The organism is Bacillus cereus group sp. BfR-BA-01330 (assembly GCF_022663885.1).
Taxonomy (GTDB): Bacteria; Bacillota; Bacilli; order Bacillales; family Bacillaceae_G; genus Bacillus_A; species Bacillus_A cereus.
In genome coordinates this window covers 1-57,671 of sequence record NZ_JAKUGK010000014.1, presented here as the reverse complement: position 1 = coordinate 57,671, position 57,671 = coordinate 1, and the positions used below count along the sequence as shown (strand labels likewise).

Here is a 57,671-nt window from a genome sequence, read left to right as displayed (position 1 = left end):
TTTTATACATCCCTATTATAGTGCGCCTTTAATCAATAGTAAGAGGATATATATCTATGCGCTCTTATTACTAATTGGCATTAGAATTGCTGCTCCCACAAGCAGAATATCTGAAAGACACTCATATAAGAGTGTCTCTTCTTTATGCAAAAAATTATTTTTAAACAAAAACTCTTTATAAAAGAACGTAAGTTCGTATATAATAAGAACAAACGTTCTTTTTAGTTAGGGAGGAATAACAGTGTATGACTATTCTATCTTACCGAATAGAATCATCTTATGTGTTGATTTACGTAGCTTTTACGCTTCAGTAAGTTGCATCAAAATGGGGTTAGATCCTATGTATACAAAATTGGCAGTAGTCGGTGATGTAAATAGAAACGGTTCAATCGTTCTAGCTGCCACTTCACCATTAAAAGCATTAGGTGTAAAAAAGATGGCCAGATTATACGAGATTCCTCGCAGAAAAGACATTCTTGTTGTAAATCCAATTATGGGTACTTACATAAATTGCTCCAATTACATAACAAAGCTAGCTTTGCAGTACGTTCCTATTGAGGATTTTCACCAATATTCCATCGACGAGTTCTTCATGGATATTACAGATAGTATTCATTTATTTGCTAATGATCCCTATGAGTTTGCGTTGAAATTTAAACGTGAAATATATGCGAAAACACGGATCGAATGCACAATAGGAATTGGCCCTAACCCTTTAATGAGCAAAGTGGCTTTAGATATTGAAGCAAAGAAGAATCAAACCGGCATTGCTTATTGGAAATATGAAGATGTCCCAACAAAATTATGGAGCATACGACCGCTTAATACATTTTGGGGCATTTCGTACAAAACGGAAGAAAAGTTGAATCGAAAAGGAATACATTCTATAGGAGATTTAGCCAATTACCCTCTTAAATATTTAAAACAGAGCTTCGGTAAGATTGGAGAAGAATTACACTTACATAGCTACGGAATTGACTTTAGTCGCATTTCAGAAAAATATGTTCCTGCCACAACTTCTGTTGGGAAAAGCCAAATACTCATGCGCGATTACACAATAGAGGAATTTCCGATTATTCTACTGGAACATATTGAAGAAGTTTGTTATCGGCTTAGAAGACAAAATAAACTTGCTCAAACCGTTCAATTTTCTGTTGGTTATAGCAAGAGTTATAACGGTGGTATTAGAAAAACACATACTTTAAGTCGTCCAACTAACCTAACTATGGATATTTATAAGATTTGTACATACTTTTTACATCAACAATATACTGGAGAGCCCATTCGCAGCATAAACATATCCTTAACAAACCTCCTTCAAGAAGGAGAAGAACAAATTTCTCTTTTTGATAACATAACGCAGCGAGAACAAGAAGTAAAATTAACAAAAGTAATGGATGAAATACGCACAAGGTTTGGGAAGAACAGTATATTGCGGGGAATTTCCTACACACATAGCGCTACAGCTAGATATAGAAATACACTAATAGGGGGACACAAATCATGAATAACGCTAATATGCCAAAAGGAAGAAAAATGGTCAAGTGGACTCCGTTCGCTGCATTAACATCTCAATTTGATGGGATACGTGAAATGATTAAGGAGCAAAACAAAGTAACCCGTCCGATTTTAACAACTGAGGAAAAAGAACGAATTGAAAACATGCTATTATGTTCCTTAATATCTGAAGAGGAAATAATGATTACATATTATGAGGATGGTTATTTACTCACTAGTTATATGACCGTTGTTGATATTGATCCTTCAAATAGCGCTGTTATATGTACCGATGCTTTTTATAATAAGATGAAACTGCACTTTTCTAATATAATAGATGTTAAATGAAGTGAATTGATGTAATCACGTTTGGATTATTAAAAAGGAGTGTAAAAATGCAAAGGAATCAGATAAGAAAGAACGCCGCAGGAGCAATTATTCATAATAGTATTAATAGCTCTCCCTTTCTAAATATACCTATGATTATTAATAAGAAAGACGTAATTATTTATGAGGTGTTAAGCGCTGGTTTTCAAGCTAATGATGCAGTAGCAATGATAACAACGGATGGTTTTGCTACACCCAGGGGAAATGCACCAATCGTAACAGCAAAAAACAATTAAACTAGATAAAACAGCTACTGTGCTAAACATCAGTTTAGACAAAACAATAATATGGCCGCCTAATCATAAAATGGTTCCGATTACAGCTACAATTCATGCTTCTGATGGTACATCAGGAATCAATTCAGTAGTGTTAACATCCATTACCAGCAATGAAATACTTCAATCTGATGATATTCGGAATGCAAATTATAATAAACCTATTAGTGGGTCCACTGACTCCTTTAGTCTTCGTGCAGATAGACTGGGAAGTGGACGTATATACACTGTGACATACACTGCTATGGACAATACAGGGAATGTTACAGCTAAAACAGCTACTGTAACGGTTCCTCATGATCGATCAAAATAAATTAAGTAGAAGGGTTCCTATCCTATACCTCTCATACAACCTTAGATACCGTTCTTATTGAGGTCCCGCCCCATCGCTATCAAGCTAAGATGTTGCTGTACCCCAATAAAGGTGCAGATTCAATCATATTTAGTGCATCTGCACCTTTAATTTTTTAGTTATCTTTTTTATGAATTTATTTTTGTACATATGCGTTTTATATAGAAATTTCTAATAATAAGGAAGTAAATAAATTGAATACAAAAAAACTTACTAATACAACAATTGAGCTTTGAATAACGGACATTTCCCTACTTATGGTTTGTCCTAATTGATGCAAAGTTAGAAATGCAAAACTGCTGTGAATCATAGCTACTACAATGGGTAAGAAAAATAATATCATCATTTGTGTTGTTATAATTTTCTTTAACTCTTTTTGACTTAAACCTAATTTTGAAATCATTTGATACTGCTCTTAATCACGTTTTAAATAAAATTTCAATTTGCAAACGCAAAGAATATCAGTCATTCTCAATCGCATTAATCGTTTGTCTTGAAACATGACATAATTTAGCTAAATCTCCTTGGGAAAGCTTTTGCTCTTTACGTAAAATACGAATTATGTTCTCCATTTTTATGAACATCACCTCTAATTTTGTCAAAAACTTTTTACATTTGTAAAAATAAAAAAACGATAATTCTTCTACACTTTAGATAGAAAGAATATCGTTTTTTTATTTTGGGCGATTTTTATTTGTTAGCTTGATAGCGATGTGGCGGTACCCCTAATAGTTAATCTTTTTATTAGCTTTTACTCTTATTGTTTCTACTTCTGGATATGATTTTTCTACAACTCCTATATCTGGAATATTACCCATTAAAGTGTTTTTAATATTAAAACGCAATATACTAAAAGTATTTTCTTTTAATAACAGCTCTTTATAAATAGAATCATCAACAATTATTAATTTAGATTGTATTTTTTGTCCCTGTCCAACGCCGATTCCTAAATCATCTCCTCCTTTTGTCACAGGAATAATTTGAGTTCCAATCTGTATCTCTTCACTAGAAATATCTTTTCCATATACCACACCTTTTTCTTTTGTAATGGATGGCAAAGATTGGATAGGCTCTGTAACACGTGGACGTAGTGTTTTTTGTAACATCTGTTCTTTTAATAGTTTCTCAGCGGTAGTTTTATTCAAAACTCGTACTGATCCAGTATTTTCACAGGATGTTTCATCTTTATGTTTAAATTCAGAACCACACATCTGTTTTTCTTTATACTGCGTAGATGAGCTTAATTTAGAATTATATTCTTCTGTTACTTTTTCTACTTGTTGTTGATCCCCAGATACAAGCAGTACATTTGGCAACGCTTGATAGAAACAATACCCTGCTCCTATTATTAATAAAATACTACAAAAAAATAAAAACTTTTTCATCAATCAAAATTCCTCCGTCTTATTAGTGTTTTGCGACTTCACATGTTTGAGGAAAATATGTGAAGTCGCAAAAAAATAAAAATTATATCGTATATATAATTTTTATTTTTTCTTTAAAGGGTATTTTGAATTATAAATAGCATTTCTTAATAAATACTGATCATCTATCTTAATTTTTTCTTAAGAAAGCTGAAAGTTATTATAGGGTCCTCTCCACATGTCTATCAAACTAACAGAAAAGGTTGCCCCAAAACGATAAAAATGAACTTCGGTGCTGTAAAAAACACAAAATTATCGTTTAGGGGGTACTTTAAAATCTTAACTTGATAGCGATGTGGTGCTACCCCATCGCTATCAAGCTAATATTTTAGATTACCCCCAAACCAAAATTCTTTAAATTGATTGATAGTAAACAAGAAAGGTTGGGAAATTCTCAATCTTTTTATTTGTTGATTTTAAATTGTTCATTATAATTTATATTTTTACTTAAAAATAACTTTGACATATAATATACTTTATTTTATAGTAAGTACTACACTAACTACTAAAGGAGTTATTATGGAAGAACTTTATAAAGAACTTCAGAAATGGGGATTTTCGCAATATGAATGTAAAGCGTATATAGGCCTTTTAAAAAATTACCCTATAACAGGATATGAAATAAGTAAAAGGTCAGGTGTACCTCGTTCAACGATTTACGAAGTGGTGGCAAAATTAATTGATAAAGGTGCGGTTTATACGGTACCTTCTGATCCTGTAACCTATGCCCCATTGCCAGCTAAAGAGTTAATTCGTCGATTACGAAACAACTTCGAAAATTCTATGGATTATCTTGAAAAGAATTTATCTGCTTTAGAAAGTGAACAAGAAGTAGATGTGATTCATCGTATCAGTAGTGATGATAATGTTGTTGCTGAAATGATTGATATCATAAATAAAGCAGATAAAGAAATATGGTTGTCGATTTGGGAACCACAAGCCTCGTCTTTAAAAAGTGCTTTAGATAGACGAATAAATGAAGAAATCCATGTTTTCTCTATTCTTTTTGGAGCACCTGATATGCAGCTTGGTGTAACTACTCATCATAATTATATGGCTCCCGAAGTAGCTGAGGAACGTATGAATGGTAGATTAACGATTGTTGCACGTGACAATGAAGAAGTATTAATTGCAAATTTTTCTCCAAATACACCTGCATGGGCAATAAAAACAGAAGACCCAGCCCTGGTATTAATCGCAATGGAGTACATTAGACATGACATTATGTTCTCAGAATTAGTTAAAGAAGTTGGTTCAGAGAAAACGGAATCTCTTTGGAAAAACGATTCTAATCTATTTCATGTTGTCACTGGAAAACGGTTCAAATAAATTGAACCGTATTTTCTTTCATTTTTTCGTAGTAGTTAGTGTGTTAGCTTCTAATTTCCAAAAAATAAGGAGGGAATGAAATGAGTCTGTCGAACGTCCAAGTGAATTCATCTCAGAGAGATGAAGATAGCTTTATCAAAGGAGTAAAAGATTGTATCCCTACATTACTAGGTTATTTAAGTATTGGAATAGCGGCAGGTGTTATTCAAAAGACTGCGGGACTTAGCATAGCTGAAATAGCTCTAATGTCTTTAATCCTTTATGCTGGCTCTGCTCAATTTATTGCTGCTGGGATGATGGCAACAAGCAGTTCTCTTACTGCCATTATTATTACCATTTTCTTTGTTAATCTTCGGCATATTTTACTTAGTGCAGCACTAGCACCTTATTTTCGGCATCTTTCTCCTTTTAGGAATATGTTAGTAGGCTCCCTACTTACCGATGAGACATTTGGGGTTGCTATTAGCGAAGCTGCAAAGAAAAAACAAATCAGTGAAAGATGGATGCATGGCCTTAACATAACAGCGTATATAAACTGGCTTGTAGCTAATTTAGCAGGAGCATTTTTGGCACAGTGGATTTCCAATCCTGAAGAATTCGGCCTAGGATTTGCCTTGCCAGCGATGTTTATAGGGATTCTTATTTTAACAATGTTAGGAAGAAGTGCAATCAAACTAGATATCATTGTCGCAATTATAGCAGTTGCAATTGCTGTAGGAAGTTCTTTCATATTGTCCAGTAGTATGGGGGTTATTGTGGCTACAATTATTGCTTCAACAATAGGAATGGTGGTGGAAAAATGGAAGTAAGATGGGGCGTTTTTTTAATTATTCTAGGTTCAGCTATTGTAACGTTTATTCCAAGGGTCGTTCCTCTTATGGTACTAAGTCGTTTCGAATTACCGGGATGGGTAATGCGATGGTTAAATTATGTCCCTATTTCTGTTATAGCTGCTTTGATTGGTCAAGAGATATTTATACATGATGGAAAGATTGCATCACTTACAAGTAACATCGAATTTTTTGCAGCCATACCAACTTTCTTTATTGCTATAAAAACACGTAGTTTATTGGTCACCGTACTGGGAGGTATTATTTCAATTATAGTCTTACGTTTTTTGTTTTAAAACTAAATACTGTATTCGATCAATTGTCACGTTTACATGCCAAGCTATTGTACAAAAGATAACTATAGAGACGAAGGATAGAAGATAAGGATTGAAATATATGTTGAATTAATATTTCGGATTTTAAAAATCTTGTAAAGCCCCAAAATAAAAAAATATATATTTTGGCTTTGAAAAGCAACTTTTACATTTTGGGGTATTTATTTTTTAAACTTGAGGAACATGTGATTTTATCAGATTAAAAAGATATCTTGTTTGGTTTTGAGTTTGAAAGTAATTTAGTCACTCATGATTCAATAGTATTTCCAGATGAACATTTAAAACAAAAGTAGCAAATATATTAATTCTTGTTACAGAGCGATAATGAAATATCCCTTCTAAAAAGACGGATAAAATAATAAATTTAGATACCAATATTGAATAGCGTTTATGGAATCGATTTCTATAATTTTTCACAGAAATATATATTAGATTTTTTTGAATAATTTCACAATATATATTGTGAATTAGCCAATATCTATATACACGTATGCATGACATAAGTATGAGAAGAACACACCTTATTTTTCAAAGGGGATACAGAAGATATGAGTAAGTTGTTTAAAAAGAAATCTGTTACACAATTATTAGAACTTAGTAAAAGTAAAACCTTAATGAAAACATTGGGTTCATTTGATTTAGTTATGTTAGGATTAGGTTCAATAATTGGAACAGGAGTTCTTGTATTAGCAGGATTAGTAGCAGCAAGAGACGCCGGACCAGCAGTTGTTTTTTCATTTGTATTGGCAGCAATTGTATGTGGATTTATAGCTTTATGTTACGCAGAGATTGCTTCTATACTTCCGGTTTCAGGAAGTGTATATACATATGCCTATGCAACAATTGGTGAATTAGTTGCACATTTAGTAGGTTGGATGCTACTTTCAATATATATTTTAGCAACAGCAGCAGTTGCTAGTGGATGGACAGGTTATTTTCACAACTTAATAAGTGGATTGGGTTTAGATATGCCAAAATCACTGTTAATGATTCCATCTCAAGGTGGTCTGATGAATCTACCAGCGATGGTCATTACATTGATAATTACATGGATGTTATCGCGTGGTACAAAGGAAAGTAAACATATCAATAATATAATGGTGTTAATTAAAATTGGAATGGTTATATTATTTATTGTAGTTGGTGTATTTTATATAAAGCCAGAGAACTGGGTACCGTTTACACCATATGGTGTAAGTGGCGTTTTAGCCGGTGGGGCAGCAGCATTCTTTACTTTTATGGGATTTGATATATTAGCAACTTCGGCAGAAGAAGTAAAAAATCCACAACGCAATCTTCCCATTGGTATTATTGTATCGTTAATCATATGTACACTTATATACGTTATAGTGTGCCTTGTTATGACAGGTATGGTTTCCTATAAAGAATTAAATGTACCTGAAGCAATGGCTTATGTAATGGAAGTAGTAGGACAAGGTAAAGTCGCTGGTGTAATTGCTGTAGGAGCAGTCATTGGTCTAATGGCTGTTATTTTCTCTTCGATGTATGCAGCAACACGAGTATTCTTTGCAATGAGTCGTGATGGACTATTACCCAAATCACTCGCGAAAATTAATAAGAAGACTGAAGCACCGACTTTCACAATAGGGTTGGTAGGAATAGGAAGCTCTTTTATTGCTGGGTTGATCGATTTGAAAGAATTAGCGAATTTAGTTAATATTAGTGGTTTGGTAACGTATTCAATGGTGGGTATATCAGTTATTATCCTTCGTAAAACTCATCCTAATTTAAAGCGAGGCTTTATGGTACCATTTGTACCTATATTACCAATCATTTCAATTGTAAGTTGTATATTTTTGATGCTAAATTTACCATTAAGAACATGGCTGTACTTCTGCATTTGGATAACTATCGGGGTAATAATATATTTCCTTTATTCTATGAAGCATAGTAATTTAAATGAGAAAGTAAATTCAAAAGAAATTAAATAACTATATTTCTTTTGAATTTAGGGCATTGTTTGTGATTAGATTGAAGTAGGATAGAAGAACTTTTATTTTATCAATTTGTTTAATAACGTTTTTTATAAATTAGATTTTCGTAACTGATGAAGACTCTTTTTGCTACTGAAAACAAAATTTATGTAAATTGTATAGCCTACCTTACAGACATTTTTTGTTTTTTAACGTGAAGCTGACAAAAATATTGGCAGTAGCATATCACTATTGACTTACTAAATTAAATTTTCTTGAAATGAAAAAATACGTTATTCTTTCTGTAGAATCATAGGAAAGGATGGCGTTTTTTGTATGTCTATTTCTGTATCTAATGAATTACAACTATTTGCTCAAGAGATTCAAAGTGCCCTATCTCCAAATGCCTTACGGGATCTTGCTAGAGATGTTGGCTTTGTACAACGAACCAGTAAGTACCAAGCAAAAGATTTAGTCGCTTTATGTGTATGGGTGAGCCAAAATGTAGCTATGACTTCTTTAACTCAGTTATCTAGCTGTTTAGAAGCATCAACAGAAGTACTCATCAGCCCTGAGGGCTTGAATCAACGATTTAATAAAGCGGCTGTTCAATTTTTACAACACCTATTAGCTGAACTACTAAACCAAAAACTGACCTCATCTATGCCAATTTCTTATCCATATACTTCTGTTTTCAAGCGTATTCGTATTTTAGATTCAACTGCATTTCAACTTCCGGATATATTTTCATCAATTTATCCTGGTGCGGGAGGATGCAGCCATACAGCGGGAGTAAAGATACAGCTTGAGTATGATTTATTAAGTGGACAATTCCTTCATATTCATACAGGTCCAGGTAAACAACATGATCGAACCTACGGTTCCTTGTGTGCACCAACTGTAACAGCGAATGATTTATGTATCCGAGATTTAGGTTATTTTCATTTGAAAGATCTTCAACATATACAAGATAAAAAGGCTTATTATATCTCACGTATCAAATTGAATACACGTATTTATCAAAAAAATCCAAACCCTGATTATTTTCAAGATGGCAGAATTAAGAAGGGTACAGAGTATATCCAAATAGATATGGAGGTTTTAATGAACTCTCTTCAGCCAGGACAAACGTATGAAATATCCGACGCTTATGTAGGAATGATTGATAAAGTACCAACTCGTGTGATTGTTCATCGACTAACAAAAGAACAACAACAAAAACGATTACACGATCAAACGGTAAGAGAAAAAAAGAAAGGAATGAAGTATTCTGCTCGTAGTAAACGACTTAGCGGTATCAATGTATATATGACAAATACCCCTATAGATATTGTCCCGATGGGACAAGTACATGATTGGTATTCTTTACGTTGGCAAATCGAGATTTTATTTAAAACATGGAAATCATTCTTTCATATTCATCATTGTAAAAAGATAAAACGAGAACGATTGGAATGCCATTTGTATGGGCAACTGATTGCCATTCTACTTTGTTCTTCTACCATGTTTCAAATGCGGCAATTACTTCTTATGAAAAAGAAACGAGAACTGAGTGAATATAAGGCCATATATATGATTAAAGATTACTTTTTTCTTCTTTTCCAATCAATACAAAAAGACACCCAAGAGCTATCAAAGGTGTTACTTCGCCTGTTCAACCTCTTACAGCAAAACGGGAGAAAATCTCATCGATATGAGAAGAAAACAGTCTTTGATATATTAGGTGTCATTTACAATTGTAGCATGTTTGATAATCAAGCGGCTTAAATCAAAAAATTGAAACCCATTAGGGTCTATTTCGTATGCAAATCTTTAAATTCCCTACACGTAGCTTTTAAAAAAAGAAACAACCTCTACTATAATTAACGTTATATTTTCTTAGCTTGATAGCGATGTGGTGCTACCCCATGCCCATCAACTTAAGAATTCAGAATTACCCCATAACGAAAATTATTTGCATGACGTTATATTTAGAGTAATTATCTTGATTATTTTTAACATCTCCTTAATTCTTAAACTGATGTATTGGGAGACCACTCCATATACATCAGTTTTTAAAAATTAAATACTTTATTTACCAAGTTAATATAAATTGCCTCCGCATAAGAGACAGTAGAATTTCTAAATCTTTATTTTAATATTAATTAATTCAAGCGTATTCCTTCGAATGCATTTATTACCAAGTCATGCACATAGGAATCATCCAACTTTTCACCGGTTACTAGCAACCGATAAAAAATTGGTCCGTAAATGAGATCGATACTTAAGTCAACATCGAGATTTTCTTTTAATTCGCCTCTTTTAATTCCCTTCTCCAGGAGTTGCTTTGCTTGCAGGCGACGTGGCTGGAAATATCGAGTACGATATTCCTCTGCCAGCTTTGAGTCAAATTGTCCTTCCCCAACTAACTCAGTAATAATAGTCCCTTCCCGACTTATCAAAAATTTGGTTAAACTTGTAGCATGAATTAAAATATCATTCAATGCTGAGCCTGTGTCAGGTATAGGCAATCTAGCTGCGGCAGCAAAAAGAAAACCATCCATTACTACAGCAGCCTTATTAGGCCACCATTTATAAATCGTAGCTTTACTAACTTTAGCATGGTCTGCAATTTTATCGACTGTGACTGCTTTAAAGCCACTTTCCAGTAATAACTCATAAGATGCAGAAAGAATAGCTTTTTGGGTTTCGATATTACGCGGTCTACCTCTTTTACCTTGCACATTAATCATTCCTTTCAAGAACATAAACTATACGTTTAGTATACTTAATATGAACAAATAATAAAATAGCCCATTTACAAAACTGAACGTTTAGTATATATTTTAGCTAATTAATAAACTGAACGTTTAGTTTATTAATTATTAAGTAATCTTGTAATGTCCATGGCTTTATCTAAGTTCCAAAATACACCAAGGTAATTCTGAAATAAAAGTATGGGGGGAAATTGTTATGTCTAATGTTAAAAATAAAGCAAGTGATAAGGAAATTTCATCGGGTTTAATCATTCTTCTGGCAACCGCATGTGGTATCATCGTGGCTAATCTTTATTATGCGCAGCCTTTAATTGGGTTAATTAGTAATGTAATTGGTCTTTCTAATAGTAGTGCCGGATTAATTGTAACGCTAACCCAGATTGGATATGTTGCTGGCTTACTATTTCTTGTACCATTGGGGGATATTGTTGAGAATAAAAAATTGATAATTATATTGTTATTACTAAGTGCAGTTGCTCTAACTGCCACAGTTTTTGTAAAGAGCGCAATCATGTTATTAGTAGCTTCATTCTTTATCGGACTGGGTTCGGTCGCAGCGCAAGTGCTCGTACCTTTTGTATCATACCTTTCATCGGAAGATGCACGCGGTCGTGTAGTTGGTAATGTTATGAGTGGCCTGTTATTAGGTATTATGCTTGCGCGTCCGATATCTAGTCTAGTAGCTGATATCTGGGGATGGAATGCAATATTTGCTTTATCTGCTACTGTAATCATTGTCTTGGCTTTTGTATTATCGAAGGTACTCCCTACTAGGAAACCAACGGCAAAAACAAATTATACCGCCTTACTTAGTTCAATGTGGCAACTACTACGAACTACTCCAATTTTACGCCGTCGTGCAATTTATCATGCTTGTGTATTTGGGGCTTTCAGCTTATTCTGGACCACTGTTCCATTATTATTGTCTAGTCCTGCTTTTCATTTTTCCCAGACTGTCATAGCATTATATGCACTTGTCGGAATTACAGGTGCAATAGCCGCTCCAATAGGTGGTCGTCTAGCTGATCTTGGCTGGACACGACCCGCCACTGGGATAGCACTCACTGTTGTTATTATTTCTTTATTACTACCACTTATTATTCAAAGTAGTTCCCCCATAGGAATAGCTGTTTTAGTAATTGCTGCAATTCTGTTGGATATGGGAGTATCTGCAAACCTTGTGCTTAGCCAACGTTTAATTTTCTCGTTGAGTCCAGAAATTCGTAGTCGATTAAATGGGCTATTTATGGCTATTTTCTTTTTAGGAGGTGCTGTTGGATCCTTTATTGGAGGATGGGCATATGCCTTAGGAGGATGGAATCTAACATTATGGATAGGAATCGCTTTTCCGACCATAGCCTTGCTTTATTTTGCCACAGAAAAATAGTTCTATAATCAAATTTTAGCAGTCAGTATCCTGACTGCTAAAATTTAAGAGTTCTCTTTTGCTTAAATATAATAAAAAAGTATCCTTATCATTAAGATTCTGCAACATCCCAAATCTATTGTTTAAGTATTTTATTTTTTATTAAATATTACGGTACGTGAAATTTTAAATGTGTCTTTTATTTTTTTACTTTGCAACCTAAAATTTATATAGTATTCTATATAGATTCTATGTTAAAATGTTGATAGAAAATTTGTTTCCATTGTTTATACTCTATTGTACGTAGCGTGAAGGACAAACCTTACGCCCAGTTAACTCGGGCGAGGTTTGTCCTTTTTTTACTTTAAGGAGGAATTTACTATGAATAAAGTCTACAAAATTGGAGCAATTGTTACTACATTATGCGTTGCTTGTATCGCTATCTTTACTTTAACTAAAAATGAATCTGTTAACCCAGAGACTGTAACACCAAACAAAACAATTGTGTCAGCTGCAGAAACAAAAGGATCACCCGAAAATATTAAAGATATTTCAAAAGAAGAATTAAAGCAAAAAATACAATCCCATGAAGAGTTTATTGCGTATTACTATCAACCAACTTGTCATTATTGTAAAAAGGTAGCACCAGATATCAATAGTATGTCAAAAAAGCATGATAGAACCATCTATCGTATTGATATCTCTACGCCGGAAAATCAAAGTGCCTTTCAAGAGTTCGACATTCCTGGTACTCCAGTTGTTGTAGCTTATAACAGAGGGGAAGAAATTGAACGCCTAGAAGGTGCAGTGTCAGCTGCTACATATGACGGATTCTTTGCGAGACGTAATTCGAGCGCTAGTTAAAATAGTGCTTGTTTTTCTTTGTAAAAAGGAGGAATTTACATGCAACAAAACGCCCGTATTTATTCTTTAGACATAATAAGGGGTATAGCCATACTATGTATCCTATTTGCTAATCTACCTACTATGACGGGGCTAGATTCCTTTAATCAAGCAGGTTACTCCGGTACAGATAAAGTGATTCGTTTTTTTATAGATTTGTTTATACAAGCAAAATTCTATACTATTTTTGCGTTCTTATTTGGAGTAGGATTTTATATCTTTATAAAAAACGCGGAAGCAAAAGGCTATTCTATATATAAGCTGTTTAGCCGTAGATTGTGCATTTTACTACTCTTTGGTTTACTCCACTTTATCTTTCTATGGTATGGAGATATTCTACACGCATATGCCTTAGCTGGTTTTATCCTATTGTTCTTTTATAAGCGATCTACAAAGCTTATTTTTATAGTTGGCTGCATCTCTCTACTTGTTAGCTATACATTACATGCTATTTTATTTATACAAGCAAGTTCTTCTATTTCTGGAGTACCAAGTTACTATCAATATATGTTTACAGGCAACACTACCAATCACACGGTAAATCTATTTACACATTATTCACATCAAGTAAAAGCTCGTCTGTTCTTTTTAATGACCGAGGAATTTCAACAATTACTAATAGGAATTCCGGAATATATAGGCTTATTTTTAATTGGTTTATGGGCTGGTAAGAAAGATATTTTTAAAAAGGTACCGGAATTAATAAAGGAAATTAGATTTATCCAGTGGAGTTCGTTATGCATTTCATGCCTTCTCTCTTGTCCTATTATCTACTATTTTATAAATACGGATGTCTATTATTCTCAGGATATAAAACTATGGATTTTATTTGAAGGGAAAATGCTAGCTATCTTCTATATTTGTACTCTACTTAGAGTTTGTGAGAATAAAAAATATATAGTATGGTTGCATCCTTTTATAAACGTAGGCAAGTATGCTTTAACGAATTACATTAGCCAAAGTATACTAACTCTTGTCATTCTTTCGTTGTACTTTAAAGATGTCTCACAGGTATATTACTGGCAACTATGTATCTTCGGGGTTTTAATTATCTTTGTGCAAATTATATTCAGTAAAATTTGGAGCAAATATTTCCGCTATGGTCCCATTGAATGGATATGGAGAAAAGGAATTTACAAAAAATAACCTATCTTTCACCAGTTTTATGCAATTGACTGAAAAAAATGATAAAATATCATATGAAAGAGTAAAGATATATTTGTGATTGTAAAATGATGTTATTAAAATTAAAGTAGTTCAAGTCAGAGGAAGGCACTTTAGGGTGCTTTTTCTTTATATAGTGTATAAGGAGTACCGTCACATCGCTATAAAGCTAAGAAAATACAACTACCCCCAGAACAAGATTTTGTGCTAATTTGTAATAAAAAAGCTCATTTTTTCGGTTTGAGGGTATCTTCTTTTCCTTAGCTTAATGGCAATGTTTCCGTGCCCCATTATAGGCCATCCCGAAAGGAATGGCCTATTTTTTATGAACGAATATCGGGCTTTTTGAAGATTTCAATGAGGCTAGTGAAGCTATCACTGGCATGACCAGTCTTCATGCCGCGTCTGAAGACTTCCAAAACAGTTGCTGGCAAAGCGATGTCGATGCCAGATTCTTGGGTAGTATGAACAACATGCTCAACGCTCGCCAAGCCCATTGCTAGTCTGTCCACGTCACCAGGGTGCTCACCCTCGTCGAGACGCGGGGTATAGAACTCTACGAATTTCGGCAATGACGACATCATCGCCGAAGCGTATGGTAGGAATTGCTCCGCCGTAATGCCGTTTGCGTTAGCGATTGCAAGAGCATGTAGGTAACTCAGCATTGCCGTCCAGAATATATCCATCTGTATCTGATAGTATAGCATGGCTAATCCGGGGTCCTCGCCCCGGTAATCGGTACTTGTTAACACTTCCAAGGTCTCCCTGTGAGCCTCGAAGACCACTCGCTCACCACTATAGTATGTGTAAGATTCCGATTTACCTATGCCTGACGGTGGAACTTGCACCCCTCCAGTAATATGCAGTGCTCCACGGTCTTCCAACCATTTAGCCGCCTCACGAACTTTTTCCGGGGTATCCGAACTCAAGTTAACGAGCACCTTACCAAATAAATTCTCAGAAGCTGGTTCCAAAATAGAGTACATCACATTGTAATCTGTAAGGCTAAGGATTACCAGCTCGTTAGCAGCTAACGCCTCGTTGACTGTGGAAACCCTGATGGCTCCTTTTGCTACAAGCTGATCTGCTTTACTTGAAGTCCGATTCCACACGGTCACCGAGTACCCGTATTTCAGAAAAACGCCTGCCATCGCCTGACCCATCGGCCCTAATCCTATGACTGTTACTGATTTTCGGTTCCCAACCGTGTTTGTAGTTTCAGAACCATTTTTCTCATTTTGGCTATTACTTTTCAATGAAAAAACCCCTTTCAGATGAAATTAAGTAAATCATAAAGGATTACACTAGTGTCAATGTCAACACAAACAAAAATGGCCCCGGAGCGATTCATCATGCTCGGGACCATGTCTACATTAAACAGTTCTCTTTTTCCTAATCGTTAAAGCGATTTGCCTCTCCAGTAATCTCTTTAATCCATGAAGTGCTTCGATTTGATAATTCACATTACTTAGCTTTTTTTCATACGTTTCCAGCATCTCTTCGCAATATTCATATTCGTCAGGATTTGCCGATTCGCTCTTGAACAATACTTTAATCTCATCTGCTGTTAATCCAAGCTTCAAGTATAACTGAATTGCTTTGACTCGTTCTATAGCCGATTCGTCGAAATCCCGGTAATCGTTCTCCAACCTATCGGCGTTTAGAAGTCCTTTATTTTCATAATGCCGGATGGATCGTATGCTGACATTGGTCAATCTTGCTAGTTCGCTTATTTTCACTCCTAACAAGCCCCCTTGCATGTTCATAATAAATTGATTATACAACGCTGGTTTTCCATTATTATTTCGCCTGAATGAACTTGAAGCATCTGTAAAATAAGTTTTTCCCAAAAAGTAATTTAAAGCAACTCTAGCATAACAAGCAGTTTACAATGGTGTTTGCAAATTCCCTCCCAAAACTCCCCTTTATTTGTGATACAATTCACCGTTCTAGATTTTAAACTATCCTACATGATTTATATACACAGTTTATGAACATATTTCTAGCTAAAACGGACGAAAACTTCACCCATATGAGAATATTTTTTGGGGTTTTTACGAGTATACTGGATTAAGAGGATAAAAGAAAACTGTATGATTTTTAAATCTATCTAGGGGTACAGAAACATCGCCATCAAACTAAAAATACAAATACTTCCAAAACGAAAAAAACAATCCGTTTTCTGTCAAAAATACATGAAATTTTCATCATAGAGTGTTATATAATTCTTAAGTTGATGGGTATGTGACGGTACCCCACATCCATCAAGCTAACCAAGTAAATTACTAGGTACGAAATGATCCTTGTTTCAAAACTAGCAAGTGATAAAACAGTAGACATGCTAAAGAAGCCTATTAAAACGCGATTTTTCGCTAGGCAGCTTTTCTATGCTTCAATGTCGTTTTATACACAATCCCTAGAATATCAAAGACGGTCACATCTACTTATGCCTATGACATTTACGACCGTTCTTTTTGAGCAGTTGATAAAGGCGATGCAAAATTTTTAAAAGTTCTTCTGTGCGAAAAGCTATCGCTTGAAACATCGTAGAATGCTGATGAGTTGTCCATATAAATGGCACCCTAGGCGTTCTCTTTTTATATTTTTGCATTCATCAATTTCAAAGAATGACTTCCATGTTTTAAATAAAATCTCGATTTGCCAACGTAAAGAGGGGTACAGCCGAGATACGAATAAAAATAAGTCATAGACTCACTTTTATTCCTAAATTAATTTTATTTAACTTATAAGAAGGATTATTTCTACTATTGGATGAGTGTTTTATGAATAAATTACACAATTATCAAAAAATTAAATATAGGATTAAACATACATACCTATCAACTGAGGATAGAAGCGTATGTTTAATCAACTTAAAGCAGACCAATGGAATTGTTTTTTTGAGGGCGGTGTAGTGCGAAAACTATTACTCATATAAACAATAGATGAGTATATCCAGTTTTACAATAACGAATGTAATCAATAAAAATTAAACGGCTTAATCCCATTAGAATATAGGATTTAAGCCGCTTAAGCTACAGGTATAAACTAATTCACTAATGAATGTAATTTAAAACTCTTCATTACATTTGATATTTCGTTATAAATGCTATCATACATTCTTTTAAAATTCTTATTTTCATAATATTCAACAGGACGTTGACTTGCACAAATATATCCATAAATTAAATTATCGGTTTCATACAACTTTATAAGTGGACCAGATTCAATATAATCAGTTACTTCCGAGTTATTATCAAAAATTAAAATGCTACAAATAGGGAATTCTCCCCCTTCAATATTCGTAACAAAACTAATTGTCCCTTTCGCAATTTCGTCAAATGGGTCTCGATTCACATACACATGGTCCATCCAAATAGTAGGGATTTGTAAAGTAAAAGGATACTGTTCATCTCTATATTCTTTTGTTAAGCTCGAATTATCAGAGTAAACCAATATATTGGTTTTTTGAAAACTAGTTTGTTTTATATAGTCCATCTGTTTTTCTGCTGCAAAAATTACGGAATCTCCCCATAAAGTTTGACTAAATAAAATACTTACGCCAAGAATGTAAGACCCTATTGTTTTTAAGTTTAAATTCATTATGCTACCTCCATTAAATTAAGAGTACGTCTCATTTCCTTTTGACTTACTATACGTCCTAATAGATTTGGTTTTCTAGTTGAAACTTTAGTCTGATATAGCAAATAAAGTGTATAATAAGTTGCTAATAATATACGATGAAATTTTTATTCAACTTTTACATGATAGTCAATCTTTTCTTGTTCCTCAGATGTGATTGTTGATGAACGTTTAAAGCTTCCAAGTGTAATAAGTAATACTGCTATAACCAATATTGGCACCAACCATTTCATTGTATTTTTTACCATCAAACTGCACTCTCCCTTTTATTAGTTAGATTTCCAAGATCCGTTCCGCCTTCCATCCCCAGCCCCATTCATTTTATTCTTTTTTTCATCTCTAACTAAAGCTTGTACTCCGCCATAAAATACTGGGGAATCCTTATAAATAACGTTATAACCATCTTCTTTTAAATTTTTCTGTACATTGAATGGTAATACATTTTCGGTATACAAGTAATCTTTTTCAAAGGTAAATCGCGGTTCATCTACAATATCTTGTAAAGCGGAATTTCTATGAAAATATTTATCTAATACTAATGTTAAAATTTGTGGGATTCGATTCCCTCCTGGTGATCCAATACCCATAATTTCTGTTCCTTTTTTCTCTAATATTGTAGGAGCCATAAATGTTCTTGACCGTTTACCCGGTTCTCTTTGATTTGGACTATTACTAAAATTAGCTAGCTGATTATTTAGAAAAAAACCTTCCATATAAGCTCCAGTACCAAAAAAATTACTTAAAGTATTCGTCACAGAAACAACTGTTCCATATTTGTCCATAACAACAAAATGTGTTGTACTTTCGTGTTCCTCTTCCAGAGGTACTATATTTTCCTTTTTAATTAATCTTGATAGATATTGATGACTAATCCATTTTTGTGAGTACATTTGAGAAAATTTAGGATCACCTATTGTTTGAACCCTATCTTGATAGGAAACCTTTGTGATTTCACCCATATTTTTCATATATGCCTCTAAATTATTAGCTCTACTATAAGTATTAGTGAATTCAGTTTGTTTTAGCATTTGGAGTAATGTTACCCCAGAAAAAGGTGGCGGAGCCGTATAAACTGTATATCCACAATATTGCCCAATTACGGGTTTCCTCTCTTCAACCTGATACTTGTTAATATCGCTCAAGGGGATATTAGTCATTTTATTAAGTTCTTTGGCTATATCACCCTGATAAAATGCCGAAGTTCCTTTTTCTTGAATATTTTTTAAAGTATTGGACAATTTTTTCTGAATAAGTTTTTTCCCCTTAGTAATTGGATCTCCATCAGGATAAAAAATATTTAGCTTTTTCGAATAAATCCGATGAGATGCACCAGCCAATCGAGAAGAAAGTATATCGTCTACTTCAAATCCATTCTCAGCGTAGAAGATGGATGGTTTCAATAATTCTGACATTTCTATAGATCCGTATTTTTTATGGGCAAATTCCATTCCCGCTACGAATCCTGGAATTCCTGTATTACCTGTATTATTAATTTGAGAGGGGGCCACTTCACGGTAGTCTATAAAATTACTTTCCCCATGTTCATTTAAAATTAACATACCACCTCCACCACCTAATCCTGAAGCGTAAGGTTCTACAACTCCCAATATATATGAAATTACTATTGCCGCATCAATTGCATTTCCTCCTTGTTGTAAAATTTTCATTCCCTCATCTACAGCAAGAGGATGGGAAGCGCTTACTCCGTATGCAAAATCTTTCTTTATGCTTTGCTTTTTTTGTAAGTTATCTTTATTATAAACTAAGTAAAATATTAATATTATTAAAGAAAGAATAAGTATTAATTTTAAAGCACGTATTTTATGAAAGAAATTCAAACTACTATCTCCTTATCTTTGTGATTGATTAGCTCTTTCATTCTTGTGGTTAAGAATACGTTGGTGATTTACAGTAATTTCTATCTTTCCCTCTTTTTCATTCCATATTGATTCATTCTTTGTTTTTTTTGTAAGTTGGCGATTAATCCTTTCCGTATCCCACCAACCAGCTACTGGACGTGGTGTTCCTTCTTTAATTTTTAAAGGTACTATTTCAACTTTTGCTAATCCGTTATTTTGTAAGTGGTATTGTACCAACGCACTATCTTTTGTTCTTGTCCATCCTTGATCAAAAATAAAATTTCCTAAGCTATAAAATATAATACTATTTTTATACACTTCAAAAGATTGGAGAACGTGTGGATGATGACCAATAATAATATCCGCACCTGCATCAACCATTGCTTTTGCTAATGCTTTTTGTCTTGGATTTGCTTCAGTATCATATTCATCTCCCCAGTGCGCATTAACAATTACCAAATCTGCATTTCCTTCTTTAGATTTTTTAGCTTTTCTAATAAGTTCAAAAAATATATCCGGATTCATATTCAGTACACCAGCCTGTTCCTTTGTTGCAATAAACCCATCCACATATGCATCTGTAAAACCAAGTGAAGCAACTCTTACACCATTTAAATCTTGATATACAATATTTTTAGCGTCTGTTAAATTTCCCCCGGCTCCTATGTAATCTAAGTTTTCTTCCTTAAAAACTTGTAAGGTATCCCTTAATCCTTTTTCACCATAATCCATCATATGGTTATTTGCTAAATTTAAAATTGTAAAACCAGCCTCTTTAGTAGCTGCAACTGCTTGCCTTTGTGTTTCTAGGTGAATATATTTCTCTGCTTTTTCATATTGTTCCTTGGTTTTTAGTAAAACAGGATTTTCAAAGTTACCACTAACGTAATCTGAATTCTCAAAGTATGGCAAAGTGTATCTGAAAACATAAGTAGGACCATAACGTTCGGAGATTTCTTTTATATTTCGTCCCATCATTACATCACCAACCATCGTCATCGTAAATATTGCTTCTGTATTAACAGGTATCGATTCCGTTGCTTTAGTACGTTCAAAAAATGAAAAACAGATTAACGCTATTGAAATACCTAGTAATGTAGTTAATGTATATAGAGTGTTTTTTTTCTTAGTTTTTTTACTAAAAGCTAAGAGCTTTTCTTGAAATGTTAAATTTTTTTTCATTTTTCTCTCCTTAAAATAGATAATAAACGTTTAAAATTCCGAAGGTAAGACCACTTAATAAAAGTGTACTACCCATAGTTAATGGCAAACCTTGTTTTTGGATTGTATTAGCAATTAACCCTGGGACAATGACACCAATACCTCGAAACTCATAAACTTCAAACGGCATTACAGGATACAAGTAATCAAATATAAGTTTTAAGCAAATTCCAGTAATAAGCATTGCTGCAAATTTTCGACGGCCATATAAAATTGTAAAACGTGCTATACCATGTGTTACGATTAAGTACGTTAAAATACTGATAAGTAATACTAGTAACATAAATACAGGCTGATTAAAAATGAGGGATAAATAACCAGCTACAACTAATCCTGAAGGTAATATTCCCGTTTTTTCTGTATATATGAGGCTTAAGGTTACACCTAATACTAATGCGATATATAAATCTGATCCAAACATTACTTCCCCTCCATAAATTTTTATGTTTTTAGCTCACTTGGCTTACTAACTCTTCTTCTATGATTGCATCAATAAATGGTATAGCTGCTCCATGAATATTTCCTATACCATATACAATACGACCTCTTATATACGGGCGCATAGCGTTCATAATTTCCTCTGTTGACCTACCTTCTAAATCAACAAACAAATTTGCTGGTATTAAGCCTTTCTCATGAAAATCCTTAATAGGAGCGGTTGTCTCTCCTATGGCTAATAATATTTCTGCCTCAATATACGGTAATACATCCCTCGCAAACTGTTCAGTTCTATCTACACGATCCGCTCTGCAATTCATAATAATAATGGGCGCTTTCTCGCTATATTTAAAAGAACTTACTCTTTCCCAAATACGTAAGGTTGATGATGCATCATTTGCTGCAAATCCATTTACAAAAAATGATGGTTCTACCGTTTCTCCAAATCGTGTAATTCGCATTGCACCAGGATCTGGTTGAGCATTTAACATACCACGAAATGCTGTTTCTTCATTAATGCCCATTGCTTCGGCAACAGCTAAGGCAATCGATGCATTATCAGGGAATACCATATAATCAAATTTTCGTAAAAATTCATCTGAAATTTTTGAGTTATCTGCAGTTATTACCTTTGTATTTCTTTGTTTAGCTACCTTTTTGAAATACTCTAAATAATCGCTTTCGATTGTTACTAAATAACCATTGTATGGAATTGTTGCCGTAAATGCATCTGCTACCTCATTAAGTGTAGGCCCCATAACATCCATGTGGTCCTCTAAAATATTGACAATGACACCGATATTCGCATTAATCATTATATTCTGAAAAATAATTTGGTAATCTGGCTGAACAGCCATACATTCACATACAAGAGCATCTGCTTCTAAATCTGCTACTTCTTTTATTACTCCCCGCTGTTCACCAATATTAGGTCCTTCTTTTCGTCGCTTTATTGGTGACTCATCTTTGGTAAACCAATAAATCATTCGTGCGGATGTTCCAGTCGTTTTTCCCACAACCTTATAATTAGCCTCTTTCACAACCCCGGTAATTAATCTTGTAACAGTGGACTTTCCTCGAATTCCATTTACATTGATTCTGACTGGTATTGAATGTAACCTTTTTTGATGCAATATACGCTCCCAAATACCATAAGTTAATAGAATTACTACACATAATACTATAGTTAGTATCATTTACAGTTCCACTCCTTCTAGAATCTTAATAATCCTACAACACACCCCCATACATTGATTAGATATGGTTAATCCATGAATTACGTAAAAATATGTTTTTACGTTGCTCATTTAATTTACTATATAAAAGAAAAGGACATTAGTAATTGTTTCCGTATAGATAAATAAAAAGCATACCGTAGTAACTTTTCGGAAATTTCTAAGGCTTCTCTTTGTGACTATACTTACATAAATGTAATATTTAGTAAATTGATAACGTTTGTATTGAAAATTCAGAATATTTAAAGGCGTATTTGGATTACTATAATAATGATATTTATAAGGGGTTATTTTTTAACTATTTAAGATTGTAAAGTTTCTTGTCTCTCTTCTATATGGGGTCACCATACATGCCCATCAACTTAAGTAATTTTAATACCCCTACGTACCAAAAACGTTATTCTTTCTAAACAAGCTAGATTAGAAAGGATGACGTTTTCTTATGAATCTACCGATTCAAGATGAACTACAACCATTTGCGGAAGAATTACAACGATATGTGACTCCTGTATTTTTAGAAGAACTTGCAAGAGAAATCGAATTTATAAAACGAAAACGTAAGTTTTCTGGATCAGACTTAACTACCATTTATATTTGGATCAGTCAACAGGTGGCAAGTGATCCCTTAGTCCGATTATGTAGCAGGCTTCATGCAGCTACTGGTACTTTACTCAGCCCTGAAGGCTTAAATAAACGTTTAAATGCTAAAGCAGCCTTGTTTTTACAACATATTTTTTCTTTACTATTACAGCAAAAAGTATCTGAACAAACGCAATTTTCTAACCGCCTCTTCTCTTATTTTGGACGAATTCGTATCCTAGATGCTACCGTATTCCAGGTGCCAAATGCTTTAGAGGGTGTATATCCAAGCTCTGGAGGCTGTGCTCAAACAGCCGGAATCAAAATTTAATTAGAATATGATCTGCACAGTGGAGAATTTCTTAACTTTCAAGTTGGACCAGGAAAAATAACGACAAAACATTTGGCACAGAGTGCTTAAATACTTTACGACCTGGAGATTTATGTATTCGTGATTTGGGTTATTTTTCACTGGAAGGCTTAGATCAAATGGATCAACGAGGTACATACTATATTTCTCGTTTAAAATTAAATACGAATGTATATGTGAAAAATCCAATTCCAGAATACTTTAAAAATGGAGCCAATAAGAAACAATCGGAATATATACAAATCGATGTGAAACAGATTTTGAAACAACTACTGCCTGGAGAAACATTTGAATTAAAACATGCTTATATTGGTGATAAACAACAACTATTTGCACGTGTTATTTTTAATCGATTAACAGAAGAGCAACTTCAAAACGAAGAGCGAAGATTGGGGAAAAGAAAAATCTAAAAATAGAACGTACTCAGAGAAAAGTAAATATGAACGTAGGCAAGTATGCTTTAACAAATTACATTAGCCAAAGTATACTAACTCTAGTCATTCTTTCGTTGTACTTTAAAGATGTCTCACACGTATATTACTGGCAACTATGTACCTTCGGGCTTTCGGTTATCTTTGTAAAAATTATATTCAGCAAAATTTGGAGTAAATATTTCCGCTATGGTCCTATTGAGTGGGTATGGAGAAAAGGAGTTTACAAGAAATAGACTATTTTTCATCAGTACATGTAATTAACTGAAAAAAGTGATAAAATATTATATAAACGATTAAAGATATATTTATGATTGTAAAATAATGTTATTAAAATTAAAGTGGTTCAAGTCGCAGGAAGGCACCTTTGGGTGTCTTTTCTTTATGCATAAAAAAGCCTCATCTTCCTATAGAAAAGATAAGGCCTTTATATATTATTTATTATCCGATTCATCAGTTAACCTATTTGGCTTTTCCAAAAAGACCACCTGTGTCCCATTCTCCACCATAATACGCATACTTCCTAGGTGAACCATTAATTAACTAATAATTTCCTTATACATTATATCAGCTAGGGTACATGGAAGTATAACAAATTATTTATATAACTTATTTTATTAATGAATATATATATATAAAAGACACCGAATAATTCCTTAGCGTACGCTAAGCAAATTTTCATAGAAAAAAAGCCGTTTCCTCTAAGTTTAGAGATAATCGGCTTTTTCTTTGTAAATCAAAACAATAAAATCATATGAAACCTATAAATATATATTATTACATAAAATATGATTCTTAGTATTCTATAATCAATTAATCCTCATCATACAAATTATCTACAGATTCTTGTAAAGAATCTAATAGATAGTCGCTGAAGTTTTCATAAGTAATGGCATACAGTTCCTTTGAAAAACGACTCCAAAAGACAACAGGGCACTCACCATCTTTCATTTGATTGGTATCTAAACATGTCACAGTACCATCGATATCATTTAAAACAATGTATTGTTCAGGAAGGTTATATGTTTCTCTATATAACTTAGTGTAGTAAACAACGGAAGAATCCGCAGCTGTTGTCTCACAACCATGGATATCCATACCATCCAGTCCGCCGCTACCATACTGTTTTAAAAACCAATGATAACTGTTTGGGAAATTAATGTTTAGCATTTGTGCTGCTTCTCGAATTGTACCTTCATTTACCCCTCCCATAAAATCGCCATCTTTTTCATATGTGGTAATAATTGAAATAATCCTGTCATTCATCTTTTTATTTCCCTTCTAAATGTTCTCGCCCTCTCATTTTCCAATATGGGTCCCGCCAACAAAAAGCGAATTTCGTACGCTAAGAGATCATCGGTTTCTTACTGTTTAGTTGTTTCTAGTGGTTGTAGAGAGTCTACTGGTGCACTTTCTCTTTTGCTAAATCGGTATTCTCCTAGAAAGTTAATGTGTTTCCACCCTACTGGAGAACTATGTTTTAATAATTCTTTATCAAATTGTTCTTTTTTCTTCAAAGCTTTTATTGCTTCACTTAAATAAATAGTATTCCACATACTAATTGCATTAATTAAGAGGTTTAGTGCACTACTTCTTGGAAGTTGATCTTGTAGCGCTCTTTCTCGTAATTCACTATGTTTTCCAAGGAAAATAGTGAAAGGCAAGGCGATGAATACATTTACAAAATGACAAAACTGTAAGAATACACGAATGTTTGTAAGAAAGTTCGATGTTTTCCTTTTTCTTTTTTTATTATAGTAAAAAAGAAGGACGAAATATTCTCTTATGTAGGAAAGGAAGATAATAATGATTGATCTATTAAATAAATGGATGTTAGAAAGTACAGGCAATTTCAATATCGTTGTAGGACTTACAGCACTTCTATTTTTGGGTTCAGTAATTGCACTTAGTATTATTTACAAAAAAATTGGTAAACCAGATGAAAGAACAAATGCTATTTATTTAAAAATTACTTCTCGTATGTTTACTACTCAAATTCTAATGAATGCTATATTTATTTCTTTAGTTGGTAAAGATATTGAGAATTCCCGTCAAATCTTTATATTATTTGAAGCTTTTGTATTCTTTATTGGAGCTATCTATTCGTTTAAATTATATAGACAGGAATATAAATAATTCACTTGCAAGAAACAATAAAAAAACAGTAGTGTATAAATGAACTACACCTCCAATTGTTAGACACAGTCTAACAATTGGAGGTGTAGTTTTTTTATGACTAAATTTACTTCAGAAGACAAAATGAATGCAGTAATACATTATCAAGATGGAAGTGAGAGTATAAAAGATATTGCGAAATCATTGGGAGCGAATCACGAAGTGGTTCGCATGTGGATAAAACAATTTGAATATCATGGAATCCGGGCCTTTGAAAAAGGCTATACAACGTATTCTGCACAGTATAAACTAGACGTACTAAATTATATGTTCGAAAATGGGACGTCTCCAAACGAAACGGCAGTCATTTTTAATATTTCTTCACCTGGACTTATTAGAAAATGGCGTATCCAGCTACATCAAAAAGGAGTAGACGCCCTTAAATCGAAGAAAAAGGGGCGTCAATCTATGACTAAGGACAATCAAAAATCAATTAAGAAACAAACACAAACAGAAGAGTCAGTAGAAGCATTACAAGCTGAATTGGAGCGTTTGCGTATGGAGAATGCTTATTTAAAAAAGTTGAATGCCTTAGTTCAAAACAAGGAAAAATCACCAAACAAGATAAGGCGCAAGTAATCTATGAACTAAGGAAAGCATTTCCGGTGCAGGCACTTTTAAAATTAGCAGAACTCCCACGAAGTACATATTATTACTGGATACAGAATTCTAATCGGCCAGATAAAGATAAAGAGCTAAAGATCTTAATTCAAAACATTTACGATGAACACCAAGGTCGTTATGGATATCGCCGTATTCGCGATGAGTTAATGAACCAAGGACACAAAATCAACCATAAAAAAGTTCAACGAATTATGAAAGAGTTAGGTTTAAAGAGTCTAGTTCGTATGAAAAAATATCGCTCGTATAAAGGACAAGTAGGTAAGATTGCGCCAAATATTTTAGAACGTAATTTTAAAGCTGAAAAGCCGAACGAAAAATGGGTTACAGACATAACAGAATTTAAATTATGCGGCGAGAAGCTCTACTTATCACCGATGTTAGATCTATTTAATGGAGAGATAATCGCTTATACAATTGATTCAAGACCAACCTATTCACTTGTATCGAAGCTGTTGGAGAAGTCTTTTCAACAATTGACAGAAGAAGACGAACTCCTTATTCACTCTGATCAAGGCTGGCATTATCAAATGAAGAAGTATCGGCACGCCCTAAAGGAACGCAAGATTACGCAAAGTATGTCTCGTAAAGGGAACTGTTACGATAATGCGGTTATTGAAAGTTTCTTTGGTATTATGAAATCTGAATTTCTTTATCTAAAAGATTTTGAAAGCATAGAACACTTTAAACAAGAATTTGAAAAATATATCGATTATTATAATCACAAAAGAATTAAGGCAAAACTAAAAGGCATGAGTCCGGTACAATATCGAACTCATGCCCTAAAGGCTGCCTAATGAAACGACCTGTCTAACTTTATGGGGTCAGTTCAAAATCACTACTGTTTTTTATTATGCATTTTCGAAAGTAAACTTTTGTATATTAGTTTACTTTCATTTCTCCTTAATCATTGACTTCACACCAAGTCTTTTAAACATCCTCAATTTACATAATAAAAGTGTACATTCAAAATACCATAAATAATATGTATATATTAAGTGTAAAAAAGCTACACTTAATATATTTTAAATTGCTCACTATGATTGAGAATTGCATGACCCACAGTTTGTGCAAGCCCCATTTGAACCTAATTGCCAACGACCATTAATAGTTGTATTGCTTACCATATTTCCATTATTATCAAAATACCACCACTGACCTAGTGAACATACCCATCCTTTAGCCACTCTATTAACATTTGGATCTGAAGCTGGCAGATTTCGATCTCGTAAATATCTATATTGTATGTTTCCTGTATTATTTTTTATAAACCCTGACCAAATTCCATCTTTATCTGCAAAAAACGAATTCCCCCCACTTACTGGGAACCATCCACCTTTTCTTACTCCATTCTGGCAAAAAACCCAAACCCCATTAACTAATCCCCAACCATTTGGACTTGAACAAATATCTAGACTTGATGTATCAATGCCCTTAATTCTCCAATTACAAGTAAATACATGAGTACATGCACTAGCACCTTGCCAATTAAATATACGATTAATATGAACATGAGGAATTGGAGTACCATCAAATTGTCCTAATTGTGCTAAATTTGCGATAGCATCCCCTGCATTAACTTGTTTTCCAGCACTTACAAGTGGTTGAACATGAACATATTCAGTGACAAATTTATCATTACCTAAAATACCTAAGTAACCTGGTAATGCCCATTGTACAACTCCTGATTCTATAGCATACACAGTTGTATTATTAAAACTAGCACCATTAAATAAAAAGTCTCTACCAGGATGAATTGAGCTACACTCTTTAACTTTTTGAATTACTTGTGACGTTTTAAAAGGTAAAAACTGATATTCTTTAAAAGGTACCTGATTATCAATTATATAATTTGGAGGACAAGGCAAAGCCAATTTTAAAACCCCCTTTTTAAATTAAAAATAGTCTAGGCATAAATATAATTTATTCACTTCAAATAAATCGGTTAATTCAAAAATGTATTTTCCTCCTTATTTTAAGATCTAAATGATATTCATCACTTTATAAATCTTAAAATATTTATTTTTATATATTTAAATTAAGTGATTCTACTTTTTTAAAAATTAACATAAATTGTATAAATACCTAACTTATAAAGGAGATTAGATAAAATGCTCAACAATGAGGTTTATTTACGTGCTGTAGATATATCTGGTGAGTACACTGGATGGATACAAATTGACGGTTTTCAATCAGACACATTATACCTAACAATTCAGTCAAACGGTGTTGTAACAGGAACTATATACGATGGATCGAAACCAGGTCAATTTATTAAATTAGCGATTCTAACTGGAACTTATGACATGAATACAGGAATGATAGTCCTTAACCAAGTTGTAAGTGGCACTGAAAGCCCTTTTATATTTAATGGGATCATTTCTAGTCCAATTAATCCACATGGAGTAAATCGTTTTTCTGGAACAGTATTTCATAATTTTAGTGTATGGGGATGGATGGCGGTTATACAACCTTTACCAAGGTTACCAAGCTTAAAATATTAACGTACAATTTTCTTTTTTTAGGTAATGTATTGATCCTAATAATAAAACTTTGTAGGGTCCCCCAAAAATCTGGGGAACTCTACTTCCAAAACTCGAACCATTTCTTATCCTTACTCGCTGCAATCATCTTTTTAACTTCCTGAACTTCTCTAATCGTGTGCATGAGCATTTCATCGCGGCCCTGGTTCTTTCGCTATGTCTTCCCTAGAATTCGTCGCTATAAGCTTCTGGGAATCCTGTATCGATTGTATAGCGCTTAATAATTTCGATTCTCGTTGTGCAAATCGCTGATCTTGCTCTATTAATCGTTTAGTTAATTCCTGGATTAATTCATTTTGCTTTTCAATGACTTCTTTTTGCTCTTCAATCATCACCTGTAGCGGTGTAGCGTTGAAATCAGGTTCTTCATAGCGCTCAACTTCATGTCGCTCCAATGGCAACACTTCAACAACTTGATGCCATGATACTATTTGTTTTGTAGCATGTCTGATAATTAAGCAGCTTAATTGAAAAAAGGAAACCCGTTAGGGTTTATTTCGTATGCAAATCTTTAAAGCACCTACATATAGGATTTCGAAAAAAGAAATAATCTCGCTTATCGTTGACGTTACATGAGCTTAGCTTGATGGCGATGTGAAGCTAACCCATATATCAGAAATAGACTTTATTATCTTTCGTCTAAATGTCTGGATATCTACTTTTCTCAAATCACTTATAAGACTGTTTTTTTCCATTTTCGTATTTTAGTTCTGAAATTCGTGAATGGAGCAACTGTATTGATATGCACCCATTTCCAAATAGGCCACTTTGCTTTTGTTGTGGCCCATTTTCTTTGTTCTGGTTGGAATAATTCTACTTCAGAAAGATCATTTATCCAATCGACTAACATTTGAACTAACTTTGTTAATTCTTCCTCCTGCTGTTTTAAGGTTAACCTGCCATATTGCTCATAAAAAGATTGATAAAGCCCACCTAAGTTATTCCATTTGTAGTCAGGAGTAGGTGTTTGTACGTCAAGTCCACATTGTTCGTCTTTTTCCCATGATAATAACAAGTTAATCCACCCCAATTGATAAGAAAGAATTTCAGAAGGAGTTTTGTCCACTTCAGAGATATGTTTACCTCTCAAATTTTCAGGAATCACTTTAAATTCTTCAATAAATTTCTTATAAGCTTTATCGATTGATTTAATTAATTCTTCAGCATTAGCGTACTGTTTCATAATACTTTCACACCTTTATTTTTGATACCTTCAGCATATGGTTACTGGTTTACATTCAACGAAACTAAAAGAATCCTAAATAAATAAGATTCTTTTAGTTTCGTTGAATTTTATTTATCTTAGTTTACTAGTTCACTTGACGATGATGTGTTTGTTATTCTCCGCCTTTATCTTTCTTGGTTATCATAATATGTTTTATCTGCGTATTTTTTATCATTTCCTCTTAGATAGGCTAAGATTATTTTTGGATTTTTAAGTAAAGCCCAATCACCATATGTATCAAATCTTCTACATGAAGTTATCATTCCATTTTTAATGGTACCGAATTTCTTATTATTTTGTTTTCCCCATTTTTTTAACCGTTTAGCAAAATCTGCATCTTCTGCCATAAGCATATTTTCATTAAATCCATTGATTGCCATAAAGTCTTTTCTATAGCACCAAAAAATCCCTACAGATACAGCTCCATACTTAAAAAGTAAGGGGATTATTAATAACATTGCGGAAACGAATATTCCTAAAGATATCCTTTCAAATTTTCCAGTTACCCCACCGCCAATGTATTTACTTGAAGCTAAATATTTATCTACATTAGACAACATAGATTCTGTCATTTGGGTATCAGCGTCTATAGTAATGATTATTTCTCCACTAGCTATTTTGGCTCCTGCATTTCGAATTTTGGATAAGTTTTTATCGTTGTTTTTTAATGTAATACAATTATAAGACTTTGCTATTTCTTCTGTTTTATCTGTGCAACGATTTAAAACAACTATAACTTCAGTTTGATCTTTATATGCTTCTGATGCTTTTGCAATCGAATCTAAACATTTTTTAATATACTTTTCCTCATTGTGTGCAGGGATTATAATAGAAAATTTCACAGCTTCTTTTAAATAGATTCCTGAAGATTTGTTTGTTTCAGTCATAATATTCCCCCTTTTTCATAAAGCGAATATATACCATATATAATATATATTAACATTTATAGGGTTTTATTATAGGGGGTAGCACGCAAATTTTAACATTTGTATACCCTAAGGGATTCTCAAACACCACCTCAATATACTACTGCTGCAGTACATCCATCTATATGTAGCCATGTTTACTCTGGACTAGATTTCCAAGAGGGACTATTATCAATACAAATAGAGCTCTTGGTATACCTAATGGTACTGTAAAGAATACATTTGTAGTAGAAGACATGGGGGATGTAGCATCTGTTTTTATTCATAAATATCTATATAAACGAGCTGAGGTGAAGTGAGCCTAGCTCAGTTCTCTTTTAAATTTCATTTCTCATAATTTACTTTAATTATTATAATTTCCCTTAATCAATTAAACTATCATATAATAAGTACTTAATTATACTGGAGAAAATCATAGATTTTATATCAAGAGTAACATCCGGATATTATTAGAGTTTATATATTAAAAATCAAATATAAAGAGGTGTACTTAATGAATTCGCAAGGTTCACCCTTATAATCTATTTCAGGGAAGCTATTTATGGCACTTTGAGTGCCAAATACTACTTGCTGTCGTCGATAGGTGCTTAATAATTCTTTAAAGACTTTTATAGCACGTTTATGACAGTCGGCATTAGACTCTCCTCCCATTAAAGAAGAGTCGGGGTCTCAGAATAACTTTTATATCAAAGAGAATAATTCTTTATCCGACATTCGTCCCTCTTCAGCAATAAAAATTCTCTCTTTCAAGTCCTCAAATACTAAAACTTCTTGTCCTATTTGCTTCGCTAACTGCTGAACAGTTAGAATTGAACGATTGTATGGACTTGAGGTAACAACGTCGATTACCTTGTAATGCATCTGTTATTCGTTGAACATCTAATTTTCCTTTTTCAGTTAATCCTCTTGTTTTTTCTTTTCCAGATTTCGGTTAACCCCCATATATCACCATATATATGGAAGTTTTCGTAATTCCCTCCATTTTTTAAATTTCTTTACGATTAGGAGATTTATGTATTCATGATTTGGGTTATTTTTCATTGGTAGACTTAGATTAAATGGATTAACGAGGTACATACTATTTTTCTCGTTTGAAATTAAACACGAATGTATATGTGAAAAAATCTAAACCTGGATATCCCAGTCAGTAGCCGGGATTAGATTTGGCTTACTACGTTAGGGGAAATTTCCAAATCAGTAAATAGTGGAATAAATCTCAATAAAATATACACAATAAACATATTGAAAAGTTTTTTCGAGGGGAGTCTATGTTGTGTTTCCTATTTTTAAATTTTTGAAACAAGGACGTTATTCTATAGATAATCAAGACAATAGAACTTCAAATATACAGAAAGAAAATGTAGAGAATCATAACATCAACTGTGACTTATTCCAAAACATAAATAATCTTCAAAAAAATTTTCAACAAGCTCCAGATCTGATAATTCGTCAATTTCAACTAGTAAATAAATCAGAAGCTGCTCTAATATATTTATCAGGATTAACAGATACACAATCTATTCATAATAATATACTGTCCCCTTTGATGCATACAACGTTTGAAATTAGTAATGGTCTTCCTGTCACAATAGGAGAAGTTCAAATAATTAATACTTGGAATCAATTCGAAAATGCTATTTTTCAAGGGGACAGCATATTATTAGTTCACGGTCTAGACGCAGGATATCAACTAAATACAAAAGGGTGGCCACAAAGAGATATAACAGAACCTAAAAATGAAATCTCTCTAAAAGGGACTCATCAAGGATTTGTAGAAACGTCTAGTCAAAATATAGCTTTAATACGAAGGTATATTCCTAACAGAGAATTAGTATTAAAAGAGGTTTTTATTGGTAGTAGAGGAAAGACCAAAGTATCTATTTTATATTTAAGAGATGTAGCTTCTGAAGATGTACTTAAGGAATTGGAAACTAGAATTCAAAATATTGAGGTGGACTCGATTATTAATACTGGTGAAATAATTGAGTTTATTGAGGATAACCCTTATTCACCATTTCCACAGTTCATCTTGACCGAAAGACCTGATTCAACTGTATCTCACATTCTTCAGGGGAGATACGTCATTGTTGTGGATCGAAGTCCAAATGTATTGATTGCCCCCGTAAATTTCATTTCTTTCTTTCAAGGGATAGATGACTACAACACACGTTGGTTAGTATCTTCCTCTGTTAGATTACTACGTTTTATAGGTTTTTTTATAGCTTTATTATTACCTGCAACATATGTAGCGTTTATTTCATTTAATTATGAAGTTATCCCTGTACAGCTCTATTTATCAATTGCAGAATCAAGAGAACGTGTTCCGTTTCTTCCAGTGATAGAAGCTTTACTTATGGAGATTACCTTAGAAATGATGAGAGAGGCTGCCCTTCGTTTACCCACTCCCATTAGTCAGACCGTAGGGATTGTTGGAGGTATTGTGATTGGACAAGCTGCTGTTCAAGCAGGGATTGTGAGTAATATTATGATTATTATTGTTGCTGTTACAACTATAGCTTCTTCTATTGTTCCTAATTATGAAATGGGTTTGGCAATAAGATTATTACGTTTTCCTATGATGTTATTAGCTGCTTTATTTGGAATGGTAGGAATTATTATCGGGTGGATGACTATAATTGCACATCTTGTAAGTTTAGAATCCTTAGGTACTCCTTATGGTAGTCCTTTGTCCCCTTTTCACATTTCAGGTATGAAGGACACGTTTGTTCGCTTTCCTTTGTGGTCAATGAAGAGAAGATCCAAAAATATTACAAAGAATCACAAAGAAACTAATCCTGATAAAGGGTGAAAATATGAAAAAATATGCACATAATGACATCACTGTCATGCAATATATTTTTATTATTAATGCCTCACAAGTGGGAACTGGAGTCCTATCCCTTCCAAGGGTACTTGCAGAAAAAGCTGGCACAGATAGCTGGATAGCACTATTTATTGGATGGTTTTGCGCTATGACCTCCAGCATTTTACTAATTCAAACAGCGAAACACTATCCCAATGATACCTTATATGAAATTCTTATTCGATTTTTTGGGAAAATCATTGGTAGCATGATAATTATTCTTTATATGATATATTTTGCTTTTTACGCATGGACAGTTCTAATTAATGGCATGCTTTATATTAAGGCATGGCTTCTTCCAAAAACAGCCGACTATATTATTTTGTTTTTGTTCTCTATTCCAACCTTTCTGGTTGCACGCAATGGTGTTCGGATAATAGGTCGATACTGTGAATTATGTTTTTATATGACAATGTGGATTCCATTTTTTTTCTTCATACCATTAAAAGATAGCAATTGGTTACACTTTCTTCCATTATTAAAGGAGGGCTGGAAACCTATATTTTCGGCTGTTCCATCTACTATCTTTTCCTTTATAGGATTTGAAATGGCATTTTTTCTGTATCCTTTTTTACAAAAAAAGCAATATGCAACGCAAGGCATTATTATAGCAAATACCTTAACATTTGTATTTTATCTATTTACTATAGTTATTTGCTTTTTATACTTCAGTCCAGATGCAATTTTAGAGTTTAATCAACCCGTACTAAACTTACTTAAAGTTATTGAATTTCGTTTTTTAGAACGGTTTGACATGATTTTATTATCTATTTACTTACTTGTCGTCTCTACTGCATGGATTCCTTGTGTATACGGAGCTGCGTTTTGTTCTAGTCGAATAATTGGAAAACAAGATCATACTCTTCAAGTATCTATTTTATTATTGGCAGTAATTATAGTAACGTTTTGGATTCATCCCTCATGGAATGAATCTGAACTATTTCAAAATCTCACATCGAAAGGTGGACTTGTATTAGCTTTCTTATTCCCTGTATTTTTATGGATATATAACTTAATCTACAAAAAATACTTTCGGAGGGAAGCACATTGAAGCAAAAAATATTATGTTGTGTTTTAATTCAACTACTGTTACTCACAGGGTGTTCAGATTCAGACCAAATGAATGTAGAAGATGTTACACTCACGCTTATACTGGGTTTAGATTTGGATGAAAATGATAATTTGAAAGTATACTTATCCAGTCCTGTTTTCAATAAAGAGGCTAAGATTAAAGAGGAACAATATGGTGTAAAATCTGTTACTGTGCGAAACTCTCGTGAAAAATTTGATACCATGGTTATGGCCTTGACATCAGGGAGCAAGACACAACTTATTTTGATTGGTAAACGACTTTTAAAACAAAAGAAGTGGGCTGATTATTTAGATCCTTTTTATCGAGATCCCAAAAACACGGTTACTTCAAAAATTGTTGCTGTGGATGGACCTGTTTCAGACATAATTTATTATGCTCCTAAAAATAAACCTCGTCTTCCTATATTTTTGACAAAACTAATTGAGACTGGACATAGAAGAAATATTACTGTAAAAACGACTCTTCAAGATTTTCATAACCAAACAAAAGAAAAAGGAATGACAGCGAGTGTAAGTGTACTTAAAAAGGATAATAATTTAAAGTTGACAGGTTCTACATTACTTGATGAACAGAATAGATATAAGCTAACTATTACACCAAAAGAAAATTTATTATTAAACATTTTACAAAATAAGATACAGGGAGAATTTCCATTTACTATTGCTATACCGCTACAATCTGAAAGCAAAGAAAAACATTGGTTAAGTTTTAATGCTCAAGGTACCAAAGTAAAAACAAGCGTACAATACAAAAAAAATTTTTTGTTTAATATAAATGTACATACGAGAATTTTAATTTCAGAACGAATGTTCCCTTTTAATGTTAGGGATAAAGCGGAGAGATTAGAAAAAAGCATTGAAAAGGAGTTGGAAAGTGATTTAGAACATTTCATAAAGAAAATGCAAAAAGCAGAAATTGACCCTATAGGATTTGGAGTGTATGCACGAGCGTATACATATAAGGATTGGAAAAGGGTCCAAAAGCAATGGGGAAAAGCATTATCGAAGGCTGATGTTAAAGTTAATGTACATGTTAAAATTGGTGGAATGGGTACAATCAAGTAAGATGAACTCAAAATAATAATTTTTAAGCACTTCTTGGGTAGCACCACACATCCATCAACTTAAGAATTGTATAACACCCCCAAAACGATAAAATTGTACATTTTCACTTGGAGATGTCAATCTTATCGTTTGGAGGTATTTGCTTTTATTAGCTTGATGGTGAGATTTTACTTCTCTATATCCAATAAATTATTAATTTCTCTGATAATACATGACCATTCTTCCACATTGAGGTCAATCATTTTAGAGTGCTCTGCGGATGGGATTTTCACCATTTTCACCTAATCTTCTGAAGCATCTGCCACACGCTTGTAGTTATAACTAATTCCAATTGGCACATTAATGTCGAGTGATCCGTGAATAAGAACTTGTGGAACCTGAAGGGGCAATAATTGAATTGGAGAAGCCTCCTCATAACGCTTCGGAACCTCTTTCGGTGTCCCGCCTAACAAATCAGTTACAGGATGATTATTTTCTTTACCGAATTCTGATAGACGTAAATGATGGACATCATCTATTAGTGCAAGATCGTTAACTCCTGCTAAGCTTATCGCTCCCTTAAGAGAAAGCGGTTGATCAGTAGTTCTTAAAACACTATTTTCCGGTAGTTTCTTACGACCCACTAACCATAAAGCCAAATGACCTCCTGCAGAATGCCCAATAGCAATAACCCGCCCTAAATCAAGAAGATTTTCTTCCGCTATTTGTTGTAAATAGTCGGTCGCATTTGCAGCATCAATTAAAGAGCCTGGCCATCCTCCATCTTCATCGCCAACACGATGAAATTCAATGTTCCAAGTCGCTATACCCCTTGACGCAAAATCTTTTGCTACAGGTTCCATCATATCTAGGCCCCAAATATTTTTCCAAAATCCACCGTGCAGAACAATTGCAACTGGATAAGGCCCCTTTCCTTCTGGGAGACGCAGATCCCCAAACTGCAACTGATTTTTTCCATAAGCAAATCGTTTATTTCGTATACTTATAAGAGCACCTCCGTGTTTTTCTTTATGATTTTTCATCTAGAACCTAAACGTAGTTAGGGTATTCTACAAGAACACCCATCTTTTGGCTGATGTATACAAGCAACAAATTCATACATATGAGCATCGGTGTTTTTATTAATTAATCCGTCACGATCTAAAAAACTTGCCTTCTTTTTCGCCAAATTGCTCTCTCCTTACCTACAAATTTTCTATCAAAAAATCTGAAGTATAACAACTATTAAGTTCATACTAGCATGAACGACAAATGATACTAGTAACCTATTAGTACGTACATATATTGCTGCAAGTACAAGTCCAATTAGAAAATATCCAAATACAAAAGGAAAATCAAAATGCATGATTGAAAAAAACAATGAACTAATTAATATACAACCAATTTTATTAAATTTACGGCTTAATATATTTATGACCGCGTAACGAAATACAAGTTCCTCAACTAGCGGAGCAAGAATTACAATTGATACAAGAGCAAGAGGAGAAATGGCTACAGATTCAATATTACTTGATGTATTTACTGATTGTGTCGTTAAGTGAAATATACTTTTATCCAACATACTACCAATTGTCTGTGCTAAGAATACTGCAATTATTCCTACTAAAATCCAACCGAATGCTACTTTTGAAAATTTAATCGATAACTTCGAATCTTTCATCGCTTCTTTCTTATATATAAGAAAAATGAATATTAATATGAGTGAAAACCCTATTAGTTCCCAATGAACAAGTAGTTGCTGAATTGCTTGCTGTTGATTCCCCTGAATATCATACCAGCCTGTCTTCGCTAGCAATTGTACTCCTATTATTCCAACAAATTGAGTCATTATAAAATATATGAGTATGATATAACCTGATTTATGTAAATTACTATTATTCATTTTATTATATTCACCTTTCACTTTTAGCGTCTTATTTATTATATATATTGATTATATGATAATAAAACAAATGTTTATGTACTATCAAACGTATTCAGGCTGCTTGCAAATGCTTTAACCCAATCTCTAACGCACCTGTTCCTCCAAAACCCTGATTAAATAAAAGTGGGACATCATACTTCTTTGCGTATTCTTTTGCTACATCAATAGACACATGACCACATGCACCTTTCTGCACTACAATAACATCACATTTTTTTATAACACTACGAAAGGTTTTCTTTACACCACCATGATTTTTTCCATCGTGAAAAATTACCTGACAATCTCTTTTTTTCGCTAACTTCTCTAATGTTCTACCATTTGAACCACCTAAAACTAGAATTGTACTCATTTCCATTCACTCTCCACATCTTTATTTTTTTTATATGTACTTGGTGATACTAATAATACAATTGTACAGATGACAATATTCAGGAATACCACTCCCACTATTAATACAATTGCGAAGACTGGTAACAATAGCATGAAAATAAAACCACTTACAAGCAAGCAGATGAATATAAATCCATTGCTCATGTCTTCATAACCATCTAATCCTGTTACAATATCTAAACTGTGCATCCAAACTGTAATACTATCCCAATTTGTGATCAACAGATATCCACTACCTACTAATAAAGCCCAACCAAATATTGTCCCTAAAAGTCCCGAGCCTCTTCCGGAAGAATATCCTGCAAAATAGTTTGCTGCTGTTCCGAATAGTAATCGCATTTTTTTACCTCCATGTCTAATTCATTTCACTAATATATACAAATTTCATTTAACCATAACTTTATTATATCAGAAAATTACGAATATTAAATAAATATTTTTAGGTACTCTTTATATTTTTTAATAAGGGTTGTGATTTTTATTCACAACCCTTATCTTTCAGTTAATCCACAGGTACTTCTTCTTGTCCATGTGGTATTTGTTCAATTGGTGTTACAATTTGCGCATACTGATTTACCTGAATTTTAAATTGTCGTGGTTCCAAGAAGTTTACCTGTTGTATTAAAACCTCTATATGAAATGTATCTACTTTTTTCCCACGGTCAATTTTGGTAATACGTGCATTGTAAAACTTATCTCCTTTTAGGAAATATCTTTGAACAGCTTCTGTAGCAAGCATACGCTCATTGTTTGTCATTTTCATTGGCTCAATACCAAATCCAGCCTTTGTAAATAAATACGGTACATCATAACTACTATTAGAAATTTTCAGTAGTAAATCCTCTACTGTTTTTGTTTTCGCAATATATTCTTCTTCTTTTGTATCAAATGCCTTTGGTTTATCTCCAAGTATCTCAATTTCATCTTGATTTACTTGTTCTTCCTCTTGCGCTTTTGATTTCAGCATATAATCATGAATGGTATTATAGGTGGCAACACCTGCCACTAGTACGATAATCCCTAATATGACCAAGTACTTACGAGGCATATTGGATATAATGTTGATTATTTTCTTCATTTACTCTCATCCCTTATCAGTCTATTACATTACGGATTTGCGTCATATGTTGTCCTCTTGCCGTATAGTTTAGACCTGTAATTTGTACACCCTTATTATCACCAATATGAATCATTTTCTGATTGCCTAAATAAATAGATACATGGTTAGGATTTTCATAGAAAATTAAATCTCCTGACTGTGCACGACCGATATCTGGCACCTGTTTTCCTTGTCCAATTTGAGCACCTGTCCAATCTCCTAGCTGGACACCTATACTGGTTTTAAAAACATATTGTGTAAATCCAGAACAATCTGCAGTACCTGCAGCTGGATTTCTAGCACCGGATACATAGCTCACTTTCCCTTGCCCAACCCATTTTTTTGCTTCTTCCAATACCTTTTGTCGTTTAGCATTTGCCATTGTAGGAGAACCACCAGATGATAGACCTGGATCATCATTTTTCTTAAAGAATTTCATTGGATCCGTTGGTTGGTCATTAATACGAATTTGGAAGTCTAAATGAACAGCGTATCCACTCATATTAAGGAACCCAGTATTTTTATCGTAGTTAGAACCGCCCATTTCTCCAATTATTTGTCCTTTTGTCACCATAGTTCCAGGTGCAACTGATATTTTACTCAAATGTAAGTAGCGAGATACAATACCGTTTCCATGGTCTACATAGACACCTAGACCACCACCGTTTACATTTCCTGTTTGGTTTGTTACAATACCCATTTCCATCGACCATACGGGGTCCCCGGCTTTTCCGGCGGTCATGGCCCCAATATCTACAGCATTATGTTGTTTTCCACCACGAACTGCATCAAATGTATCTGTAATACGACCACTTTTCGTTGGCCATTTCCAACCTTTATCAGAAATCCATTCGCCAGATGCATCTGCCACACATCCTAAATCTTTGTAATAATTCAAAACTTTGGAAACATACGTGTAATCCCCGTAGCACGCTCCAACTTTGGTTCTAAAATTATTTGGATCTTTGCACCCAGCTCTATTTTCATCCGCATGCTCCCTAGAAAACGCAATAGCTGTTTCTTCTGAATAACCACCCCTTGCTAATGCATAGCTAATGAATCCAGGACCATAATTATAACTCTGTAAGGCAAGTGCTATATCTCCATTTGCCTTTCCTAAAACATCTTTAAATTCTTGTACGCCTGCTTCAATAGAAATATTAGGGTCTTTAATACATCCTATACGAGCACTTCCTTTTAGGCCTACACAATATGAACTTAAGTTCCCATGACTCCCTTCCGCTGCTTGCATCGGGTCACTTCCCTCTCCTTGTGATTCCTGCATCATTTGGGCAGCCAAAATACCAACATATTGAGCAACACCATGTTTTTCTGCCATTTCTTTAATCTTAGGAAGATATCCTGTAACTTTTGCATTAAGGTTAACAGGCTCTCCGCCAGGACTCACATTACCTACACACATACCACCAATAAATCCACCAGTAGTAGGAGCAAGATGTCCATATAGCCCTTCTAACATTCCTGCTGCTAATATCTCATGAGCACGATTTTTTTGACTCTCACTAAATTTTGCAAGTTCCATCGCTTTCTCTAAACCGTGAGAAGATACTGTTACCTTTTTACTTCCGCTTGCATTAATTTCATCTATTTTTTTCTTAAAATCTGTATCTCCCAATATCTTTTTTACATCTGGTCCGGAATAACTTTCAGATTTGGTTTTTTGCATCTCCTTTTTCTTTTTTTCACAAGGACCATTCGGCCCTGCCTCGCATACCTCTTTTTCCGTATATTCTTCATATTGAATATCTAAGAAATATGATATAGCATCGTGCGGATCTTTTCCAGTCAAATCATTATCATACCGCGCCATGTCAAAAGCGACGACCTCTTTCCAGTCTACGTTTAGCGCCATTGAAATTTCCATATACTTTTTCACTTGTTCTTCTGTTTTACTTTCATCATCGGTAAATGGTACAAAAGATGCCAGAATAACACATACAGTAATAATAAGAGCCATAATGAGAGCAACAGGCAATCCTACTGCTCCCACGATAGCTCCGACAATTTTCACTATACCAGCTCTTAGCAGTTTGGCAGCAGCTTTCGCTGCCGCTCTTCCTGCTTTTCCTGCCATTTTTGCCATTTTCCCACTTGCCTGCATCCCCTTTTTCTTAATAAAGTGAGATGTCGCATCTTTTAAAGGGTTGCTTTTCTTCTGGTTATTTGGATCGTTAGGATTTTGACTCATAGACTTGTCACTCCATACTTTCCATTTTCATTATTTCTGCTTCTTCGCTGCGCTAAGCGTGGGTTTGGCGCAAATGGAATCAGGTTTTGTGGGTCATGTTCTGATAAATTCAAATGTGTCTCTGTACGTACAACTTCGTCCTGTGTATGAGTTACTAGGATTTCTTCTCTCGGTTTAATACTGCTATCTTGCACTTCACAAACTCTTTCAATCCTTTGGTTTGCTTGTAATCGCGTATCTCCTTTGCCGAACGGAGAAATACGTGACACTGTACCATCTGTTGTGGTAGCAACCATGTAACTACGATCTCTTTCTACCACCATTTGCACATTTTGGTATCCCCCTTGGTCTAAATCAGACATATAGAAGTGACCATTGTCTACCTTATGACTTACTGTAAGTGGCGGTTCACTAAATACTGGTTTCTGTTGTAAAGGTCTTTGATTTTGATTTCCTACTAATTGATTTGGATTAATATTAATAGAACGATTGATACTAATTTTCCCGCCACTAGAATCTTGAATATACGCTGGCGTTGCTTTCATACCATTACGATACTGTGTTAATTGACCGTCTGAAATATTTAAATCTTGATATACCACTTGTCCTGAACGAATGCTACTATCTCCACTACCATAACGAGATACAACTTGTGTCATTCCACTGGAATCTTTCGCTTCAATCCATGATTTATTATTTGTCGTAACAAGACGTACTGCACCTTGAGCAACTGATTGTCTTCCAGTAGCATCTGTTGTTGTTGGTACCATTCCCTGAATCTCTTGAATTTCTTTTGCTTCTGTTTGAACTGCTTTATTGTAAGGATTATGTTTACTTACCATACGTGCAGTAGCTTGGTAAGCACCTGCACCACCAATTACACCTGCTGCATAGCTTAATCCTTTTGTCGTATTGTAATGGCGTTCTGCCGCATTACCTCCTAACGAAGTATGAACGGCAGCTGCAGTTCCACTCATCACTCTTTGTACTACATTTCCACCAGCCTGCTGAACAGCACTAGACGCATTAAAGTATGCTTGTGATACATTTTCCATACCTTTTGTATGCACGAGATGTTTGGCACCTTCCATCATACTTACACCAACCATCTTACTTTGCTGTGTCATGCGTCCCACTGCTGAAGTTGGAATCGTCATTTTCCCAGCACTTTGCGAAATATTAGCTATACTAGCTGATGCATCTGCATACGAGCGTTCAATTTCAGAAACAGACAGATTTCCTACACGCGCCATGCTCGCTTGCGTTTGCGTAGCTGCAAACACAGCTTTGTTGATTCCACCACCTGTCGCAACACCGTGTGAACGAACACCTTGAATCGCACTAGTAATTCCAGAACCTACTTGTTGACTCACTGTTCCAAGACTAGCATGACTTTGTAAACCTTTCGTCAATTGCGAAGCAAAGGCATCTTTATTAATATACGATTGATTATGTAGACTCTTACCACTCGTATCTTTTGCCTGTATGGGCATCGCACCCGCTTGTACCGCTGCTTGCTGAGCGACTGCTTTAAATTCATTACCTTTATCATTTAAATGAGATTGCCAAGCTTCTACTTTTTGCGTTTGAGACATAGTTGGAGACAAGTTCTTCATAAAGTTTGCTTTGTTCTCTGCTGCATATCCTTGTTTAAAGGATTCTGTAGATGCTTGTACTAAATTCCCGACATTACTTACACCTTTTTGTTTCTGGTTTCCATATCCATTTGCTAAACTATGTGTTTTCACACCATTTACCGCTTTTTGAATGCCCGATACACTTGATACGCCCATTGCATTTATATTTGGATTACTTTGTAATTGTTGCGATAACTGAGAAGCAAAAGCTTCCTTATTAGCATAGCTAGTCCCATCTTTTTGTTGCACAATCCCTGCTTGTTCTGCAGCTTTCTGTGCATAATTTTTAAATCCTTGCACTTTTTGACTCAAGTGTTTGTTCCATGCAGCCTCTTTTTCTTGTTGTGGTACATCTGCAGGTAATTGCTTCATGAATCCAGCCTTATGATTTGCTGTATATGCCTTTTTAAATGCAGCAGTGGACGCACCCACAAGTGAGTCTACTTGTCCCATATTTTGATGGCCACTCTCTAGTGTTTCTCCTTTTACTCCTTCAACTGCTTTCCCAACTTTTCCAAGTGCAAGTTGAGAAGCAAAGGCATCTTTATTTACATAGGACTTATCAAACAGGTTGTTGCCTTGCTTATCTTTCGCATCAACTGACATTGCTCCAGCCTTTGTTGCCGCTTGTTCTGCATGATTTCTAAATCCTTGAACTTTTGAGTTTAAATGGTCATTCCATTTTTTCTCTTTCTCTTCCGCTGACATGTTTTCTGGTAATTGACTCATAAACGCATCTTTATGGTCTGCCTCATATCCTTTTTGGAATGCGTTAGTTGCAGCGTTAACTAAATCTCTAGCGTTTCCATATGGTGTAGCATTTTTCTTCATATTTTGTAAATCTTGTTTTCGCTGATTTTTGAAATGAGACATTTGATCACTATTTGTTTTTGCTACTTTTTTTGCAATTTCTGCATCGGATGCACCAGGGAATGCTTGTTTTAAACGACTCGCAACTGCAGAATCAGGATTATCCGCTTTCCAATTTTCAAAATCTTTCGTAGCTAAGTCTTGTGCAATATCTTCATCTGTTAACTCTGGGTATTGTTCTCCATTTAACCCTTTATACGTATCTAGACCTTTCTTCACACTAGAACCAATATGCTTCCCAGCACTAGTAACTCCTTCAAGTCCAGCTGCCAATGTTCTTCCTGTTACAGCACCAGGAACTCCACCTGCTTTACTTCCAGCAAATGTTCCTACTGCCATTCCTTCTGGTCCAAGTCCTGCGCCCACTGCTAATCCTGCGAGTCCACCCGTTGCTTTTCCAACCATGCTTCCAATTTGACCTGCTTTTAACATACGAGCTGCACGAGATGTTGTACCTATATCTGTTCCTAAATTGGCTCCCAACGCATTTTTAGGATTATCAGCATCTTCTTTTTTATCTTCCTCGCCTTCTTTTCTAGCTTTTGTCTTCTCTTTATTACTACGATGGTCATCACGTATTCCTTTAATGATGCCCGCCATACTTGCTAAGGCACCCATTCCAAGTATCGTACCTGCTCTATTTACTGCTCCCACCGTATTTGTACTTAAACCAATGAATCCTTTTACAATTTCGCCTATAGGAATAAACATAGCAAATAAGATTAATTTAATAATCGTATTATCTGATTTGCCTACTAGTACAAAAATCAACCATATAGTAATCGCATGGATACCTTGGATAAGTACTGTACCAACAAATTCACGCATCCAATATAGAGTTTGTTGTTTCTTTTGAGGAAATAACCACATACCAACCATAATCGGCCCCATTAACATCAAAATATAAAGGGATACCGCTCGCATTAAATAGAAGAAGTTTGCCCAAAGTGACAATCCAACTTCAATCAACATCGCAAAAATTTGAAATAAATAATCATCCTTATTTTTATCCATAGACAATTGGGCAATTGTCTGACCTGGTTTAAAAACATCTAGCGATTGTTCTCCTATTGCTCTTTTAAACTCCGATGCTACCCAAGTATTCATATCAAATATAATGTTATAGAAGAAATCTAAATGCCATATACAAATAGAAACGATCATTAAATCCTTCGCATATTCAATGATATATGTTCGATTTGTTGGATTAATGGCAGCAGCTGAATACTTTGCGCCAGCAATTACAGCACTGACTAAGACTAAAAAGGCTGCAAATTTAAACATGACTGGTAATCCCGTATTTAAAACATTCCCAGCTGTGTCATCTTTAAATAAAAAATTTAATTTTGCACTATCCCCACCAAAAATTAAATCGGGGATAGTATCAATTAATTTATAGATTGGAGAAAGAAAGGTCTTGACCATAGAAACAATTAAGCCACCAACCCATCCTATTATCTTATCAAGCATAATTTCACCTTCCTTTTCAAGGGTACGCTATTATCCTGCGTACCCTTGTACTTTCTTCATATTATTTAAAAGCTCTTGTAATACCGCTTCATTTGATTCAATGAACATCATTTCTTTATCTGATGGATCTGTTTGAATCCAAACCGAACTATCTCCTATGCGAAAAATCCCTTCACCTTTCCCTGGATTGTTGAGAATAATGTCAAGTTCTCCAGCAGTTAAGTTAAAGTTCTCTTGGATCTTTTTCTTATCAATCTTATTTTGCTCTAAGAAGAAATAAGAGAATGTAGATTGCAAGATACCACGTGCTTTCACATTTTCTAAAATACGAACAAAATCCTGACTTGCCCAACACATACCGGCATTTCTTTTACGTGAACGACGTGCTACTTTTTCTAAGAAATTAACAGTTTGTTCATAGTCGATAAACTGCCACATCTCATCCACATATAACACTTTTCGTTTGATAGCATGTTCTGGACTCTTAATCCAATGCTCCCAAATATAGTTCAGGATAACGTGGAAGGCGATTGGCTTTAAGAAACCCTCTTCTAAATGACTAATATTAAAGTTAACAACTCGTGATTCATTTAACTGTGTTTCTACACCGCGTCCAAAATTACTTTGTCCATCAAATAATGGTTTTGAACCATCACGTAAGAACGGACGAATCGCAGCAATTAACTCTTCTGCTTTCACATCGTCTCCATGGTTTTCCACTATCACATCATAAATTTCTTTTAACTCTGGCTCTGGCTTTCTCACTTGAGACTGAATTAATTGTCCGTCTATCTTCTTCACTTCATCCGTATATAGAGATGAAGGGTGAGAAGTAATACCATGTTTACTGAATACTTCACGAATCGCATCTTCTAACATTGTGCGCTGGAATACATTTAATCCTGGTTGATCAAAATCTTGTCCGCGAATAATAATGTCAAAGAATCCTAGTATTTCATTGATTTTCTCTAAAATAGGTACAAATCTTACATACTTCACGCCATCACGCTCTACGAGTTCTTTCTTGTCATATTGCTCAAGCGCTTCTAGCTCTTCATCTTTATCCGTAATCTGAAGTTCTGTTACTGCAATTGCACAAGGGTTAATAATGATATTACTTTCAGGTGAAATATTTAAGTTAATACCACCTAATCGTTTGGTGATTTTTACGAACTCTCCCTCTGGATCTATGATCATCGCATGTGTATCTGCAAGTGATGTTTCACGAGCTAGCTTCATTTTTAAGAGTAAACTTTTACCGGAACCTGAAATCCCTGTCACACCAATGTTATAGTTTGGTGGACGATAATCTGCGTTACCAAATGAATTTAAAAATTCTACTTGGCCAGTAATTTTGTTCTTTCCTATTGGTATACCACCGTTAAATCTTCCGGAACCTGATACAAAGGGAGCAAATGTACATAGAGCACGTCTATCAATATTTCGATATGTATCTTGCAGAGTATTTGGTGCACCTAGTGGCATAACCGCTTTCAAGCCACTCTTCACACGATTCCAAGTACTCGCTATTTTAAAGTGAGATGCTTGCATTTCATCTTCGATATACTCACATAAAACATCTAATTCTTTCTTTGAGTCAGCATACGCAACCGCCATGGTACTTACCATATAGGAGTCATTCTCATTAAATTGAATTTCATCCATTAAATTGTTTGTATCCTGAATTTTTGCATCTAAATCTTTTTCCTGGTCGATATTTCCACGTGTACGTTGGAAAGAAAGGTTCGAACGTAACATCGTCAGCTGCATATCTAACGATCGCATCGCTTTTGCTTTTGGCTCTTTATGAATATCAATCATGACATCAACCTCTCCAGCTGAAGTTAACATGTTCAGCCAATTGGTCTGCATCATACGAGGGTATCCATCACGTGGAATATAAAATGGACGAAAGAAAGTATTACTTCCCAAAGACTGCTTAATTACCCCATAGTCTTCTGAATCAATTTTCATTCCTTCTGGGGCAATGACATCAAACACAGTTGTTTGATTGTCTAATTGAGGCGGAACTTCTTCTTGTTCGTACCCTTCCTCCTCTAGTTCCAATTCGTCATTCTTTTCAGCTTCTAACTTCTTTTTTTCTTTTTTCTTCTTTCCAAACAATTTCATACTTATGCCACCCCATTATTTGATTTTTCAGCTTTTTCTTCCGCTAGAACTTTCTTCATTAACTCTAGTTTTCTCTCATTTGTGTCACCTGTTGAATACAGAGAGAAGTTCTCATTTTCAATTAAATCTTGGAAACGTGCTTTCACCGCTTTACGACGGTTAAACGCTACGTATAAGAGTTCTATTAATTTATCTTTCGTTAACATTTCTACACTAATTTTTGCTTTCGATAGTAGATTTCGGGAAGCATTATAGCGACGATATAATTCGTTAAACGCTTTATCTACAATCTTTTCTTCCAATTCTTCCTCTGTATCAGCTGTAATCGTACTAATATCCACTTTGTATGGATAAATTAAATATCGCTTTTGTTCATATCGAGGCTGTGAACGTTGCCAGTACTCTAAGTTGTCGATAACTTCTTGCCCATAAAGTACTGTCTCTGGTGTAAGGTCCTTCGCACCTTTCATTGTTTCTGTCATTTTTCGTACAGGATCTGTTAAATCTACAAACTTACTTTGGATATATACCTTCGTATTAAACTCTAATGTGGTTAACCATGATTCAATTTTGATATCAATCGCTTCTTGTTCCGCATTAGAAAGCAGGTAATAGTTTACTGGGTGTGCCTCAGCAATTAGGACAAACGTATCATCATGATAACGAATCATATGATTTTCAACTTCCTTAATGTCTTCTACAAAAGCACTAAAGAAATCCACATTATCCTCATCAATTTCCTCTGTAGCAGGCGTATTCTTTTTATTTTTCTTTCCATTTTTTTCAGCAGTACGTTTCTCTAACCCGCCCTGGCTTTTCCCCTTTTTCTTAGAACCAAACATCGGTTTTCCATTCATTTTCCGATAAAAGAAAAACCCTACAATGGCTACCACCGCAAAATATATCATTTCTAACATCTATAAATTCTCCTTTACCCATGTAATTGGCTCGTATCCTTTTCTCCACTTACCTTTTTCAGAACGGCTACGCATTTTGATAAGTAAATATTTATCTAAATACATGTGTTGTTTTTCTTTATAAATAAAGGCAAACGTTATTACAACTACAACTGTTGGTATTGCTAAAATTAAGCAAATAAAAAATGCTACCGCCGCATTAAAAGGTGCAAATAGCCGCCATAAGAATGGTACATATAAATAAAGGGATGCTCCGCCACCCAATAGATAAATCAATTGGCGTTTGCTCAGCACACCTAATAGTGTTTTTTGTTCCGAAGTCATATCAACAGGAACGGTTACTTTTCTCATTTTGTTTCCTCCCTTATATAAGAGAAGCTCTCCCCAAATAGAGGAGAGCTTTTACAAACTCTTATGTTAAATTTTTGTAACCCAAGAAGCGATGTCGTATGCTTTGATCATGACAAAGCCTCCAATTGCCGCACAAGCTAAACCAATCATGGCTTGTGTACGGTTTTCAGGGTTTTTACCTTGTGCACCAGATAGTTTAATAGCCGCAAATACAACGCAAGCTGCTACCCAAATTCCCCCAAAACCTATTAGTGTTGTTACAAGGGTATTCATGCTTTTTTGTACAGTGTTAGCATCTGCCCCACTGGTGTGCCCTTGAATACTCTTCGAAAAACTATTTTTTGCTAGTAGAAAATCTCCTACCGATGTTGTCATAAGTTTTGCAGACAACCAATTCAACATAATTCCTGCACCTCCGGGTGTTTTTGATCGCAAAACGCAAAAAGACCCCAATACACGCACACGTCCCCTAAGGACATGGCGCATATTGAGGTCTTCTCTTATATGCGAACTGATTAATTTTTTTATTTTATTGTAAAATCTTATTACGTTTATATTATAGCAATACGATTTTAAAAAAACAAGACTTATTTACACCTAAAAAATAAAATTGGACTTTTCGTGTTCCATTTTACTTCATTTCTTTTTATCCTCTTTGTTTGGATCGTACCATACCATTTGAATTTGAAAAATATCACTGTCTTTAAGGCCCAAAGCTAATTTATCAATACCTAAAACACAAAAAGTCATAAAAATAAAGTGTGATACATATTAGTCATGTGTAATATGTATCACACTTGTAATTCTTGTTCAACAATCGCGCCCGTTTGTTTAAGTGTAATTGTTCACAAAGCATTAAAGGAATACTTTGTCCGTTGTTGAAGAAAGAAAACGCCTCTGTCATTTTTCTTCAGGGGAATAGCCATATGTATTCTTCCGTTCATCATGACGGGTAATTGAGAATCCATTGATAGTCTAAAAAGTTTCTAGCAGTAATAAAGTCCCCTTCTAAAAGACTATGTAGCAATAGACTATTCATATGTCCAGATTTAAACACGTAGTACATTTATGCGTTTCTATACTTTACAGGCGAAATGCAAGTCAAGCGAATCGGAAATGAATTGAGCCTTGGTGTGTTTTTGCTAAAATTTATAATTGATATGCGGCTTCCAATGTTTTATGCTAATTATGCTCTTTATTGCAAATATTTCACATAAAAGGACGGGTCAACTTGAGAAAATCCAAAAAGCTAATCATTGCCGGAGTTGTAGCAGCAGTACTATTGCCCTTGGTTTATCTTCAATTAGAGACAGGAGCTGTAACAAAGAAAGTAAGCAATGTCATCTATGACAGCAAATATGGTAAGTGCGGGTTTCTTGACAAGGAATGGGACCAGTTAGAAGAAGCTGGGATCACAAGCGCCAGCATAGATGAAATGGTTGCAAATGCTTCGAGTCCTGGGGTTGTGTGTGACGACCTGGAAGACATGCTGTATGGCATTCAGAATCCAAAGTTAACGGAAGAAGAGGAAGCCGCTAAAGAAAAAAAATCTGCTAAGTTGGAGGAGGCAGCAAACCAGGCGATTGAGGAAGACAATAGTAGAATCCAAAAAGCAAGAACCTTCATAGATACTGGCCTTAAAGCCATGATTGACCCCGTGTTAGTCGATGATTTCAATATGAAGTATAGGGTTGAGGCGGATGAACATTATGCAGGGAATATTAATGTGTTTGTAGATGCCGAGCAAGAAAGCAAGCAGGGAAAAAAATTGCGAAAAGCCTTTATTCAGAAATTTGGTGACGGAGATGTGGATGCCAATTATCAAATTTTGATTTTAACTGAAGACGAAAGTGTTATTGCAAGGGTTTCATTACCTGAATTATAAAAGGAAGGGGCAGTCTGTTGCCCTTTCTTTTTGTTATTGTCTTTTTAATTGAATCTAAACTAACCTGCCCCGTTTGCTGAACAATTAGGACTTTTCGACTATGCTTCAGTAGAGGTAGTCATAGAAGTTTGCTATAACGGTAATTGTATGGTTAATTGTTTTTTCAGTTCGCTTTGCTTTCTTTTGTTGAAGAGGAGTGACATTTGAACTCTGATAGGGGCTCCTTAACCACCCTACAAAGTCAACTAAATCTTCTAATCTAATAAACTTGTAATCTTTATTTGTTTCTTCTAAGTAGGTATAAAAATGTTTTAAGGAATAACAATATGTTTTTTGAGTATTAGGTCTTTTTCCCGTTTTATCTAAATACTTTATATATTTCATAACTGGCATTACAGGGAATCCTTCTTAATCCAGTAATATATATCTTTTGTTGTTATTCTCTATAAGAACCTCTTGTACCCTCATAACACTTCACCCCTAAAAAATATTAATGCTTGGTCCAAAGACCTCACTACGCCTCCCTCTATTGGATGCGTCCTCCATCTAAAGGATACATATTGGACTATATTTTCAATATCTGTATAACTAATCTAATGTGTATAAGAAAAGAGGATATATGCTCATATATTGAACATAATATCCTCTTCTTAGTTTAGTCTACTTAAACATTCATTTCTTCTTTCAATGAGCGCCATGGTTCTATTTTTATCGATTTTGTACTTTTGTCTCTAAGCGTATACACATGTACATAATATGCTTCTTTTTTCTTTTGCATAATACAAATCAACTCCCCCTACATTCTTTATATTTTTTTAATAACAGAATAATTAAGTATGTAAAAATTACACACTTCATATAGTATCCCCTCTTATCACTTTCATATCTATTCCCCCTTCTTTCACATCTATTCACTTAATTTCATTAAATCAAAAAAACAGGTAATCGTCTGTAATCACAATTACCTGTTTTTTATCATTTATATCTACTTTTTATTTCTTAAAATCTTATTAACCTCTTCAACACTTAATTCAGCAGCCTCTGCAACCTTCTCTATAGGTACACCTACTTTAATCATGTTTTGAATTAGCTGTATTTTTGCTTCTTTTGCAGCTTTTTCTTCTGCCGTTTCTATTTCAGATATTCTATCTTTTATTTCTTTTTCTCTAGCCCAATATAAGCGTAAAAATTCCTTATCGCTACTTAAACGCTCCCAATCCTCTATCGCTTTTTTCAAAACTGGATCTTTTTCCATTGCTATCGCCTCCAGGATTGTTGTTAATCTCTCATCCTCATGCGCAGGAAATAATAATAACCAACGCGCTAAAGAATCTTCCCACGGATCCATTCGTTCTCCTTGCCATTCTTGAATCACTTTTGGAATTTCAAGAAAATGCAACTGCATATTTTCGGTAATGATGCGCTTAGATTTTATATTCATCACTGTATTAACATTATGAAACTCTTTCTCTTCTGGAAACAAAATGAAATCTACTATATTAATACAAATGGTTGGTCTTAATTCCGTGTATTTCATCCCTTGAGTCATTTGGGAATAATACATGCCTGACCAATAGAACAAAGAGCGCTCTATCATATCTTTTTTGTCTCGAACTTGAATCTCTATATTAATTTTTATACCACTATTTAACGTAGCTCGCAAATCTAAAATAGATAGTTTATCATCCTTCTGCTCTCTGGGAAGATGCGGATCATCTAAGTGCAAAGATGTAATTTCTTCATTAATAGATGATTGTAGTACTGCGTTAAGAAGCCCAATTAATATATCTTCATTTCCCTCTACTCCAAATAAACGCTTAAAAGCATAATCAACTCGTAAATTTACTAGACCCTTTTTTGCATATACACTCATGTTCTCCCTCTACCTTTCTTGTTTTAAAATTGTATTTAAGAGCATAAAAAAAAGATAGAATTACAATTCTACCTTTTTCTCCTCTATTCATCTCACCAAATATAGCTACTAGTTACTTACTATATAAGAAATATCCTCTTCACACATATTTGTCGCATTTGCAATTATCGTGATAGAAACTCCCTCATTATAAAATCGTTGAATGAGTTCCATTCTTTCTTGTTCCCTCGCTTTTTTATCTACGTCCATTAATTGTTGCATAATATCCATATACTTAATACACACCTTTCTTTTATATAAAATCCCCTCGCTAAAATGTTACGATTTATTATATTGTGCGGAAAACTGGTTTGAAAGAAGCTTGCATCGCATCATCCAAACCTTTCCCTTGAGCTGGGTTCCATGCTGCAATAATCACGTTATAGCCCTCTTTCTTTAACTCTGTTGCAAAAGCAATTAAGGCAGCTCTTACTTTTTCATTCTCTACTAAGTCAGCATCAAATGCTAAATATACATTTTCTACGCCCATATCTTTTAATACTGGCATGACGATTCTCCATGCATTTACACCTGGAATCGCAAGAACTGTCGTCCCTACTTTAGCTATTTCTTCTTTATTTAGTCTTTTAGGAAGTAAATCGGCAATCAAATCCGCCTTCATCGGCCCTTCTGTAATCATTACTGATTTTGTTTTGTGCAGTGTACCAGACTTCCAATGTTTCAAATGTGAGCTTGGTACCGCTACATGTACAGGTAGTGGATTTTCACTTCCTCCCGCACCGGTTCCTTCATTTTTGTTTGCTGAAGAGATCCATAAGTATTTTTGACCTTTATGTATCTTTACAACAACTTTTTCCCCACCGATTAATAACTCTTTATTTTTCCCTATTTCTAATTTTCCTTCATAGATACAATCACCGTTTTTTGTTATTTTCACAACATTAGGCTGTTGTACTAGTTCGGCTTGTATACCTGTAGGTCCAGATTTCACATGAACAGAGTTCTTTACTTCATCTACACGTACTTGCCAACCAACAATTTGATTATATTGGTTTCGGAACGGAATCATAATTCCTGGAAAACCTGCCATTAAACGAAGAGAAAGTTGTCCTTTCTTCATTTCATAAAAGCCAGGTATTCCCTTCCAACAATCTTTTTTGCCAATTTGTTTAAATAACTTTTCCCAAATAGTTGTGTATGTATTATCATCTTCCAACACAATTTGTTGTTTTAAAAAAGAACGATATTGACGTATCTGTACTTCTTCTTCAGTCATTTTTCTATCTTGCAGTAAATGTATATGGTGCTTCTCCTCTAACGGTAAAAATCCGATTAAATTACGATTAAATACATCTAATTCTTCGTTACTACGCTTACTATGTCCTTTTACCACATCTACATCTGGTAATTGGTATTGCTTCTTACCATTTAGATAATGGATATAACTTGGATTACTTGAATTTTTACCGTATACCCACTTACTTTCCACACGGGTACATGCTACTTTCTCCTGTGAAACATGCAGCATACAGTTTCCAATACCATTACAGATTGGGCATGGAACACGATAAAATTCCCACCAACTTCCTCTCGGATGTGCAGTTGTTAAACGAAATTGTCCTTTTTGTATGTTATAATTCATCATTTCCCACTCCTTGTATACTATTTATTATATATGGAACAGCTACTTCCATTAAACTCTTTATACCTCTATTTAGATATTCCCTTTGTTCTCCTAACGGATATACAAAAGAATATGTATCACAAACTAAATAATCGTTTCTATGTTCTTGATCTAGCAAAGCGGATTCTACATATGCTTCAAATGCTCTAGCAAACATCTCATGATTTGTAGACCAATACTTTTTGGTTCTCTTCTTATCTAACTTAATGGCTGTATCAAAGTATACAGACCCTTTCACTAGATAGGATATTTCAACAAGTTTTTCGCCTGTTTTTTTATAATGATATGCAGCTAACATTTGTGCGGTTTTCTCGAATTCTTTTTCAATTTTACGCTCCATACGCGTTTTTGTAGCTCCTGATAAAGTATCAAGCTTCCTAAACAAACTAGCATGATGTGATTCTAAAATGTTTGAAAGATTTCCTTTAAACACATCATAACTATCGATAACACTACCATAGAAATACCACTTTCTACTGTAGGCATTTTCCACGTTGATTACTCTGGCTACTTTTCCTTGTTTACAAGCATCTAACACAGCTTGCATCTTTTCCTTTATAATAGCAGGCAAGATATTCCCAATACTCTTCCCGCTTGATAAGAAAGCAAGACTACCATTTTGAAAATCATGACTACAATCATATAAGAAATGATCCAATGCATGTCCCCATTCATGACACAATGCCCCGACTCCATTATCACGAGTTAAATTAATGACTTTGGTAGAAGGTTCATAATGTGCTAATGCATTGCCGCTTCCTCTTGCACCAATCGCAAGTCCTAAGCGTCCTCCTAACCCTATATACTCAGGTGGAATTCCCAATATACGAGCTAAATCATGCAATGCTTCAGATACATGCCCAATATGCTCTTTTGCATATTGTTCTGTGCAATAATGACCGAATTGCATCCCCTTCAACCCAAACATAGCAACTACGTCTTCAGGTTTAGTAGCAATTTCTACTTCTGGTCCTTTTCTTTGCAAAGTATCTGGCAGTTTCCTACTCCAAGCAGCTGCGGATTTCTTACGAGTCGTAACCTTTTTCGTAAGTAAACCATTCCATGTTAGTTCATGTGATACACGAAGATACGTAGAATTAATACTTTTTGAATTTGTGCAAAGTGATATGAATTTCTTTCCTAATATTAATAACTCCATACCAAGTGCTTCAATAAACTCATCAAAATATTCCTCTACCATTCTTTTAAATGTGAATGTTACATTCTTATTTTTTCTAAATGCAGACCAACCATTGTTCATTTCCATTCCATAAGAGACCACAAGATCTACCCATTGTTCTGAGGTATGTACCGACTGTATATCATGCCATATTCTTCTACATGCTTGAACATATAGTTTCCTTGCAGTCGGTGTATCTACAATTGGCTTCTTATTAATTCTGCCCACTAGCAACTGCTTTAACTTTGCAACACGTGGCGGGACATCATTTTCTTTTTCATGTTCAAAAGAGAATGGAATCAATGTGTTTCGGTCCAATACATTTAGCGCCTCTACTGGAGATTCTTTTTCAATTTCAGCTAAAATTTCTAAAGAAAATGATACTAAAAATGATTCTTTTAAAGCTCGTATCTCTTTCTTTGCTCCCACTAATTTCTCACCTACATCATAACTGTATCGATTACGAACTTGTTTATCTGTTCTCACATCTTGTACCATTATGTCTTCTCCTACCTCTAAACCAAAAAGTTCAAATAAATTCATACTAAAATCCTCCCGAATAAAATAAAAGACAGAAATTCATAGTCATTTTGCACTACGGATTTCTGTCTTTCCCTCTGTCTGTACACTTCCATATAGTTATGTAAATTACTCATTACGAAACACTCACACCTGTTAAAGAGAATAGATCCTCTTTTGTCGGATTTAGTGCTTGTAACCAGCTATCTACCTCTAAGAAGTTTACTTTTTTTAATTGTTCACCTTTTTCCGCACGCTTAACCACCTCTAAACCTCCATGGTGATGCACAATCATTACAAGATCATCTTTCTTGAAAATACAATCTACATCTGCAGAGTTTATGTGGTGGTTACGTAGAATTGGTTTCCATTTCTTAATTGAATAACCTTCTACATCTAAAAAACCACGGATAGCAGTAAAGCGAAAACTCGTCCCTCTAAAACATCTTTCCATTGAACTACCCCCACTTTCACTTCGTTTAGAAGTGAGGGATTCCTAAGTAAAGAGTTCTAACGAACTCTAATTGATTAGGCTAACCCCGCAGTCCTTGCGGTTAGAAGCCTTATCGCTTCATTCTTTAGATTGATACTTGCGTTAATATCCCTATCATGGTGTGTACAACAAGAAGGACAGTCCCATTCACGTAGGTTTAGATTTTTAACGTCTTTATTTTGATATCCACAACAAGAACA

49 protein-coding genes and 12 pseudogenes are annotated in these 57,671 nt (G+C 34.4%); 22 read left to right on the top strand and 39 right to left on the bottom strand.

Annotated features, from left to right (window positions below; genetic code table 11):
- The first annotated feature begins 241 nt into the window (after nt 1–241).
- The 4 genes and pseudogenes from MR112_RS27400 (at nt 242) to MR112_RS27385 (ending at nt 2,472) form a co-directional block, all read left to right on the top strand.
- Entirely contained in the window at nt 242–1,507 is a 1,266-nt protein-coding gene (locus MR112_RS27400) for a Y-family DNA polymerase (RefSeq protein WP_242245850.1), read from the top strand.
- Nucleotides 1,504–1,845 (top strand): YolD-like family protein, encoded by a 342-nt coding sequence (locus MR112_RS27395; protein WP_098560004.1) that lies wholly within the window; start codon nt 1,504–1,506, stop codon nt 1,843–1,845. The genes MR112_RS27400 and MR112_RS27395 overlap by 4 nt, the downstream gene beginning before the upstream one ends.
- A gap of 47 nt (nt 1,846–1,892) precedes the next feature.
- Nucleotides 1,893–2,117 (top strand): annotated as a pseudogene (locus MR112_RS27390) (hypothetical protein); the annotation flags it as partial.
- A gap of 22 nt (nt 2,118–2,139) precedes the next feature.
- Nucleotides 2,140–2,472, top strand: a complete 333-nt coding sequence (locus tag MR112_RS27385; RefSeq protein ID WP_242245849.1) for a hypothetical protein — start codon at nt 2,140–2,142, stop codon at nt 2,470–2,472.
- A 167-nt stretch (nt 2,473–2,639) separates the two neighbouring features.
- Here MR112_RS27385 and MR112_RS27380 read toward each other — a convergent pair.
- The 3 genes and pseudogenes from MR112_RS27380 to MR112_RS27370 form a co-directional block, all read right to left on the bottom strand.
- Nucleotides 2,640–2,926 (bottom strand): annotated as a pseudogene (locus tag MR112_RS27380) (ABC transporter permease); the annotation flags it as partial.
- A 49-nt stretch (nt 2,927–2,975) separates the two neighbouring features.
- Nucleotides 2,976–3,083, bottom strand: a pseudogene (locus MR112_RS27375) (helix-turn-helix transcriptional regulator); the annotation flags it as partial.
- Nucleotides 3,084–3,236: 153 nt separating this feature from the next.
- Complete coding sequence (locus tag MR112_RS27370) at nt 3,237–3,896, bottom strand: lipoprotein BA_5634 family protein (protein WP_149214607.1); 660 nt, start codon at nt 3,894–3,896, stop codon at nt 3,237–3,239.
- Nucleotides 3,897–4,454: 558 nt separating this feature from the next.
- On the opposite strand from MR112_RS27370, the gene MR112_RS27365 reads away from it, so the two are divergent.
- From MR112_RS27365 to MR112_RS27345, 5 genes are all read left to right on the top strand, one after another.
- Entirely contained in the window at nt 4,455–5,264 is an 810-nt protein-coding gene (locus MR112_RS27365; RefSeq protein ID WP_242245848.1) for a TrmB family transcriptional regulator, read from the top strand.
- Between the two features lie 80 nt (nt 5,265–5,344).
- The gene (locus tag MR112_RS27360) at nt 5,345–6,073 is read left to right on the top strand and encodes an AzlC family ABC transporter permease (RefSeq protein WP_242245847.1); all 729 of its coding nucleotides are present in this window, start codon (nt 5,345–5,347) and stop codon (nt 6,071–6,073) included.
- Nucleotides 6,064–6,390: an AzlD domain-containing protein gene (locus MR112_RS27355; protein WP_242245846.1), complete on the top strand. Its 327-nt coding sequence runs from the start codon at nt 6,064–6,066 to the stop codon at nt 6,388–6,390. Before MR112_RS27360 ends, MR112_RS27355 begins: the two co-directional genes overlap by 10 nt.
- 587 nt (nt 6,391–6,977) lie before the next feature.
- Nucleotides 6,978–8,381 carry an amino acid permease gene (locus MR112_RS27350; protein ID WP_242245845.1) on the top strand — a complete coding sequence of 468 codons (1,404 nt, stop codon included), beginning with the start codon at nt 6,978–6,980 and terminating at the stop codon, nt 8,379–8,381.
- 318 nt (nt 8,382–8,699) lie between these two features.
- Nucleotides 8,700–10,130 carry an IS4 family transposase gene (locus tag MR112_RS27345; protein ID WP_242245844.1) on the top strand — a complete coding sequence of 477 codons (1,431 nt, stop codon included), beginning with the start codon at nt 8,700–8,702 and terminating at the stop codon, nt 10,128–10,130.
- Between the two features lie 377 nt (nt 10,131–10,507).
- Here MR112_RS27345 and MR112_RS27340 read toward each other — a convergent pair whose 3' ends face one another.
- Entirely contained in the window at nt 10,508–11,095 is a 588-nt protein-coding gene (locus tag MR112_RS27340; protein ID WP_149214608.1) for a TetR/AcrR family transcriptional regulator, read from the bottom strand.
- 220 nt (nt 11,096–11,315) lie between these two features.
- On the opposite strand from MR112_RS27340, the gene MR112_RS27335 reads away from it, so the two are divergent.
- The 3 genes from MR112_RS27335 to MR112_RS27325 all read left to right on the top strand — a co-directional run bounded on the left by MR112_RS27335 (nt 11,316) and on the right by MR112_RS27325 (nt 14,534).
- Complete coding sequence (locus MR112_RS27335; protein WP_242245843.1) at nt 11,316–12,506, top strand: MFS transporter; 1,191 nt, start codon at nt 11,316–11,318, stop codon at nt 12,504–12,506.
- 360 nt (nt 12,507–12,866) lie between these two features.
- On the top strand, nt 12,867–13,349 hold the full coding sequence (locus tag MR112_RS27330; RefSeq protein WP_242245842.1) for a thioredoxin family protein: 483 nt from the start codon (nt 12,867–12,869) through the stop codon (nt 13,347–13,349).
- Nucleotides 13,350–13,388: 39 nt separating this feature from the next.
- Nucleotides 13,389–14,534, top strand: a complete 1,146-nt coding sequence (locus tag MR112_RS27325; protein WP_242245841.1) for a DUF418 domain-containing protein — start codon at nt 13,389–13,391, stop codon at nt 14,532–14,534.
- 341 nt (nt 14,535–14,875) lie between these two features.
- On the opposite strand, the gene MR112_RS27320 is transcribed toward MR112_RS27325, so the two are convergent.
- The 9 genes and pseudogenes from MR112_RS27320 to pgsB form a co-directional block, all read right to left on the bottom strand.
- On the bottom strand, nt 14,876–15,808 hold the full coding sequence (locus MR112_RS27320; protein WP_242245840.1) for an NAD(P)-dependent oxidoreductase: 933 nt from the start codon (nt 15,806–15,808) through the stop codon (nt 14,876–14,878).
- 117 nt (nt 15,809–15,925) lie between these two features.
- Nucleotides 15,926–16,291: a MerR family transcriptional regulator gene (locus tag MR112_RS27315; protein WP_098396319.1), complete on the bottom strand. Its 366-nt coding sequence runs from the start codon at nt 16,289–16,291 to the stop codon at nt 15,926–15,928.
- Between the two features lie 633 nt (nt 16,292–16,924).
- A pseudogene (locus MR112_RS27310) lies at nt 16,925–17,246 on the bottom strand (transposase); the annotation flags it as partial.
- A 354-nt stretch (nt 17,247–17,600) separates the two neighbouring features.
- A complete protein-coding gene (locus MR112_RS27305) occupies nt 17,601–18,155 on the bottom strand; it encodes a hypothetical protein (RefSeq protein WP_242245839.1) in 555 nt (184 codons plus the stop codon).
- 146 nt (nt 18,156–18,301) lie between these two features.
- A complete protein-coding gene (locus tag MR112_RS27300) occupies nt 18,302–18,442 on the bottom strand; it encodes a CapE family protein (protein WP_370658503.1) in 141 nt (46 codons plus the stop codon).
- Nucleotides 18,443–18,463: 21 nt separating this feature from the next.
- A complete protein-coding gene (locus tag MR112_RS27295; RefSeq protein WP_242245837.1) occupies nt 18,464–20,032 on the bottom strand; it encodes a gamma-glutamyltransferase family protein in 1,569 nt (522 codons plus the stop codon).
- 12 nt (nt 20,033–20,044) lie between these two features.
- Nucleotides 20,045–21,235 carry a CapA family protein gene (locus tag MR112_RS27290; protein WP_242245836.1) on the bottom strand — a complete coding sequence of 397 codons (1,191 nt, stop codon included), beginning with the start codon at nt 21,233–21,235 and terminating at the stop codon, nt 20,045–20,047.
- 10 nt (nt 21,236–21,245) lie between these two features.
- On the bottom strand, nt 21,246–21,695 hold the full coding sequence (pgsC, locus tag MR112_RS27285) for a poly-gamma-glutamate biosynthesis protein PgsC (RefSeq protein ID WP_242245834.1): 450 nt from the start codon (nt 21,693–21,695) through the stop codon (nt 21,246–21,248).
- Between the two features lie 28 nt (nt 21,696–21,723).
- The gene (gene pgsB / locus MR112_RS27280; RefSeq protein ID WP_242245824.1) at nt 21,724–22,908 is read right to left on the bottom strand and encodes a poly-gamma-glutamate synthase PgsB; all 1,185 of its coding nucleotides are present in this window, start codon (nt 22,906–22,908) and stop codon (nt 21,724–21,726) included.
- 481 nt (nt 22,909–23,389) lie between these two features.
- On the opposite strand from pgsB, the pseudogene MR112_RS27275 reads away from it, so the two are divergent.
- Together MR112_RS27275 and MR112_RS27270 are read left to right on the top strand one after the other, a co-directional pair.
- Nucleotides 23,390–24,334 (top strand): annotated as a pseudogene (locus MR112_RS27275) (IS4 family transposase); the annotation flags it as partial.
- 1 nt (nt 24,335) lies between these two features.
- Nucleotides 24,336–24,563: pseudogene (locus tag MR112_RS27270) on the top strand (DUF418 domain-containing protein); the annotation flags it as partial.
- Between the two features lie 577 nt (nt 24,564–25,140).
- Here MR112_RS27270 and MR112_RS27265 read toward each other — a convergent pair.
- Together MR112_RS27265 and MR112_RS27260 are read right to left on the bottom strand one after the other, a co-directional pair.
- Nucleotides 25,141–25,593 (bottom strand): SMI1/KNR4 family protein, encoded by a 453-nt coding sequence (locus tag MR112_RS27265; protein WP_255772786.1) that lies wholly within the window; start codon nt 25,591–25,593, stop codon nt 25,141–25,143.
- A gap of 98 nt (nt 25,594–25,691) precedes the next feature.
- Nucleotides 25,692–25,994, bottom strand: a pseudogene (locus MR112_RS27260) (Tn3 family transposase); the annotation flags it as partial.
- Nucleotides 25,995–26,133: 139 nt separating this feature from the next.
- On the opposite strand from MR112_RS27260, the gene MR112_RS27255 reads away from it, so the two are divergent.
- Nucleotides 26,134–26,463 carry a 6-aminohexanoate hydrolase gene (locus MR112_RS27255; protein WP_242245815.1) on the top strand — a complete coding sequence of 110 codons (330 nt, stop codon included), beginning with the start codon at nt 26,134–26,136 and terminating at the stop codon, nt 26,461–26,463.
- A gap of 96 nt (nt 26,464–26,559) precedes the next feature.
- A protein-coding gene (locus tag MR112_RS27250) for an IS3 family transposase (protein WP_242245813.1) occupies nt 26,560–27,920 on the top strand; the annotation gives its coding sequence in 2 pieces (ribosomal slippage) (nt 26,560–27,016 and nt 27,016–27,920; 1,362 coding nt in all).
- Between the two features lie 240 nt (nt 27,921–28,160).
- Here the strand turns inward: MR112_RS27250 and MR112_RS27245 are convergent.
- On the bottom strand, nt 28,161–28,997 hold the full coding sequence (locus MR112_RS27245) for a M23 family metallopeptidase (RefSeq protein ID WP_242245811.1): 837 nt from the start codon (nt 28,995–28,997) through the stop codon (nt 28,161–28,163).
- 237 nt (nt 28,998–29,234) lie between these two features.
- Here MR112_RS27245 and MR112_RS27240 point away from each other — a divergent pair, with 237 nt between their 5' ends.
- Nucleotides 29,235–29,627, top strand: a complete 393-nt coding sequence (locus MR112_RS27240; RefSeq protein WP_242245809.1) for a hypothetical protein — start codon at nt 29,235–29,237, stop codon at nt 29,625–29,627.
- A 79-nt stretch (nt 29,628–29,706) separates the two neighbouring features.
- Here the strand turns inward: MR112_RS27240 and MR112_RS27235 are convergent.
- The 4 genes and pseudogenes from MR112_RS27235 to MR112_RS27220 all read right to left on the bottom strand — a co-directional run.
- Nucleotides 29,707–30,112 (bottom strand): annotated as a pseudogene (locus tag MR112_RS27235) (DUF3967 domain-containing protein); the annotation flags it as partial.
- A 227-nt stretch (nt 30,113–30,339) separates the two neighbouring features.
- The gene (locus tag MR112_RS27230; RefSeq protein WP_242245807.1) at nt 30,340–30,849 is read right to left on the bottom strand and encodes a ClbS/DfsB family four-helix bundle protein; all 510 of its coding nucleotides are present in this window, start codon (nt 30,847–30,849) and stop codon (nt 30,340–30,342) included.
- A gap of 167 nt (nt 30,850–31,016) precedes the next feature.
- Nucleotides 31,017–31,778 carry a glycosyltransferase gene (locus MR112_RS27225; RefSeq protein ID WP_242245805.1) on the bottom strand — a complete coding sequence of 254 codons (762 nt, stop codon included), beginning with the start codon at nt 31,776–31,778 and terminating at the stop codon, nt 31,017–31,019.
- 579 nt (nt 31,779–32,357) lie between these two features.
- A pseudogene (locus MR112_RS27220) lies at nt 32,358–32,799 on the bottom strand (histidine phosphatase family protein); the annotation flags it as partial.
- 10 nt (nt 32,800–32,809) lie between these two features.
- Here MR112_RS27220 and MR112_RS29025 point away from each other — a divergent pair.
- The 4 genes and pseudogenes from MR112_RS29025 to MR112_RS27205 form a co-directional block, all read left to right on the top strand.
- A pseudogene (locus MR112_RS29025) lies at nt 32,810–32,956 on the top strand (IS4 family transposase); the annotation flags it as partial.
- A gap of 134 nt (nt 32,957–33,090) precedes the next feature.
- Nucleotides 33,091–34,626: a spore germination protein gene (locus tag MR112_RS27215; RefSeq protein WP_370658502.1), complete on the top strand. Its 1,536-nt coding sequence runs from the start codon at nt 33,091–33,093 to the stop codon at nt 34,624–34,626.
- A 4-nt stretch (nt 34,627–34,630) separates the two neighbouring features.
- Nucleotides 34,631–35,731, top strand: coding sequence for a GerAB/ArcD/ProY family transporter (locus tag MR112_RS27210; protein ID WP_242245803.1), 1,101 nt, complete (start codon nt 34,631–34,633; stop codon nt 35,729–35,731).
- Nucleotides 35,728–36,837, top strand: a complete 1,110-nt coding sequence (locus MR112_RS27205; RefSeq protein WP_242245801.1) for a Ger(x)C family spore germination protein — start codon at nt 35,728–35,730, stop codon at nt 36,835–36,837. Before MR112_RS27210 ends, MR112_RS27205 begins: the two co-directional genes overlap by 4 nt.
- Before the next feature lie 281 nt (nt 36,838–37,118).
- Here MR112_RS27205 and MR112_RS27200 read toward each other — a convergent pair whose 3' ends face one another.
- The 12 genes from MR112_RS27200 to MR112_RS27150 form a co-directional block, all read right to left on the bottom strand.
- Entirely contained in the window at nt 37,119–37,859 is a 741-nt protein-coding gene (locus MR112_RS27200) for an alpha/beta hydrolase family protein (protein ID WP_242245791.1), read from the bottom strand.
- A gap of 17 nt (nt 37,860–37,876) precedes the next feature.
- Entirely contained in the window at nt 37,877–38,005 is a 129-nt protein-coding gene (locus MR112_RS28840; protein WP_255772785.1) for a hypothetical protein, read from the bottom strand.
- A 30-nt stretch (nt 38,006–38,035) separates the two neighbouring features.
- Entirely contained in the window at nt 38,036–38,719 is a 684-nt protein-coding gene (locus tag MR112_RS27195) for a CPBP family intramembrane glutamic endopeptidase (RefSeq protein ID WP_242245789.1), read from the bottom strand.
- A gap of 94 nt (nt 38,720–38,813) precedes the next feature.
- Nucleotides 38,814–39,119, bottom strand: a complete 306-nt coding sequence (locus MR112_RS27190; protein WP_000426064.1) for a DUF2325 domain-containing protein — start codon at nt 39,117–39,119, stop codon at nt 38,814–38,816.
- Nucleotides 39,110–39,493 (bottom strand): hypothetical protein, encoded by a 384-nt coding sequence (locus tag MR112_RS27185; protein ID WP_001237722.1) that lies wholly within the window; start codon nt 39,491–39,493, stop codon nt 39,110–39,112. Before MR112_RS27185 ends, MR112_RS27190 begins: the two co-directional genes overlap by 10 nt.
- Nucleotides 39,494–39,656: 163 nt before the next feature.
- Nucleotides 39,657–40,232, bottom strand: a complete 576-nt coding sequence (locus tag MR112_RS27180; RefSeq protein ID WP_242245787.1) for a hypothetical protein — start codon at nt 40,230–40,232, stop codon at nt 39,657–39,659.
- Nucleotides 40,233–40,248: 16 nt separating this feature from the next.
- Complete coding sequence (locus tag MR112_RS27175; protein ID WP_242245785.1) at nt 40,249–42,462, bottom strand: lysozyme family protein; 2,214 nt, start codon at nt 42,460–42,462, stop codon at nt 40,249–40,251.
- Complete coding sequence (locus tag MR112_RS27170; protein WP_242245783.1) at nt 42,459–46,439, bottom strand: type IV secretion system protein; 3,981 nt, start codon at nt 46,437–46,439, stop codon at nt 42,459–42,461. The genes MR112_RS27175 and MR112_RS27170 overlap by 4 nt, the downstream gene beginning before the upstream one ends.
- Nucleotides 46,440–46,469: 30 nt before the next feature.
- Nucleotides 46,470–48,569, bottom strand: coding sequence for a VirB4 family type IV secretion system protein (locus tag MR112_RS27165; protein ID WP_242245771.1), 2,100 nt, complete (start codon nt 48,567–48,569; stop codon nt 46,470–46,472).
- 2 nt (nt 48,570–48,571) lie between these two features.
- On the bottom strand, nt 48,572–49,486 hold the full coding sequence (locus tag MR112_RS27160) for a hypothetical protein (protein ID WP_242245762.1): 915 nt from the start codon (nt 49,484–49,486) through the stop codon (nt 48,572–48,574).
- Complete coding sequence (locus tag MR112_RS27155; protein WP_001233525.1) at nt 49,487–49,837, bottom strand: PrgI family protein; 351 nt, start codon at nt 49,835–49,837, stop codon at nt 49,487–49,489.
- Between the two features lie 66 nt (nt 49,838–49,903).
- A complete protein-coding gene (locus MR112_RS27150) occupies nt 49,904–50,323 on the bottom strand; it encodes a hypothetical protein (protein WP_044797361.1) in 420 nt (139 codons plus the stop codon).
- Nucleotides 50,324–51,068: 745 nt separating this feature from the next.
- Between MR112_RS27150 and MR112_RS27145 the strand changes: the two genes are divergently transcribed.
- Nucleotides 51,069–51,722, top strand: coding sequence for a hypothetical protein (locus tag MR112_RS27145; protein WP_242245760.1), 654 nt, complete (start codon nt 51,069–51,071; stop codon nt 51,720–51,722).
- 108 nt (nt 51,723–51,830) lie between these two features.
- On the opposite strand, the pseudogene MR112_RS27140 reads toward MR112_RS27145, so the two are convergent.
- The 7 genes and pseudogenes from MR112_RS27140 to MR112_RS27110 all read right to left on the bottom strand — a co-directional run.
- Nucleotides 51,831–52,115 (bottom strand): annotated as a pseudogene (locus MR112_RS27140) (site-specific integrase); the annotation flags it as partial.
- Between the two features lie 592 nt (nt 52,116–52,707).
- Complete coding sequence (locus MR112_RS27135; RefSeq protein WP_242245758.1) at nt 52,708–53,595, bottom strand: Rpn family recombination-promoting nuclease/putative transposase; 888 nt, start codon at nt 53,593–53,595, stop codon at nt 52,708–52,710.
- A gap of 108 nt (nt 53,596–53,703) precedes the next feature.
- Nucleotides 53,704–53,865 (bottom strand): hypothetical protein, encoded by a 162-nt coding sequence (locus MR112_RS27130; protein WP_000353862.1) that lies wholly within the window; start codon nt 53,863–53,865, stop codon nt 53,704–53,706.
- A 58-nt stretch (nt 53,866–53,923) separates the two neighbouring features.
- Nucleotides 53,924–55,237 (bottom strand): DUF3854 domain-containing protein, encoded by a 1,314-nt coding sequence (locus MR112_RS27125; protein ID WP_242245757.1) that lies wholly within the window; start codon nt 55,235–55,237, stop codon nt 53,924–53,926.
- Nucleotides 55,227–57,002: an LPD1 domain-containing protein gene (locus tag MR112_RS27120; RefSeq protein WP_242245756.1), complete on the bottom strand. Its 1,776-nt coding sequence runs from the start codon at nt 57,000–57,002 to the stop codon at nt 55,227–55,229. The genes MR112_RS27125 and MR112_RS27120 overlap by 11 nt, the downstream gene beginning before the upstream one ends.
- 112 nt (nt 57,003–57,114) lie before the next feature.
- Nucleotides 57,115–57,432 (bottom strand): annotated as a pseudogene (locus tag MR112_RS27115) (hypothetical protein); the annotation flags it as partial.
- A gap of 74 nt (nt 57,433–57,506) precedes the next feature.
- Nucleotides 57,507–57,671 (bottom strand): transposase (locus MR112_RS27110; protein ID WP_242245857.1); only part of this gene is annotated, 165 nt, incomplete at its 5' end.

Bases quoted from the DNA above. Each gene is read 5' to 3' on its own strand.
- MR112_RS27395 (WP_098560004.1), top strand. From the start codon at position 1,504: ATGAATAACGCTAATATGCCAAAAGGAAGAAAAATGGTCAAGTGGACT.
- MR112_RS27370 (WP_149214607.1), bottom strand. From the start codon at position 3,896: ATGAAAAAGTTTTTATTTTTTTGTAGTATTTTATTAATAATAGGAGCA.
- MR112_RS27365 (WP_242245848.1), top strand. From the start codon at position 4,455: ATGGAAGAACTTTATAAAGAACTTCAGAAATGGGGATTTTCGCAATAT.
- MR112_RS27360 (WP_242245847.1), top strand. From the start codon at position 5,345: ATGAGTCTGTCGAACGTCCAAGTGAATTCATCTCAGAGAGATGAAGAT.
- MR112_RS27355 (WP_242245846.1), top strand. From the start codon at position 6,064: ATGGAAGTAAGATGGGGCGTTTTTTTAATTATTCTAGGTTCAGCTATT.
- MR112_RS27350 (WP_242245845.1), top strand. From the start codon at position 6,978: ATGAGTAAGTTGTTTAAAAAGAAATCTGTTACACAATTATTAGAACTT.
- MR112_RS27345 (WP_242245844.1), top strand. From the start codon at position 8,700: ATGTCTATTTCTGTATCTAATGAATTACAACTATTTGCTCAAGAGATT.
- MR112_RS27340 (WP_149214608.1), bottom strand. From the start codon at position 11,095: ATGATTAATGTGCAAGGTAAAAGAGGTAGACCGCGTAATATCGAAACC.
- MR112_RS27335 (WP_242245843.1), top strand. From the start codon at position 11,316: ATGTCTAATGTTAAAAATAAAGCAAGTGATAAGGAAATTTCATCGGGT.
- MR112_RS27330 (WP_242245842.1), top strand. From the start codon at position 12,867: ATGAATAAAGTCTACAAAATTGGAGCAATTGTTACTACATTATGCGTT.
- MR112_RS27325 (WP_242245841.1), top strand. From the start codon at position 13,389: ATGCAACAAAACGCCCGTATTTATTCTTTAGACATAATAAGGGGTATA.
- MR112_RS27305 (WP_242245839.1), bottom strand. From the start codon at position 18,155: ATGAATTTAAACTTAAAAACAATAGGGTCTTACATTCTTGGCGTAAGT.
- MR112_RS27300 (WP_370658503.1), bottom strand. From the start codon at position 18,442: ATGGTAAAAAATACAATGAAATGGTTGGTGCCAATATTGGTTATAGCA.
- MR112_RS27290 (WP_242245836.1), bottom strand. From the start codon at position 21,235: ATGAAAAAAAATTTAACATTTCAAGAAAAGCTCTTAGCTTTTAGTAAA.
- pgsC (WP_242245834.1), bottom strand. From the start codon at position 21,695: ATGTTTGGATCAGATTTATATATCGCATTAGTATTAGGTGTAACCTTA.
- pgsB (WP_242245824.1), bottom strand. From the start codon at position 22,908: ATGATACTAACTATAGTATTATGTGTAGTAATTCTATTAACTTATGGT.
- MR112_RS27265 (WP_255772786.1), bottom strand. From the start codon at position 25,593: ATGAATGACAGGATTATTTCAATTATTACCACATATGAAAAAGATGGC.
- MR112_RS27255 (WP_242245815.1), top strand. From the start codon at position 26,134: ATGATTGATCTATTAAATAAATGGATGTTAGAAAGTACAGGCAATTTC.
- MR112_RS27240 (WP_242245809.1), top strand. From the start codon at position 29,235: ATGCTCAACAATGAGGTTTATTTACGTGCTGTAGATATATCTGGTGAG.
- MR112_RS27230 (WP_242245807.1), bottom strand. From the start codon at position 30,849: ATGAAACAGTACGCTAATGCTGAAGAATTAATTAAATCAATCGATAAA.
- MR112_RS27225 (WP_242245805.1), bottom strand. From the start codon at position 31,778: ATGACTGAAACAAACAAATCTTCAGGAATCTATTTAAAAGAAGCTGTG.
- MR112_RS27210 (WP_242245803.1), top strand. From the start codon at position 34,631: ATGAAAAAATATGCACATAATGACATCACTGTCATGCAATATATTTTT.
- MR112_RS27200 (WP_242245791.1), bottom strand. From the start codon at position 37,859: ATGAAAAATCATAAAGAAAAACACGGAGGTGCTCTTATAAGTATACGA.
- MR112_RS27195 (WP_242245789.1), bottom strand. From the start codon at position 38,719: ATGAATAATAGTAATTTACATAAATCAGGTTATATCATACTCATATAT.
- MR112_RS27190 (WP_000426064.1), bottom strand. From the start codon at position 39,119: ATGGAAATGAGTACAATTCTAGTTTTAGGTGGTTCAAATGGTAGAACA.
- MR112_RS27185 (WP_001237722.1), bottom strand. From the start codon at position 39,493: ATGCGATTACTATTCGGAACAGCAGCAAACTATTTTGCAGGATATTCT.
- MR112_RS27180 (WP_242245787.1), bottom strand. From the start codon at position 40,232: ATGAAGAAAATAATCAACATTATATCCAATATGCCTCGTAAGTACTTG.
- MR112_RS27175 (WP_242245785.1), bottom strand. From the start codon at position 42,462: ATGAGTCAAAATCCTAACGATCCAAATAACCAGAAGAAAAGCAACCCT.
- MR112_RS27170 (WP_242245783.1), bottom strand. From the start codon at position 46,439: ATGCTTGATAAGATAATAGGATGGGTTGGTGGCTTAATTGTTTCTATG.
- MR112_RS27165 (WP_242245771.1), bottom strand. From the start codon at position 48,569: ATGAAATTGTTTGGAAAGAAGAAAAAAGAAAAAAAGAAGTTAGAAGCT.
- MR112_RS27160 (WP_242245762.1), bottom strand. From the start codon at position 49,486: ATGTTAGAAATGATATATTTTGCGGTGGTAGCCATTGTAGGGTTTTTC.
- MR112_RS27155 (WP_001233525.1), bottom strand. From the start codon at position 49,837: ATGAGAAAAGTAACCGTTCCTGTTGATATGACTTCGGAACAAAAAACA.
- MR112_RS27150 (WP_044797361.1), bottom strand. From the start codon at position 50,323: ATGCGCCATGTCCTTAGGGGACGTGTGCGTGTATTGGGGTCTTTTTGC.
- MR112_RS27135 (WP_242245758.1), bottom strand. From the start codon at position 53,595: ATGAGTGTATATGCAAAAAAGGGTCTAGTAAATTTACGAGTTGATTAT.
- MR112_RS27130 (WP_000353862.1), bottom strand. From the start codon at position 53,865: ATGGATATTATGCAACAATTAATGGACGTAGATAAAAAAGCGAGGGAA.
- MR112_RS27125 (WP_242245757.1), bottom strand. From the start codon at position 55,237: ATGAATTATAACATACAAAAAGGACAATTTCGTTTAACAACTGCACAT.
- MR112_RS27120 (WP_242245756.1), bottom strand. From the start codon at position 57,002: ATGAATTTATTTGAACTTTTTGGTTTAGAGGTAGGAGAAGACATAATG.